This is a genomic window from Ornithinimicrobium sp., assembly GCF_030537745.1.
In the GTDB taxonomy this organism is placed as follows: domain Bacteria; phylum Actinomycetota; class Actinomycetes; order Actinomycetales; family Dermatophilaceae; genus Ornithinicoccus.
The window spans coordinates 1-41,736 of the sequence record NZ_JAUNVI010000021.1 but is presented as its reverse complement, the minus strand read 5'-3'; the positions used below and the strand labels follow the sequence as shown (position 1 = coordinate 41,736).

General features: G+C 66.7%; 36 protein-coding genes. 27 read left to right on the top strand and 9 right to left on the bottom strand.

The features are described 5' to 3' along the window. The first annotated feature begins 155 nt into the window (after nt 1-155). Nucleotides 156-461: a hypothetical protein gene (locus tag Q4P07_RS06565; protein ID WP_303374105.1), complete on the top strand. Its 306-nt coding sequence runs from the start codon at nt 156-158 to the stop codon at nt 459-461. A 169-nt stretch (nt 462-630) separates the two neighbouring features. Here the strand turns inward: Q4P07_RS06565 and Q4P07_RS06560 are convergent, their stop codons facing one another. After that, nucleotides 631-1,659, bottom strand: coding sequence for a proline racemase family protein (locus Q4P07_RS06560; RefSeq protein ID WP_303374104.1), 1,029 nt, complete (start codon nt 1,657-1,659; stop codon nt 631-633). Nucleotides 1,660-1,820: 161 nt separating this feature from the next. On the opposite strand from Q4P07_RS06560, the gene Q4P07_RS06555 reads away from it, so the two are divergent. From Q4P07_RS06555 to narI, 17 genes are all read left to right on the top strand, one after another. Further along, on the top strand, nt 1,821-2,996 hold the full coding sequence (locus Q4P07_RS06555; RefSeq protein WP_303374103.1) for a branched-chain amino acid ABC transporter substrate-binding protein: 1,176 nt from the start codon (nt 1,821-1,823) through the stop codon (nt 2,994-2,996). Between the two features lie 70 nt (nt 2,997-3,066). Continuing rightward, nucleotides 3,067-3,960 carry a branched-chain amino acid ABC transporter permease gene (locus Q4P07_RS06550; RefSeq protein WP_303374102.1) on the top strand — a complete coding sequence of 298 codons (894 nt, stop codon included), beginning with the start codon at nt 3,067-3,069 and terminating at the stop codon, nt 3,958-3,960. Between the two features lie 3 nt (nt 3,961-3,963). Continuing rightward, nucleotides 3,964-5,067 (top strand): branched-chain amino acid ABC transporter permease, encoded by a 1,104-nt coding sequence (locus Q4P07_RS06545; protein ID WP_303374101.1) that lies wholly within the window; start codon nt 3,964-3,966, stop codon nt 5,065-5,067. Continuing rightward, a complete protein-coding gene (locus Q4P07_RS06540; protein ID WP_303374100.1) occupies nt 5,064-5,828 on the top strand; it encodes an ABC transporter ATP-binding protein in 765 nt (254 codons plus the stop codon). The genes Q4P07_RS06545 and Q4P07_RS06540 overlap by 4 nt, the downstream gene beginning before the upstream one ends. Further along, entirely contained in the window at nt 5,825-6,532 is a 708-nt protein-coding gene (locus tag Q4P07_RS06535; protein ID WP_303374099.1) for an ABC transporter ATP-binding protein, read from the top strand. The genes Q4P07_RS06540 and Q4P07_RS06535 overlap by 4 nt, the downstream gene beginning before the upstream one ends. 112 nt (nt 6,533-6,644) lie before the next feature. Next, the gene (locus Q4P07_RS06530; protein WP_303374098.1) at nt 6,645-7,535 is read left to right on the top strand and encodes a dihydrodipicolinate synthase family protein; all 891 of its coding nucleotides are present in this window, start codon (nt 6,645-6,647) and stop codon (nt 7,533-7,535) included. Nucleotides 7,536-7,538: 3 nt separating this feature from the next. Further along, nucleotides 7,539-9,026: an aldehyde dehydrogenase gene (locus Q4P07_RS06525; protein WP_303374097.1), complete on the top strand. Its 1,488-nt coding sequence runs from the start codon at nt 7,539-7,541 to the stop codon at nt 9,024-9,026. A 17-nt stretch (nt 9,027-9,043) separates the two neighbouring features. Next, nucleotides 9,044-10,225: an FAD-binding oxidoreductase gene (locus Q4P07_RS06520; RefSeq protein WP_303374096.1), complete on the top strand. Its 1,182-nt coding sequence runs from the start codon at nt 9,044-9,046 to the stop codon at nt 10,223-10,225. Next, complete coding sequence (locus tag Q4P07_RS06515) at nt 10,222-10,488, top strand: (2Fe-2S)-binding protein (RefSeq protein WP_303374095.1); 267 nt, start codon at nt 10,222-10,224, stop codon at nt 10,486-10,488. Before Q4P07_RS06520 ends, Q4P07_RS06515 begins: the two co-directional genes overlap by 4 nt. Further along, the gene (locus Q4P07_RS06510) at nt 10,478-11,959 is read left to right on the top strand and encodes an NAD(P)/FAD-dependent oxidoreductase (protein WP_303374094.1); all 1,482 of its coding nucleotides are present in this window, start codon (nt 10,478-10,480) and stop codon (nt 11,957-11,959) included. Before Q4P07_RS06515 ends, Q4P07_RS06510 begins: the two co-directional genes overlap by 11 nt. 45 nt (nt 11,960-12,004) lie before the next feature. Further along, nucleotides 12,005-13,006 (top strand): proline racemase family protein, encoded by a 1,002-nt coding sequence (locus Q4P07_RS06505; protein ID WP_303374093.1) that lies wholly within the window; start codon nt 12,005-12,007, stop codon nt 13,004-13,006. A 145-nt stretch (nt 13,007-13,151) separates the two neighbouring features. Beyond that, nucleotides 13,152-13,844 (top strand): GntR family transcriptional regulator, encoded by a 693-nt coding sequence (locus Q4P07_RS06500; protein ID WP_303374092.1) that lies wholly within the window; start codon nt 13,152-13,154, stop codon nt 13,842-13,844. Nucleotides 13,845-13,995: 151 nt separating this feature from the next. Continuing rightward, a complete protein-coding gene (locus Q4P07_RS06495; RefSeq protein WP_303374091.1) occupies nt 13,996-14,850 on the top strand; it encodes an META domain-containing protein in 855 nt (284 codons plus the stop codon). A 274-nt stretch (nt 14,851-15,124) separates the two neighbouring features. Beyond that, entirely contained in the window at nt 15,125-18,817 is a 3,693-nt protein-coding gene (locus tag Q4P07_RS06490; RefSeq protein ID WP_303374090.1) for a nitrate reductase subunit alpha, read from the top strand. Continuing rightward, nucleotides 18,817-20,460, top strand: coding sequence for a nitrate reductase subunit beta (gene narH, locus Q4P07_RS06485; RefSeq protein WP_303374089.1), 1,644 nt, complete (start codon nt 18,817-18,819; stop codon nt 20,458-20,460). Before Q4P07_RS06490 ends, narH begins: the two co-directional genes overlap by 1 nt. Before the next feature lie 2 nt (nt 20,461-20,462). Next, nucleotides 20,463-21,119, top strand: coding sequence for a nitrate reductase molybdenum cofactor assembly chaperone (gene narJ / locus Q4P07_RS06480; RefSeq protein ID WP_303374088.1), 657 nt, complete (start codon nt 20,463-20,465; stop codon nt 21,117-21,119). After that, nucleotides 21,119-21,859 (top strand): respiratory nitrate reductase subunit gamma, encoded by a 741-nt coding sequence (gene narI / locus Q4P07_RS06475; RefSeq protein ID WP_303374087.1) that lies wholly within the window; start codon nt 21,119-21,121, stop codon nt 21,857-21,859. Before narJ ends, narI begins: the two co-directional genes overlap by 1 nt. A gap of 28 nt (nt 21,860-21,887) precedes the next feature. Here narI and Q4P07_RS06470 read toward each other — a convergent pair whose 3' ends face one another. After that, nucleotides 21,888-22,760: a trypsin-like serine protease gene (locus Q4P07_RS06470; RefSeq protein ID WP_303374086.1), complete on the bottom strand. Its 873-nt coding sequence runs from the start codon at nt 22,758-22,760 to the stop codon at nt 21,888-21,890. 276 nt (nt 22,761-23,036) lie between these two features. Between Q4P07_RS06470 and Q4P07_RS06465 the strand changes: the two genes are divergently transcribed. The 3 genes from Q4P07_RS06465 (at nt 23,037) to Q4P07_RS06455 (ending at nt 27,676) form a co-directional block, all read left to right on the top strand. Next, entirely contained in the window at nt 23,037-24,842 is a 1,806-nt protein-coding gene (locus tag Q4P07_RS06465; RefSeq protein ID WP_303374085.1) for a glycosyltransferase family 2 protein, read from the top strand. A 10-nt stretch (nt 24,843-24,852) separates the two neighbouring features. Next, nucleotides 24,853-25,578 (top strand): hypothetical protein, encoded by a 726-nt coding sequence (locus Q4P07_RS06460; RefSeq protein ID WP_303374084.1) that lies wholly within the window; start codon nt 24,853-24,855, stop codon nt 25,576-25,578. Nucleotides 25,579-25,672: 94 nt separating this feature from the next. Beyond that, the gene (locus Q4P07_RS06455; RefSeq protein ID WP_303374083.1) at nt 25,673-27,676 is read left to right on the top strand and encodes a glycosyl hydrolase; all 2,004 of its coding nucleotides are present in this window, start codon (nt 25,673-25,675) and stop codon (nt 27,674-27,676) included. A 71-nt stretch (nt 27,677-27,747) separates the two neighbouring features. Here Q4P07_RS06455 and Q4P07_RS06450 read toward each other — a convergent pair whose 3' ends face one another. Beyond that, complete coding sequence (locus tag Q4P07_RS06450; RefSeq protein WP_303374082.1) at nt 27,748-28,305, bottom strand: hypothetical protein; 558 nt, start codon at nt 28,303-28,305, stop codon at nt 27,748-27,750. Nucleotides 28,306-28,387: 82 nt separating this feature from the next. Further along, the gene (locus tag Q4P07_RS06445) at nt 28,388-29,230 is read right to left on the bottom strand and encodes a formate/nitrite transporter family protein (RefSeq protein WP_303374081.1); all 843 of its coding nucleotides are present in this window, start codon (nt 29,228-29,230) and stop codon (nt 28,388-28,390) included. An 83-nt stretch (nt 29,231-29,313) separates the two neighbouring features. On the opposite strand from Q4P07_RS06445, the gene Q4P07_RS06440 reads away from it, so the two are divergent. Continuing rightward, entirely contained in the window at nt 29,314-31,353 is a 2,040-nt protein-coding gene (locus Q4P07_RS06440; RefSeq protein WP_303374080.1) for a CocE/NonD family hydrolase, read from the top strand. Between the two features lie 38 nt (nt 31,354-31,391). Here Q4P07_RS06440 and Q4P07_RS06435 read toward each other — a convergent pair whose 3' ends face one another. Both Q4P07_RS06435 and Q4P07_RS06430 read right to left on the bottom strand, forming a co-directional pair. Continuing rightward, nucleotides 31,392-31,892, bottom strand: coding sequence for a VOC family protein (locus Q4P07_RS06435; RefSeq protein ID WP_303374079.1), 501 nt, complete (start codon nt 31,890-31,892; stop codon nt 31,392-31,394). Then, on the bottom strand, nt 31,889-32,296 hold the full coding sequence (locus Q4P07_RS06430; RefSeq protein ID WP_303374078.1) for a RidA family protein: 408 nt from the start codon (nt 32,294-32,296) through the stop codon (nt 31,889-31,891). Before Q4P07_RS06430 ends, Q4P07_RS06435 begins: the two co-directional genes overlap by 4 nt. 199 nt (nt 32,297-32,495) lie before the next feature. Here Q4P07_RS06430 and Q4P07_RS06425 point away from each other — a divergent pair, with 199 nt between their 5' ends. The 5 genes from Q4P07_RS06425 to Q4P07_RS06405 all read left to right on the top strand — a co-directional run bounded on the left by Q4P07_RS06425 (nt 32,496) and on the right by Q4P07_RS06405 (nt 37,024). Beyond that, nucleotides 32,496-33,431: a dihydrodipicolinate synthase family protein gene (locus tag Q4P07_RS06425; protein WP_303374077.1), complete on the top strand. Its 936-nt coding sequence runs from the start codon at nt 32,496-32,498 to the stop codon at nt 33,429-33,431. Continuing rightward, nucleotides 33,425-34,603, top strand: coding sequence for an FAD-binding oxidoreductase (locus Q4P07_RS06420; RefSeq protein WP_303374076.1), 1,179 nt, complete (start codon nt 33,425-33,427; stop codon nt 34,601-34,603). Before Q4P07_RS06425 ends, Q4P07_RS06420 begins: the two co-directional genes overlap by 7 nt. Before the next feature lie 4 nt (nt 34,604-34,607). Then, nucleotides 34,608-34,892 (top strand): (2Fe-2S)-binding protein, encoded by a 285-nt coding sequence (locus tag Q4P07_RS06415; protein ID WP_303374075.1) that lies wholly within the window; start codon nt 34,608-34,610, stop codon nt 34,890-34,892. Continuing rightward, nucleotides 34,892-36,424: an FAD-dependent oxidoreductase gene (locus Q4P07_RS06410; protein ID WP_303374074.1), complete on the top strand. Its 1,533-nt coding sequence runs from the start codon at nt 34,892-34,894 to the stop codon at nt 36,422-36,424. Before Q4P07_RS06415 ends, Q4P07_RS06410 begins: the two co-directional genes overlap by 1 nt. Nucleotides 36,425-36,487: 63 nt before the next feature. Continuing rightward, on the top strand, nt 36,488-37,024 hold the full coding sequence (locus Q4P07_RS06405; RefSeq protein WP_303374073.1) for a helix-turn-helix domain-containing protein: 537 nt from the start codon (nt 36,488-36,490) through the stop codon (nt 37,022-37,024). Nucleotides 37,025-37,070: 46 nt separating this feature from the next. Here the strand turns inward: Q4P07_RS06405 and Q4P07_RS06400 are convergent, their stop codons facing one another. The 3 genes from Q4P07_RS06400 to Q4P07_RS06390 are packed head-to-tail and all read right to left on the bottom strand — an operon-like array spanning nt 37,071 to nt 41,519. Next, nucleotides 37,071-38,312 (bottom strand): amidohydrolase family protein, encoded by a 1,242-nt coding sequence (locus Q4P07_RS06400; RefSeq protein WP_303374072.1) that lies wholly within the window; start codon nt 38,310-38,312, stop codon nt 37,071-37,073. After that, nucleotides 38,309-39,925 carry a DUF885 family protein gene (locus Q4P07_RS06395; RefSeq protein ID WP_303374071.1) on the bottom strand — a complete coding sequence of 539 codons (1,617 nt, stop codon included), beginning with the start codon at nt 39,923-39,925 and terminating at the stop codon, nt 38,309-38,311. The genes Q4P07_RS06400 and Q4P07_RS06395 overlap by 4 nt, the downstream gene beginning before the upstream one ends. Continuing rightward, nucleotides 39,918-41,519 (bottom strand): DUF885 domain-containing protein, encoded by a 1,602-nt coding sequence (locus Q4P07_RS06390; protein ID WP_303374070.1) that lies wholly within the window; start codon nt 41,517-41,519, stop codon nt 39,918-39,920. Before Q4P07_RS06390 ends, Q4P07_RS06395 begins: the two co-directional genes overlap by 8 nt. Nucleotides 41,520-41,736: the final 217 nt, after the last annotated feature.

The following is a 41,736-nucleotide window of genomic DNA, read 5'->3' as shown; positions in this document are numbered from 1 at the left end:
CTCGGCATGATGGGGACGATTCTCGTCGAATGACCCAGGGCGCGCGCCCAAGCGTCTCGTGCCTTGGTTACCGGTGCCGCCAGCGGCCGTATCCCCAGAAGTAGCCTCGGGGAGCCAGTGCTGAGCAGGGAGTCGCTGGGCTCGGTCTATCGACATTGCCCACCACGAAGGAGCTCTGGAAGGCCAGCACCGAGGCGTCAGGATGGGCCGATGAGAGCCGCGACCTGGACTCCGTCGAGTTGGCATTTAGCCTGAACCATCTGTGCGCTCAGGTGTTCGACCTGGTGCCGGCGCACTACCTCGACGCGCTCCCGGACCGGCCAGTGGCCTGCCGGACTGACCCGCTAGCTCTGGCCCGGCAGGCCGAAGCGCTGAGCAGGCCGGAGCCCGTCTGCGACTTCCAGCCGGGAATCTCGTCGGTGGTCGTGCGCTTGATCGACACCATCCGGGACAACTCGTGAGGCGGAAATCAGCCACCATCTACCCGCCCAGTGTGGGTGAGTTGATGAACCGAGCCGATGTGCTTGGTCGCGACCGGATGTATGACGCACCCGATCGACCAACTGGGGCGTTCGGCCAGAACGAGGCACTGCGCGGCCGGAGTCCTCGGCCTCGCCCCTCACGAGCCACCTAACGCAGCGTGAAGCCCGGCACCAATGGGTCCCGGGGGTCGACGGTGAACCTGCTCTCACCCGTGCGGTACGCCATACCTGTCACGACCGGCACGACCGCGTCCCGGCCGGCGACCTGCTCCCGGCCCATGACGCGAGCGGTGAAGGTCGACCCGACGATCGAACCGTGGACAAGGGTGTCGTCATCGCCCAGCCGGCCCGCCGCCGACAGGGTGGCCAGCCGGGCGCAGGTGCCCGACCCGCAGGGCGACCGGTCCAGCTCGCCGTCGGCGAAGATCGTCGCGTTGCGCTGCGCCAGCTCCCCGTCGCGACCGGCACCTGGCAGCTCCTCGAAAATGATCGTGCCGTAGATCCCGCTGAGCCGGTCATCGACCGGGTGCTTCGCGACGTCGGCCTCATTGAGCGCCCACTTGATCTCGCGGCCCAGTGCGATGAGCTCGCCGAACTGATCGGGCACGATCGAGAGGCCGACCGTGGAGACGTCGAGCTGGGCGTAGATGGCGCCGCCGTAGGAGACGTCGACGACAAGTGGACCGCGGCTGGTGTTCACCGGCACCGAGGTGGCCAGCAGATAGCTCGGGACGTTCACGAAGTCGACGCTGACCACTCGACCCTGCTCGGTCCGCACGCGGGCGGTGACACGGCCGGAGGGGACGTCGATGACGACGTCGGTCTGTCCCGTGTCCGGCGCGCTGACACGGCCCGAGTCCACGGCCCACACACCGAGGGCAATGGTGCCGTGGCCGCACGCGGTAGAGAAGCCGTCCTTGTGCCAAAACAGCACCCCGAAATGGGCGCCGTCGTCGTTCGGGGGAGTGATGAAGCCGCCGTACATATCAGCGTGTCCACGGGGCTCGAAGCACAGAAGTTGGCGCACCCGCCCCACCGTCTCGCTGCTCATCGCGTGGACCCGCCGCTCGGCGACCGTGGACCCACGCAAGTCCAGGTCGTGATCAGCAACGATGCGGAATGGCTCCCCGCCGGTGTGGTAGTCCTCCACGGTGTAGGACTCCGTATGAGTTGTCATCGAGGTGCGCTCCCTTTCTGTCAGTACCGCCCGCCCGTCTCCCTACGACACGCTACGTCCCCCGGTGCATGCAGCAGACCCGCTGCCCAGTGCTATTGCATTGGCGACTAGCCTCCTGACATGATCAGCCCGATCACTGGTGATTCACTGAGAGGAAACCCATGACCTCATCGACCAACCCGTGGCGCAGGGCCCCGGCCGCGATATCTCTAGCTGCGGTTGCGACGCTGTTGCTCGCCGGCTGCGGCGGCGGCATCGGGGGCTCCGGCACCGAGACCGAGGGTGGCCCGATCAAGCTCGGGATGCTGGCACCCTTCTCCGGCTCCGAGGCAGCCTTCGGCGACTACATGCAAAACGGCGCCGAGCTCGCCATCCAAGAGATCAATGACGACGGTGGTATTGACGGCCGTCAGCTCGAGCTCGTCGTCGAGGACGACGCCTGCGACGCGACCGCGTCCGTCGCCGCGGCGCAGAAGCTGGTCACCGCCGGCATCGACGCCTCCGTCGGCGGCTACTGCTCCGGAGCGACCCTTCCGACCATCCCGGTCTTCAAGGACGCCGGCATCCCCATGGTCATCCCCGCGGCCAACTCCAACGCGATCGTGGGCCAGGGCGCCTTCATGATCAACGGCACCGGGACCCAGCAGGCCGAGGCGGCCATCAAGTTCGCCACCGAGTTGGGGGTCACCAAGGTGGCGGCGGTCAACGACCAGACCGACTACTCCAAGGACCTCGCCGACACCTTCGTCGGCGACGCAGAGGAGGCGGGCAGCTTCAAGGTTGTCCACGACGGAGCCGTGAACCCCGCCGACAAGGATTTCTCGGCCAACGTGAAGGCGGTCATTGACGCCGACCCGGAGTTCGTTTACTGGACCGGTTACTACCAGGCCGGTGGCCTGCTCACTCGTCAGCTGCGTGAGGCTGGCTTTGAGGGCACCATCCTGGTGGGTGACGGCACCGTCGACGCGCAGTTCGCGGAGATCGCCGGTGACGGGTTTACCGACGACGTCTTCGGCACCTTCACCAAGACCCCGGACATGCTCGAGGGCGCCGACGACTGGATCGCCGGTTACAAGAAGATCTCCGGCGGCAAGGAGCCTGGCCCCTACTCCATCCAGAGTTACGACGCCGTCCGCGTCGTCGCCGAGGGCATGAAGGAGGCAGGCAGCACCGAAGGCGACGCCGTCAACACGGCGATCGCCGCCATCGACGGGCTCGAACTGTCCTCCGGCCCGCTGAAGTTCACCGACGACCGCACGCTGTCCGGCGGCGGCTTCGTCATCGTCACGGTCGGTCCGGAGGGCTCCTTCGTCCTCCACGATGACCTGCAGGACTAAGCGCACCTAACCCTGGGGCGCGGCGCCGTCGCCGCGCCCCAGAGAGTGCCCGCTCCGCCTTAGGAGACTCATGAGTCAACTTCTCTGGAACGGCTTGTTTGTCGGGTCGTTCTACGCGCTCATCGCGATCGGCTACAGCATGGTCTACGGCATCATCAAGCTGCTGAACTTCGCCCACGGCGACGTCTACATGCTCGGGGCCTTCTTCTCTTTCGTCATCCTCGGCGGCACGACCAGCCTGCTCGGGATTGGCTCGATCCCGGTGCTGCTCCTGGTCATGCTCATCACGATGCTGCTCACCGGCTTCATGGGTGTCTTCATCGAGCGCGTCGCCTACCGGCCGTTGCGCGGCAGCCCGCGCCTCTCGGTGCTCATCACCGCGGTGGGTGTCTCGTTCACGCTGGAGTACGCCATTCGGCAAATCTTCGGACCCAACCCCGAGGTCTTCCCGATCCGACTCTCCGGCGAACCCCTCATGATCCTCGGCGCCCGCATCACGGTGCCGCAGGTCGTGCTGATGCTCGTCGCCGCACTGCTGATGTTCGTCTTGCAGCGCTACATCATGAAGACCCGTGAAGGCCGGGCCATGCGCGCGATCGCCCTGGACCAGAAGGCGTCTCTCCTCATGGGGGTCAACGTCAACAAGGTCATCTCTCGCACCTTCTTCATCGGCTCGGCGCTCGCGGGGGCGGCGGGGGTCATGGCGGCGGCCTACTACGGCTCGATCGACTTCCTGATGGGCTTCGTCATCGGGTTGAAGGCCTTCACCGCGGCGGTCATCGGGGGGATCGGCAACATTTATGGCGCCATGCTCGGCGGCCTGGTGCTGGGGTTGCTCGAGTCATTCGGCACCCACCTCTTCGGCGGCGAGTGGCGCGACGTCTTCGCCTTCGCCTTCCTCATCCTCTTCCTCACCTTCCGCCCGACGGGCATCCTGGGTGAGCGCGTCATCGAGAGGGTCTAAGTGATGGCCACCGACAGCGCCAGACTCAGCGCACCCGCCCCATTCGTCGAGCGACCGCCGCAGCCCACCGGACTGCTCGCACCGCAGGTCTTCATGCGGGCCCTCGGCGCAGTCTGCTTCGTCACCGCACTGGCCCTGCCCTTCGTCACGGCGACGCCCTATCTCATCTCGATCCTCACCAGCGCCTTCATCTACATCGTGCTCGCGATGGGGCTCAACGTCGTCGTCGGCTATGCGGGTTTGCTGGACCTCGGCTACATCGCCTTCATGGCGGTAGGGGCCTACACCTCCGGCATCCTGACCACGACGTTCGGCTTCTCGATGCTGGAGACGATCCCCTTCGTCATCGTCGCCTGCATCCTCGCCGGCGTCATCATCGGAGGCCCGACGCTGCGGCTGCGCAGCGACTACCTGGCCATCGTCACCCTCGGCTTCGGCGAGATCGTCAGGATTACCGCCAACAACCTGTCGGTGACGGGCGGGCCCACCGGCATTCACGGCATACCGACCTGGTCCTTCTTCGGGTGGTCCTTCGCCGACGGTCTCAACCTCTTCGGGCTGTACTTCAACTCCAAGATCCTGCTCTACTACTTCGTCCTTATCGTCGGCATTGGCGGCGCGGTCATCGCCGCGGCGCGCCTGGGCAAGGGCAAGATGGGGCGGGCGTGGAAGTCGATCCGGGACGACGAGGACGTGTCCGAGGCGATGGGCATCAACGGCTACCGCACCAAGTTGATGGCCTACATCATCGGGGCGATCTGGGGTGGCTTCGCCGGCACGCTGATGGGGGCCCACCTCAGCGCGATCTCGCCCAACAGCTTCCTCTTCCTCTACTCCGCCTTGGTCCTCATGGCGGTCGTGCTCGGGGGTATGGCGTCCACGCCGGGCGTCATCATCGGCGCCCTTTTCGTCTCCCTGGCCCCGGAGTTCCTGCGGGAGTTCTCCGACTGGCGCTTCCTGCTGTTCGGCCTGCTGCTGGTGGTGACGATGATCTTCCGCCCCAAGGGCATCTGGCCGGAGAACGCCGTGCTGCCCTTCCTGAAGAAGCGTTCGGCCGCGCCGGAAGCCACGGACAACGAGAATCTCGAGGCGGTGGAGAGAGGATGACGCTGCTGCAGGTGGAGGACCTGGCGATCAGGTTCGGCGGGATCAAGGCCGTGGACGGTCTGTCGTTCTCGGTGTCCCAGGGCGAAATTGTCTCCGTGATCGGCCCGAACGGCGCCGGCAAGACCTCGGCGTTCAACTGCATCTCTGGGTTCTACCGCCCCAACGAAGGCAAGATCCTCTTCGACGGCGAGTCGATCATCCGCAAGAAGCCGTCCTACATCACCAGGCGAGGCATGGCCCGAACGTTCCAGAACGTCCGGCTCTTCAAGGACATGACGGTCCTGGAGAACGTCAAGACCGGCATGCATTCCCGGCTGGACCAAAACATCTTCGACATCATGCTGCACACCCCGCGCTATCACCGGAGCGAGGCTAACTGCACGCGGGACGCCCGCGGGTGGCTCGACTTTGCCGGCTTCCGCTCCGACGACGAGCTGTTGGTCACCCAACTGCCCTACGGCGAGCAGCGTCGGGTGGAAATCGCCCGGGCGCTCGCGACCCAGCCCAAGCTGCTGCTGCTGGACGAGCCGGGCGCGGGGCTGAACCACTCCGAGAAGAACGAGCTGATGATGCTGGTCCGCAAGGTGCGTGACGCAGGCGTCGGGGTCGTGCTCATCGAGCACGACATGGGTCTGGTCATGCAGGTCTCGGAGAGGATCGTGGTGCTCAACTACGGCAAGGAGATCGCCGACGGCACCCCGGAGCAAGTCAAGAACGACCCGGTCGTCATCGCGGCCTACCTGGGGGAGGAGGAGGTATGAAGCTCACGCTCGACAAGGTCGACCTGTTCTACCACCGCGTCCACGCACTACGGGAGCTGTCCATAGTCGTGGAGGACGGGGAGGTCGTCTCCCTGCTCGGCAACAATGGCGCCGGCAAGACGTCGACGCTCTCGCTCATCTCCGGGCTGGTTCGGGCGCGCTCGGGCGTCGTCACCTGGGGCGAGCACGACCTGACCACGATGCGTCCGTGGGACATGGTGGGAGCGGGTCTCATCCACGTTCCCGAAGGACGGCGGATCTTCTCGACCATGAGCGTCCACGAGAACCTCCTGCTCGGCGGCTACCTGGTCAAGGACCAAAACCTCGTTCGCGAGCGCGCCGACCACGCGTACGAGCTCATGCCGCGGCTAGCCGAGCGCCGCGTCCAGCAGGGCGGCACCCTTTCCGGCGGAGAGCAGCAGATGCTCGCCGTCGGTCGTGCGCTCGTCGGCGGACCCAGGCTGCTGCTTCTCGACGAGCCGTCCATGGGGCTCGCGCCTCTCATCGTCAAGCAGGTCATGGAGGTCATCCAGGCCATCAACGCCGAGGGGACCACGGTCCTGCTCGTGGAGCAGAACGCCCGGGCCGCGCTGAAGATCGCGCACCGGGCCTACGTGCTGGAGTCCGGCAGAGTCACGCTGGAGGGACCGTCCTCTGAGCTGGCGCAGGACCCCAAGGTGATCGAGGCCTACCTCGGAGTGTGACCGGGAGTCAGGCCAGTCATGCGGATGCGCTCGTGGCGGCGTCGCCCTACTCCTACCTGCTGAGTGTCATGTAATATAGCACTGAGCATTGAAGCAACAGAGAGGCTGAACCATGCCACAGAGCATGCAGGGTGTTTTCGCAGTGTCCACCACCCCGTTCGGAGCGGATGGACAGCAGCGGCTGGATATTCTCGCGAAGGGCCTGGAACGTGCGTTGAGTGCCGGGGTCGACGGCATCCTCACCCAGGGAGCGACCGGCGAGGCGCTGGCGATCTCCACGGAGGAGCGCGACGCACAGATCCAGGCCACGATCGAGGTCGTCGCTGGCCGAGTCCCAGTCGTCGTGGGCTGCATGGCCTACCGGCCCGAGGACGCCGCGGCGCTGGTGCGTCAAGCCGCACGGGCAGGAGCCGCTGCGGCCATGATCACCCCGCCGTTCTACGGCGGCGTCGCGCCTGAGGTTGCCGTCGAGGCGCTGGACCTGGTCCTGCAGCGCAGCGAACTGCCGGTCATGATCTACAACAACCCGCACTCCACCGGAGTCGATCTCCTGCCCGAGCACCTGGCGCTACTGGCTGCACGAGACACCTTCTGGAGCGTCAAGGAGACGTCCGGCGCCGCCACTCGCGTCGCCGAGCTCAGGCAGGCGCTAGGCGACGGCGTGGAGGTCTTCGTCGGGGCCGACGGGATCGCCCTCGAGGGAATGCTGCAGGGTGCCAGTGGGTGGGTGGCTGCTTCGGCATACCTCGCCCCCGAGCCGTGCGCCCGCCTCTGGGCGCTGGCCAGGGCCGGCGACTGGAACGGTGCAGCCGCGCTGTGGCGGTCGCTCTCGGTTCCGCTGGGCCTGATCGAGGGCAGCCCCGCCTTCATCTCTCTCATCAAACAGGGCCTCGGATCCCTGGGTCTGGAGCAGGGGCCGGTGCGCCCGCCGTTGCCGACCGCATCCCGGGAGGCCGTGGACGAGGTCGTGGCGGCCATCACCGCGATAGAGCAGGCGGTCTGAGACATGTCCCAGCGTGGTTCTGAGTTCGTCCAGCAGGTCCTCCAGGACCAGCTGAGCGCCTACATCAACAACAAGCCGCAGGCCGGCCAGGCCGAGTCGATCGACCTGATCAACCCGTCGACCGGCGCCCCCATTGGCTCGCTCGCGACCGCCTCCGCGGCCCAGGTCGACGAGGCCGTCGCCGCGGCGCGGGCCGCTTTCGCGGCTCCGGGCTGGGCCGACGACGACGGTGGGCGCGCGGAGACGCTGCGCCGCCTCGCCACCCTCGTGCACGAGCACGGCGACGTGATCGCCTACCTCGATGCGATCGAGGCCGGGAAGGTGCACCGGCTCAGCATCGACGAGGACGTGGCCGACGTCGTCGCCAACCTGCGCTACTTCGCCGACCTCGCCGACCACCACGACGGCCGCCAGGTGCAGACCGCAGGTGGCTGGGGCTGGGTGCGCGGAGTGCCGATCGGTGTCGTCGGCGTCGTGCTTCCCTGGAACTTCCCGATCGCGATGCTCGGCTGGAAGGTCGCCCCGGCACTCGCGGCAGGCAATGCTCTGGTGCTGAAGCCCTCCGAGGACTCGGTGCTCAGCGCCCTGTTCTTCGCCGAGCTGGCGCGGGAGGCGGGAGTGCCCGATGGCATCCTCAACGTCCTCGTCGGCGACGGGGAGCACACCGGCGCTGCCCTCGGCCGGCACGACGACATCGACATGGTCACCTTCACCGGCTCCGGGCAGGTGGGCAGGGAGTTCCTTCGCTACGCCGCGGACTCCAACCTCAAGCGGATCTCACTGGAGCTCGGTGGGCGTGCGGCCTACATCGTTGACGCAGAGCACACCAGGAACCCTGGTGGCATCGCTGAGGACATCGTCGGCGCCGCCTTCGGCAACGCTGGACAGAACTGCACAGCCACGTCGCGCGTGGTGTTCGTGGGCGAGCCGGAGGCCTACGAGAAGTTCGCGGGAGCGCTCGCCGAGCAGGCTCTCCGCTTCCGCGTAGCCGACCCGATGAGCGGCGAAGCCGCGATGGGCCCGGTCATCAATGGCGCGGCCCGGGACCGGATCCTCGCCTGGGTGGACGAGGCGATCGCAGCGGGAGCCAGCGTGCTCGCGCGCCAGGTCGACGTGCCTGAGGGGGACGGCTTCTGGGTCGCGCCCACCCTGCTCCAGAACGTGCCGAACAGCGCCACCTTGGGCACCGGGGAAGTATTCGGCCCGGTGGCTCAGGTGCTGCGAGTCGACACCCGGGAGGAGGCCGTCGAGCTCGTCAACGGAGAGCCCTACGGCTTGGCCTCGACGGTCTGGTGCGAGGACCTAGCCATGGCGAAGTGGTGGTCCGACCAGGTGCGCGTCGGCACCCTTGCTCTTAACGGCTACAGCGAGGGCACCGTGGCCACACCGTTCGGAGGTCTGCGCCAGTCGGGCTTCTGGGGTCGGGACAACGGACCCGAGGCGCTAGACGGCTATCGTGAGTTGATGACCGTCTGGGTCACGACCCCCTGACAACCGGTGGAGCAAGTATGCGCGTCGTCATCGTCGGCGCTGGCATCGTCGGCGCGAGTTGCGCCTTAGCTGCCGCGCGCGCCGGGTGCGAGGTGGTGGTGCTCGACCTCGGTCAGGTCGGCGCCGGCACGACGAGTCGCGGGGAGGGCAACATCCTAGTGTCCGACAAGGCACCAGGACCCGAGTTGGACCTGGCGCTGGCCAGCGGCAGCACGTGGCGCCGATGGGCTGCGGAGCTCGGAGCGGATGCGCTGGAGTACGACGCCAAGGGCGGAGTGGTCGTCGCCACGACCGCGCCGGCGATGGTGCCGCTGCGCGCGTTCGCGGATGCGCAGACACTCGCCGGCGTGGTAGCCGAGGAAGTAGGGATTGCGGACCTGCTGACGCTGGAACCCCACCTGGCGCCGAACGCCCCCGGCGGTTTCCACTACCCGCAAGACGCCCAGGTGCAGCCGGTGCTGGCCGCCGTCGCCATCCTGGCGGAGGCGCGGCGTCTGGGCGCCGCATACCACCCCGGCACCGAGGTGGTCGGAGCCCGCAGGTCCCCCGACGGGGTGCTGCACGCGGTGCTCTGCGCCGATGGACGCTCCATACCGTGCGACGCCGTCGTCAACGCCTCTGGCACTTGGGGCGGGCAGGTGGGAGCGGCGCTGGGCGCCCCGATCCCGGTCCTGCCCAGGAAGGGCTTTGTGCTGGTCACCGAGCCGACACCACCGCTGGTGCACCACAAGGTCTACTCTGCCGACTACGTCGCCAACGTCTCGGCCTCCACCGAGGGACTGGAGACCTCGTGCGTGGTGGAGTACACCCGCGGCGGAACGATCCTCATCGGGGCTAGCCGCGAGCGTGTCGGCTTCGACCGGTCCATGGACGCGGGGACCGTGGCCGCGCTGGCGGCGCAGGCGGTGCGGCTGTTCCCGGTGCTGCGGCAGGTCCAGTTGATGCGCGTCTACCGCGGGTTCCGTCCGTACTGCCCCGACCATCTGCCCGTCATCGGACCAGACCCTCGGGTGCCGGGGGTCCTGCACGCCTGCGGCCACGAGGGCGCCGGGATCGGCCTGGCGCCGGCCACCGGCGAGCTCGTCGCTGCGCACCTGACCGGTGCTGACCCGCTTGCGACGCTGGGTATCAACCCCGCGCCCTTCTTACCCGACCGGCTGCTGACCGCCGCCGGCGCCGACCTGGAGGACCCGCCATGAGCGGCAGCAGCTTCGACCTCGACGGACGCCCCGTCCCCTTCGTGCCCGGCCAGACCGTCGGCGCCGCCCTCGTGGCGCACGGCCGGGCCGCGTGGCGAAGCACCCGTCGCGAGGGCCGGCCAAGGGGGATCTTCTGCGGGATCGGAGTCTGCTACGACTGCCTGGTCACCGTGAACGGCGTGCCGAACCAGCGGGCCTGCCAGGTGTTGGCCATCGAGCGGCTGGGTGTCCGCACCCAGGAGGGCACCGGTCATGACCTCTGACACCACGCCTGGAACGGCCTACGACCTGGCGGTGGTAGGCGCGGGCCCGGCCGGGCTGGCCGCGACCGCGGTCGCGCTGCTGGGCGGTCTGACCGTCGCGCTCGTCGACTCGGGCCAGGAGCTCGGCGGACAATACTGGAGGCACCCCCCACGTGGGTCGGCCGTAGATCGTGGCGAGGACCTCCACCACGACCTGACGACCTACGAGCGACTGACCAAGACAGTCCAGGACGGCGTCCAGCAGGGACGCTGCAGGCTGCTCCCGCTCCACCAGGCTTGGACGGTGAGCCGGCTGGGAGGACCGACCGCCGGACCGGACGTCCCCGAGGAGTTGAGCCTGCACCTCGTGGACCGGGCAGCCGGCCCCGGCCGGGAGCGGACGCTGCGCGTCACCGCTTCCCGGATGCTGCTGGCGACCGGCGCTTACGACCGGCCCCTGCCGTTTCCGGGGTGGGACCTGCCGGGGGTCTACACCGCAGGAGGGATCCAAGCGCTGCTCAAGGGCAGCGGGGTCCTGGCTGGTAACCGCGTGGTGGTCGGGGGCACCGGCCCCTTCCTGCTGCCGGTGGCGACCGGACTGGCCGTCCGCGGCGCCAGCGTGGTGGTGTGCGAGGCCAATGACCCGCGCCGTTGGGCATCCGGGGCCGCGGCGGCGCTGGCCCTGCCGGGCAAGCTCGCCGAGGGTCTTGGCTACGCCGCCGCCCTGGCCCGGCGCCGCGTGCCGGTTTACCTACGCCACGCGGTCACCGCTGCCCACGGCACCGACAGGGTGGAGGCGGTGACGTTGTCTCGGCTGGACGCCCGCGGTGTGGTCGTGCCCGGGACTCAGCGCCTGGTCGAGGCGGACGCCGTCGGCACCGGCTGGGGCTTCGTGCCGCAGCTGGACCTGGCGGTCACGCTGGGCGCCGAGCTGATCAGGTCTTGGGACGGCAACCAGGTGGTGGCTGTCGACGCGTGGCAGCGGACCTCTGTGCCGGGCCTGTCGGCTGCCGGAGAGGTCTGCGGCATCGGTGGAGCCGAGTTGGCGCTGCGCGAGGGGCAGCTGGCGGCCGAGGGCGTCCTGCGTGGCCTTGGTCGTCCTGCGGTCACCGACGGGCGAGCGCTCGACCGGATGCGTCGTCGCATCGCGCGACACCGGCGCTTCGCTGCGGCGATGGCGCACGCCCACCCGGTCCCGGAGGGCTGGACCAGCTGGCTGGACGACTCAGTCCTCGTCTGCCGATGTGAAGAGGTTTCTGCCGGCCAGGTGCGTCAGGCCGTGCGGGACGGCGCAACCGGCGTGCGCCAGGTCAAGCAGCTGACCCGGGCAGGGATGGGGTGGTGCCAGGGGCGGATGTGCGCCCCTGCGGTCGGCGCCCTGGCGGGCGGCGACGACAACGAGGTGCCGGAGCGGCTGGTCGTCGCGCCGCTGCCCCGCGGCGCCCACGCAGCCCCCCACGCCGCCGGGCCGAGCTTGGCACGCCACACCTGAGACCCGAGCAACCACCACCGAAACCCCGCAGCAAAGGACCGAATCATGCGATCCTCCGTCGTCTACCACGCCGTCGACTCCCACACCGAGGGCATGCCCACTCGGGTGATCACCGGAGGCGTCGGGGTGCTTCCTGGCGCCACGATGTTCGAGCGGCGCCAGCGCTTCGTGGCCGAGCGGGACGACCTTCGCACGCTTCTGATGACCGAGCCCCGCGGGCACGCCTCGATGAGCGGCGCAATCCTGCAGCCGCCCACGCGGCCCGACGCCGACTACGGAGTGCTCTACATCGAGGTCTCCGGTTGCCTGCCGATGTGCGGCCACGGCACCATGGGCGTCGCGACCGTACTCGTCGAGACCGGCATGGTGCAGGTCACCGAACCGGAGACGGTCATCCGTCTCGACACCCCCGCCGGACTGGTGACGACCCGGGTCAAGGTCGAGGACGGCCGCGCGGTCTCCGTCACGCTGGACAACGTCGCCTCCTACAGCCACGCACTTGACCAGGTGGTCGACGTGCGGGGTCTAGGGCAAGTCCGTTACGACATCGCCTACGGCGGCAACTTCTATGCGTTCGTGCGGCTGGATGACCTCGGGATCGCATTCGAGCGCTCAGAAAAGGCGCGGATGCTGGATGCGGGGTTGTCGATTATGGCCGCCATCAACGAGCAGAATCCCGTGACGCACCCGGAGAACCCGGACATCAACGTGTGCCACCACGTCTACCTCGAGGCGCCCGGGTCGACGGCCCAGCACTCGCGGCACGCCATGGCGATCTATCCCGGCTGGTTCGACCGCTCTCCTTGTGGCACCGGGACGAGCGCGCGCATGGCGCAGTTGCACGCGCGCGGGCAGCTCGATCTCGGTGCGGAGTTCGTCAACGAATCCTTCATCGGCTCGCGCTTCCTCGGACGGCTGGCCGGCGAGACCATGGTGGGTGACCGGCCCGGCGTGCTCCCGCAGGTGACCGGGCGCGCGTGGATCACCGGTACGGCGCAGTACATGTTGGATCCGACCGACCCGTTCCCGGCCGGCTTCTTGCTGTGACGAGCCCGACGATGGTCCCGGTGGTAGCGAGCACGGCGTATCTTGTGGTCACCAGCGAGTTCACGGTCGACCCACGGACCCTCGCGGCGGGCAGTGGGCACCCGATGTCCCAGGACTTTGTGCTGCGACGAGGATGGAGGATGGTGTGACCAGGGATGAGCTGAGCGCCTTGGAGCTGCCGAGCTACGGAGGCCGGACGAGCCTGCGTGAACAGGTTGCCGCGGCCCTGCGAGCGCTCTTGATCAGCGGCAAGATGCGGCCTGGGACCGTCTACTCCGCGCCGTCCCTGGCCGTGGGGTTTGGGGTCTCAGCGACGCCGGTGCGGGAGGCCATGCTCGACCTGGTGGGGGAGGGTCTCGTCGAGATCGTCCGCAACAAGGGCTTCCGGGTCACTGAACTGGACGAGCACGAGCTAGACGCGATGGCCGAGCTGCGGATGCTCATTGAGCCGCCGGTCATGGGGATGGTGGCCGTGGCCTGCGAGGGGCAGGTGGCCGAGGCCGTCGAAGCGCTGCGACCCCTGGCGCAGGACATTACGGACGCGGCCAGGCGGGGCGATCTCGTGACCTACATCCAGGCCGACACCGAGTTTCATGTGCGCTTCTTGGCGCTGCACGGCAACCGGTACGTGGTGGAGGAAGTGCAGCGCCTGCGCAGCCGTTCGCGGCTCTACGGGCTGCAGGACATGCTCGGCACGGGACTGATGCTCACGCTCTGCGCCGAGCACGAGGAGATGGTCAATGTGGCTCTCGAACAGGATGCGGATCGGATGGCCGCGCTGGTGGGACAGCACATCGGTCACGTCCGCGCTGCTTGGGCTGGAGGGTCCACACTGTAGGTCTGGAGCGGCTGGACCCAGGTCGGCAAAGTCTCCGGGTTCTACCCCAACTCCTCACGGACCCGACGCGACGCACCCGAACTCGAGCATCGCTGCCAAAGGCCCGACTGGCCGCATGCAACCAGTTGCCGTGACGGGACGTCATACGGGTATGGAATTCCTCCGAACCCTGCGCCTCGCCCCCTTCATCATGTGTGCCGCCGCCGTAGTCCTGACCGCGTGCGGTGGTCAAGTCGATCCTGGCGGCTCGACCGAACCCGCCGGGTCAAGCACTGCCTCTGCCGACGACAAAGCCGACTCCTCACCCCACGCTTCGGATGCGGTCGACGGGCGGACCTTCTTGTCGACCTCCGTCACCGGCCACCAACTGGTCGACGGCACGCAGGTGCGGTTGAGTTTCAGGGATGGCTCACTCAACGCCAACGCCGGCTGCAACTCCATGTTCGGCGCCTATACCGTGGAGCAGGACGCCCTACGCGTCTCCGACCTGGCGGGCACCCAGATGGGTTGTGACCCGGAGTTGATGGCCCAGGACGAGTGGCTCGCGATCTTCTTGACCGCTGGTCCAGAGCTCGCGGTGCAGGCAGATGAGCTCCGTTTGACCTCAGGTGACACCGAGTTGGTCCTGACCGACCGCGAGGTGGCTGACCCGGACCGTCCCCTCCAGGGAACGACCTGGCAGCTGGATTCGCACCGCACCAGCGACACGGTCGCGCACTCGACCGGGATGGAGCAGGCAACGCTGCTCTTCGACGGGAACGGCAGGCTCCAGGTGCAGACGGGGTGTAATACCGGTAGCGCCACCTACGAGGTGTCCGGCGACACCCTTGAGATCGGTGCGCTCGCACTCACGAAGATGTCGTGCCCCCAGCCAGCCAGGGAGATCGAACAACTCATCGTGGCCGCGATAGACCAGCAAACCCTCCACTTCACGGTCGAGGCGAATCGGCTAAGCCTCGAAGGCGACCATGAGGGGATCGACCTTCTCGCGGTGGCGACCTCGTAGATCATGGCCTGAGGAGCCTGGCTCCTGCGACGCTGCTGGGATAGTGCTGGGGCGACCACTCGCGCAGGAGGGTGCCGACGACGGTGCCGGTCAGGCCGCTTCCTTGACTGCCCGCAGGAGGGTAGCGGCGCCTGCCCGGCACTGGTAGCGTCCGTTGCATCATCGGGTCCCGTCACCAGTTCGCACACAGGCGATGGGCCGGCGCCAGGACCCGGGCAGAGTTCGCGAGCCAGTCGGCAAGGCTGACGGGAAGCCGGTCTGTATGAGCGTGACGATGAACAGCAAATTGACGGACACGCTGATCGGCATGCGCCGGTTCTTGACCCCGAAGCAGGAGGTTTCCCCGGACGGTCGAACACTGCTTAAAGTCGGCGGCCGGTCTGGCGACGCGTTCTGGCGCGATCGTTGGAGTCACGAGAAGGTCGTGCGGTCCACGCACGGCGTGAACTGCACAGGCTCCTGCTCGTGGAACGTCTATGTCAAGGACGGGATCATCACCTGGGAGACCCAGGCCGTGGACTATCCGACGACGGGCCCGGACAAGCCGGAGTACGAGCCAAGGGGCTGTCCCCGGGGGGCTTCCTTCTCCTGGTACACGTACTCACCGACCCGCACCAGATACCCCTACATCCGCGGTGTGCTGCTGGAGATGTACCGCGAGGCCAAGGCGCGGTTGAGCGATCCCGTCCTCGCGTGGGCCGACGTCACCGAGGACCCGGTGCGGGCGGCTCGTTACAAGAGCGCCCGCGGCAAAGGCGGGCTGGTTCGTGCGTCGTGGGACGAGGCCATCGAGATCGTCGCGGCCGCTCACGTGCACACGATCCGCAAATGGGGCCCTGACCGGGTCGCTGGCTTCTCGCCCATTCCGGCGATGTCGATGGTCTCCCACGCCTCGGGCGCTCGCTTCGTCAACCTCATCGGTGGGTCGATGCTGAGTTTCTACGACTGGTATGCCGACATGCCGGTGGCCTCGCCACAGGTATTCGGTGACCAGACCGATGTCCCAGAGTCCGGCGACTGGTGGGACGCGGGTTACCTGATCCTCTGGGGTAGCAACGTTCCGGTGACCAGGACCCCCGACGCGCACTTCATGACCGAGGCCCGTTACCGGGGGCAGAAGGTCATCGTGGTCTCACCGGACTACGCCGACAGCACGAAGTTCGCGGACGAGTGGCTCCCGGCGGAGCCGGGCACCGATGGCGCGTTGGCGATGGCGATGGGACACGTCATCCTCAAGGAGTTTTACGTCGACCGCCAGACGCCGTACTTCACGCAGTACGTCAAGAAGTTCAGCGACTTGCCGTTCCTCGTCACGCTCGACGTCGCACAGGCTGCCGACGGCCAGACCACCCACACGGCCGGCAAGTTCCTTACCGCCGCGGACCTGTCCGACGAGATCGAGCCCGAAGTCGAGAACGCGGCGTTCAAACCCGTTCTCATCGACGCGACCACCGACGAATTGGTAGCCCCTCCCGGCACCCTCGGACACCGCTTCGGGGAGACGGGGGAGGGGAAGTGGAACTTGGACCTGGGTGACATCGATCCGGTGTTGTCGCTCCTCGACGGCGCCGAGCTCACCGTCCCGGTCGACATGCCCCGGTTCGACGCCGGGCAGGGCAACGTGGGCGCCATCCGGCGTGGGGTGCCAGCCCGCCGCGTGGCAGGACGCCTGGTCACCACCGTCTTCGATCTATTGCTGGCGCAGTATGGCGTGGGGCGCCCTGGCCTGCCGGGCGAGTGGCCCACCGGTTATGACGATGCCACCAGCCCGTACACCCCGGCCTGGCAAGCGACGATCACCGGAGTCAGCGCGGAGCGAGCAGAGCGCATCGGCCGCGAGTTTGCGCAGAACGCCGTGGACTCAACGGGCCGGTCGATGATCATCATGGGTGCCGGGACCAACCACTGGTTCCATTCCGACACCATCTACCGCACCTTCCTTGCGCTGACCACCATCACCGGTTGCCAAGGCGTCAACGGAGGCGGGTGGGCGCACTACGTGGGACAAGAGAAGGTCCGGCCGCTGACCGGCTACACCCAGTTGGCGAACGCACTGGACTGGATGCGCCCACCGCGCAACATGATCCAGACCGCCTACTGGTACTTGCACACCGACCAGTTCCGCTATGACCAGTTCGGGGCCGACACGCTGTCGGCACAGACCGGCAAGGGTCAGCTGGCCGGGAAGACGACCGCTGACGTCATTGCCCAGTCCGCGCGACTGGGCTGGATGCCTTCCTACCCCACGTTCGACCGCAATCCGCTCATCATCAGCACCCAGGCGCGCGAGGCCGGAAAGAGCACGAAAGACTACGTGGTCGACGAGCTGAAAGCGGGCCGGCTCAACTTTGCTGCCGAGGACCCGGACGCACCGGAGAACTTCCCCCGCGTGCTGTCCCTGTGGCGGTCCAACCTGTTCGGTTCGTCGGCCAAGGGCAACGAGTACTTCCTGAACCATCTCCTCGGGGCGTCGCACGCCATCAGCGCGCAGGAGACTCCCGAAAGGCATCGGCCGAAGGAAGTCACCTGGCACGACGAAGCGCCGACCGGCAAGCTGGACCTGCTCACCACCCTCGACTTCCGTATGACCAGCTCCACTCTGTTGTCCGATGTCGTGCTTCCCGCCGCTACCTGGTATGAAAAATATGACCTGTCGACGACCGACATGCACCCGTTCGTCAACTCCTTCAACCCGGCGATCTCCCCGCCATGGCAGTCTCGGACCGACTGGGACGCCTGGCAAGAGATCTCCCGCGTCTTCAGCCGGCTGGCGGTCCGGCACCTGGGCAAGCAGACGGATGTCGTCGCTGCGCCGCTGACCCACGACACACCCGACGCGATGGCTCTGCCACACGGCAAGGTGCTGGACTGGAAATACGGTGAGTGCGAGCCCGTCCCTGGCGTGACCATGCCGAAGATCATCGAGGTCGAACGCGACTACACCGCGGTGGGCGACATGATGCGCGCTGTCGGACCGCTGCTGGACACCCTCGGTGCGACGACCAAGGGGATCACCTACGACCTACGCCAAGAGATCGCAGATCTGCGCGAGAAAAACGGTCACGTGCGAGGAGGCGTCGCCGACGGACGGCCGGACATCCTGCACGACATCCAGGCCTGCGAGATGATCCTGGCCTTCTCCGGCACGACCAACGGACGCCTGGCCACGCAGGGATTTAAGACCCTGGAGAAGCGCACTGGGCGCCTGTTGCACGATCTGTCGGAGGAAAACGAAGGCCACCGGGTCACTTTTGCCGACACGCAGCGCGGGCCGGCGCCGGTGATCACCTCACCCGAGTGGTCCGGATCGGAGACCGGGGGACGACGCTACTCCCCGTTCACAGTCAACGTCGAGCGGCTCAAGCCGTGGCATACCCTCACGGGCCGTATGCACTTCTATCTCGATCACGACTGGATGACCGAGCTCGGCGAGGGTCTCCCGACCTTCCGGCCGCCGCTTGACATGACGGCGCTGTTCGACGAGCCAGCCATCGGCGACACCCCTGCGCAGGGCATCTCGGTGCGCTATCTGACCCCGCACCACAAGTGGTCGATCCATTCTGAGTACCAAGACAACCTGCTCATGCTTTCACTGTTCCGTGGAGGTCCCGGGATCTGGATGAGCCCACAGGACGCAGAGAAAATCGGGGTCCGAGACAACGAGTGGATCGAGGCGGTCAACCGCAACGGGGTGGTGACCGCTCGAGCGATCATCTCCCACCGGATGCCCGAAGGCACCGTTTACATGTACCACTCCCAGGATCGGCTCATCGACATGCCGCTGTCCGAGACGACGGGCCGACGGGGCGGAAACCATAACTCGTTGACCCGACTGATGATCAAGCCCACCCACATGGTCGGGGGTTACGCGCAACAATCGTATGCGTTCAACTACATGGGTCCGACCGGGAACCAACGCGATGAGGTCACTGTGATTCGTCGCCGTAACCAGGAGGTGACCTACTAATGCGGGTCATGGCTCAGATGGCGATGGTGATGAACCTCGACAAGTGCATCGGCTGCCACACGTGTTCGGTCACCTGCAAACAGGTATGGACGAACCGCTCCGGCGCCGAGCATGTCTGGTTCAACAATGTGGAGACCCGGCCCGGACAGGGGTATCCGCGCACCTATGAGGACCAGGAGAGATGGAAGGGCGGATGGGTCCTGAACAAGCGTGGCCGCCTCAAGCTCAAGGCGGGCGGACGCCTGAAGAACCTCGCGACCATCTTCGCGGCCCCCTACCTGCCCGGTATCAAGGACTACTACGAGCCCTGGACCTACGACTACGAGAACCTCACGACGGCTCCTGCTCAGGACCACATGCCAGTAGCGCGGCCGAAGTCGCTGCTTACTGGTGAGGACACCAAGATCACGTGGTCTTCCAACTGGGATGACGACCTGGCTGGCTCCGTCGAGCAGGGGCACAACGACCCGGTGCTGACAAAAATCAGCGAGAAGATCAAGTTCGAGTACGAACAGACCTTTATGTTTTACCTGCCGCGGATCTGTGAGCACTGCCTCAACCCGTCCTGCGTCGCCTCCTGCCCGACAGGTGCGATCTACAAGCGCGAAGAGGATGGCATCGTCCTGGTCGACCAGGACCGGTGCCGTGGCTGGCGGCAGTGCGTCACGGGGTGTCCTTACAAGAAGATGTACTTCAACCACAAGACCGGCAAGGTCGAGAAGTGCACCTTCTGCTTCCCGCGGATCGAGCTTGGGCAGCCAACCATCTGCTCCGAGACGTGCGTGGGGCGTCTGCGCTACCTCGGTCTCATGTTGTACGACGCCGACCGCGTCCTGGAAGCCGCATCGACGCCGGACGAGCACGGTCTTTATGAGGCCCAGCGGGACGTCTTCCTCGACCCTCACGACCCTGAGGTCATCCGAGAGGCTCGAGCGGCCGGCATCCCCGAGGACTGGCTGGACGCCGCTCGCCGATCACCCATCCGGGCGTTGATCAATGACTACAAGGTCGCGCTGCCGCTGCACCCTGAGTACCGAACGATGCCGATGGTCTGGTACATCCCGCCGCTGTCTCCGGTTGTCGACGCCGTGAGCGAGACGGGAGAGGACGGGGAGAGCCGGGACAACCTGTTCGCTGCCATCGATCGTCTCCGGATCCCGATCGAATACCTCGCCGAGTTGTTTACCGCTGGAGACACCGCCCCGGTCGACGGGGTGCTACGCAAACTCGCCGCGATGCGCTCTTACATGCGTGACATCAACATGGGCTGGGAAGCGAACGAGTCGATCGCCGAGTCGGTGGGGATGACCGGCCAGCAGATGAAGGATATGTACCGTCTGCTGGCCATCGCCAAGTATGACGAGCGCTATGTCATTCCGCCAGCGCACTACGAGGATGCCCACAAGCTGGAGAACGTCGCCACCGAGTGCTCCCTCAACGTCGATGGCGGGCCTGGGATGGGCGGGATGGGTGGGATGGATGCCTCGTTCGGTAATAGCCCCGCCAGGGGTGGTGGCCCGTCGGTCCCACCGCGCCCGGAGGGGGTGCGCATCAACCTGTTGAACTGGGACGGTCAAGGCGTCCCCGACGGACTGTTCCCGGACTCGAGCGGCCAGACCACCCCGCGTGCGGGCACGGAGTAGCCGTGGCACCGCGGGTCCCGACCCTGAAGTACTCCGAAGATGTGCTTACCCGGACGTGGCAGTCGGCCTCGATCCTGTTGGAGTATCCGGACGAGCAACTTCTGGGCCAGATGGAGCTGCTCACGCAGGTCCCCGACACCCTGCCGCCCGAACTCGGTTCCGGACTGCGCGCCACCATCGACCACCTGCAAAGACAACCGCTGCGGGTCTCAGAGAGCGACTATGTCGACACCTTCGACAACCGTCGACGGGGTTGCCTGTTTCTCACCTACTTCTCCAACGGGGAGACGCGCAAGCGCGGTCTGGCGCTGCTGCGGATCAAGCAGGTGTATACCCGGGCAGGTCTGGTGCTCACCGAGGACCAACTGCCCGACCATCTGTGCGTCGTGCTCGAGTTCGCGGCCACCTATGACCAGCAGGCTGGGCTGAAAATCCTGTTGGACAACCGTGCTGGTCTGGAGTTGCTGCGCCTGCACTTGATCGATATCGACTCACCGTGGAGCGGTGCGCTGAAAGCGGTCTGCGCCACCCTGCCGCCCCTCAAGGGTAAGGATCGCGAAGCCGTCCAACGGCTGATCGCCGAAGGACCCGCCGAGGAGCAAGTCGGCCTGAGCCCCTATGGAGTACCAGAGATGCCGCCCACCGCCGGAGGTGCGTGATGAGTGTTCTTGACCTGTTCTTGTGGTTGATCTTTCCTTACATCTGCTTGACCATTTTCGTCCTTGGGCATATCGCGCGATATCGGTATGACAAGTTCGGTTGGACGTCGCGATCGAGCCAAATGTATGAGCGGGGCATCCTGCGGTGGGCCAACCCGATGTTCCACTTCGGGATCCTGGCCGTCTTCTTGGGCCACGTTATGGGCCTGGGCGTGCCGAAGTCCTGGACCGATGCAGTAGGGATCTCGGAGGGGATGTACCACTTCATGGCGATCTCCATCGGAGCGATCGCCGGCGTGCTCACGATCGTCGGTTTCATCGGTCTCGTCTACCGACGCCGGTTCACCAAAGCCGTCTTCGGCGCGACGACCCCAATGGACAAACTGATGTATCTCGTCCTCGGCGTGGTGATCCTTGCCGGGTTGGTCAACACGGGCTCCCAGGTGGTGGGGGACTACAACTATCGAGAGGGCGTCTCGATCTGGTTCCGCAGCATCTTCTACTTCAATCCCCAGCCCGAGCTGATGGTTGCCGCACCCCTGAGCTTCCAATTCCACGCGCTCATCGCTTTCGCGCTGTTCGCGTTGTGGCCGTTCACCCGCCTCGTGCATGTCTTCACCGCGCCGCTTGGCTACATGTTCCGCCCGTACATCCTCTACCGGACTCGTGACGCGCACGACGCGTCCAGGGCGCACCGGCGCGGCTGGGACAAGGTCGACACTATTCCCCGCCGCCGCTAACACCCGCGGCAGGAGCGGGACGGGATGATCAGCCGATGTAGCCGCCGAGCCAAGCCAAGTCATCGGCAGTGTCGATGCGGTAGACCCCACTCGTGCCGGCGCACGTCGAGTTGACGCCGAAGGAGGTCACGGCCACGACGGTGGTGGTGTCCTCGATGAAGGTGGGGCCACCGGAGTCACCGGAGCAGGTGCCGCCGGTGTTGGCGTTGTTCGTCAGGACGACGTAGGCGTCGTTTGCCTTGCCCGCGTTGAACTGTCGGTTGCCGATGAGCTCACCGCCAGCCTTGAGCTTGGTCCACTCGGACTGATCCATCCGGCCCTGCCCGTTGCTTGGCGGCATCGCCCACTGCAGGCCGTAGCCGACCGTGGTGTAGGAGTCGCGGTCCTTTTTGCGGGTGTCCAGTTGCACGTCCCAGTAGCTCTCCTCGGGCAGCGCCCCAAACTGCGTGAAGGTGATGCCGTCCGCGAGCGTGATCTTGTCGACGATGCCCACGTCGTTCAGGTAGAAGGATTCGTACTCAAAGTCGGGGTGCGTCAACACCGTCGTGCTCCAGGCATCGGCAGCGAAGGGACTCTCCTGGTCGATGGCTTGGTCGTAGCTCAAGAACTCGCGTGCCGACTGCACGTCTCGCAGGTCGTCGCCGTACCAGATCGCGACGGCGTCGGCGCCGTCGGTGCAGTGGCCGGCCGTGAGGAAGGTGTCCGCGTCCATTTGGGTGCCCGTGCAGCGCCAGCCCGCGACGAGCTCGCCGGCATCGTCCTTGACGTAGGCAAGCATGAGTCCGACAGAGGGGTGCTCTCCGTTGTCCGGCTCTCCATACTTGATAGCGGACGCTGGGCCAGCCGTGGCGGCGACCATCACCAGTCCTGTCATGCCCGCGAGGATCGTGGTCTTACGCATCGTTGCGTTTCCTTCGGTAAAGAGGCAGACGGTCAGCCTGCACCGCGCTCCACGATACCCGTGACGGAGGTCACAGAGGGACGCTGCACGACGGCACCGTGATCGGGGGCCGGTGGGTGGACCTAGGGTGGCTGGTTCGCGAAACCGCTCAGCCCAGCGTAGGGTGGTCGGCTGAAGGGCCAGGGGGGCCACTTACAGCAATAACTTGCGGGCACCGTCGCCGGTTGCCTCCGTGGTCGACGCACCGACCCCGAGGATTGTTGTGCCGAAAGACGGATGCCCGCACCAGGGCATGACCAGGACTGGCTTGCTGAACGGCTGAACCACCCCGAGCCGGAGACCGAGCGAGAGCGCGTCTGGCGCGAGCAGGTCTCCGGGCTGGGCGTGGTCCACCGCGACCTGCAGTCGCCCTCACTCACCATGCTCGTGCTGCTCGCGACCCTCGGCGTCCTGCTCTACGCCTCGTTCCTAGCGCGGCCTGGCAACGTCGGCGACCTCCTACCGTGGTCCATCGTCATCCTCTGCGAGGGGATCATGATGTTCCAGGTCCTGGTCTCGCTGTGGACCCAGCTCTCCAGCGCGCACGACCCCCGCGACTTCGCCTATCACGCTGCCCGGCGGGACCTTTTCATGCCCACGGTGTTCGACCTCGACATGCCCCTGGTCCCGAGCGAGCAGCTGCAGTTGGACGGCCGACCGGTGAACGTGGACATTTTCGTGACCACGTATGGCGAACCGGTGGCGACGATCCGTCGCACGGTCGCCGCGGCCCGGCAGGTGCGGGGCGAGACAAAGGTGTGGGTGCTGGACGATGGCCGTTCGCCCGAGGTCGAAAAGATGGCACGCGAAGAGGGGGCGCACTACCTCACTCGCCCGGACAACACGGGCGCCAAGGCGGGAAACATCAACCACGCCCTGACCCGCACCGAAGGTGAGTTCTTCGTCATCCTCGATGCTGACTTCGTCCCGAGCCCGGACCTGCTCGTGGAGACCGTGCCGTTCTTCGCCCGCGACGCGGTGGCTTTCGTGCAGACCCCGCAGGTCTACGGCAACATCAAGAACTTCATCTCCCGTGGCTCGGGTTTCATGCAGACCGTCTTCTACTCCCTGATCCAACCGGGCAAGAACCGCTTCAACTCAGCCTTCTGCGTGGGCACCAACGTGGTCTTTCGCCGCAGCGCGGTCCTCGACGTCGGCGGCATCTACGCCGAGTCGAAGTCTGAAGACATCTGGACCTCGATCCGCCTGCACCAGAAGGGCTACGAGTCGGTCTACATCCCCACCATCCTGGCCATCGGCGACACCCCGGAGACGATCGAGGCCTACACCAAGCAGCAGGTCCGGTGGGCCACGGGTGCCTTCGAGGTGCTCTTCCGCAACAACCCGTTGCTGGACAAGAGGCTCTCCGTCGACCAGCGGCTGCAGTACTTCGGGACCTCGACCTTCTATCTCAGCGGCCTGGTGACCTTCCTGCTGCTGATCCTGCCCGCCCTGCAGATCTTCCTCGGGCTCACGCCTATCAACCCCTCGATTCCGCTGTGGCAATGGGCGTTGTTCTACTCCGGCTTCTACGTCATGCAGATCGTGGTGGCGATCTACACGATCGGGTCCTTCCGATGGGAGACCTTGCTGTTGTCCACCGTCTCCTTCCCGCTCTACCTACGGGCCCTGTGGAACGGCCTGCTGGGCAGGGACCTGGCCTGGCACGTCACCGGTAGCGAAGGCCGCGCCAACTCGCCCTTCAACTACGTCGTTCCTCAGGCGCTGATGTGGTTCTTCCTCATCCTGACCAGCATCGTGGGGATCTGGGTGGCCGATTGGACCGGCGTCCTGTCGATCGCGCTGGCCTGGAACCTGTTCAACATGGTCGTCCTCACGGTGTTCATGGGGATCGCCGTGGGCGAGGCTCGCCGTCTGCGGCGCAAGCCCCGCGACGGCAGCGAGCCGAGCGCGGCATCGTCCGCCCCCACAGCGACCCGGCCCGTCACCCCCATCGACCCCATACCTGACTCCCCCCGGCTCGGTGAGCGCAGCGCGCACCGCCGTGCGTCCGCCGGCCGTCGCACCCTGAACCTTCAGTAGGAGATCCGCCATGCGTACCCGTTCCGTCCTCACCCTCATCGTCGGCCTGGTCGTCGTCGCGGCCGCTGCCGTCTTCGGCCTGCTGCACGCCTACGACCGAGCCCACACCCTGCGTCCGCAGACCGCCGTCATCGAGACCGACGAGTCTGTGGTCGGCACCTCCTTCTCCGGCTCCATCTCCAAGGTGTCCGTCAAGCCGGGCGACAAGGTGACATCCGGGCAGGAGCTTTTTCGCCTGCAGTCGCCGACCCTGCAGCAGGCCCGCGAGACCTCACGCTTCAACGATGCCGGCGTCGGCTACCGTATGGTCGGCGACGACGTGCTCGTCTTCGAGGCCACTGCCAACGGCGTGGTGGGCGAGATGCCCTACGGTGTCGGCTCGTTCGTACCCGCCAACACAGAGATCACCAGCATCGCGATCGGCGACAGCCTGCGCGTGCGAGCCTCGCTGGTCATGGACACCGAGCAGTTCGGGCGGATGGCGCCTGGGGCCGTCATGCGCCTGACCCTGCCCAGCGGCGAGAAGGTCGACACCCAGGTGTACGAGGTGGCCTTCGAGGAAGGCGAGACCGCCCCTATCGCCGTGGTCCGCGCCCGCGGTGGTGAGCTCACCTCGGCCGGCAACTTCTTCAACGGGTCCCCGGTCGCCGCTGAGCCCGAGCGCCGCGGCGACGACGGGCTGGGGGCATGGACGGCCGCCAAAATTGGAGAGTTCTTCAGCCCGCGCGGCTACTAGCCGCGTCCGAGCCCTCTCCGCACCGGGCAAGCCCCCCGTGGGGCCGTCCGTGAACCCCTCGCAAACCATGATTCACCCGACCCAGGAGGTCGACATGATCCGCCGCGCTACCACCCTGACCGCAGTTTTGCTCACTCTCACCCTCGTCACCGCGTGTGATGGCACCGCCAGCTCGTCCGAGGCTCAGCCGTCGGCGTCCGGGGTCGCCCCGGCCACGACCTCGGAGCCCGCCCCGGAGGTCGATCTCGGGCAGATCCCCTCGTGGACGGGTCCCTTCACCGGCACCATTGCCACCGCGGAGGGGATCAACCCGCCGACCAACACCTGGATCGCCCCGGCCGTCTTTGCCCCGGAGGACCGTCCCGTTTTCACCGGAGTGCTGAGCGCCAGGTTGGCGGCCGACACCGTGACGCTCGGCCTGCCGCGGGTCACCACGACCGAGAAGGTGGTCATGGGCGCGCATCCGGACGACCTGCCACTGGAGCTGGAGGCGGACGGATACACCCTGACGTCCCGCGGCGCCGTGTCTGCCACCTTCGGCTACAGCAGCCAGGGGGAGCCGGTTGGCGACCTGGTCTTAGCGGAAGGCTGGCCCTACGCCTCCTACCGGGCGACGACCGACCAGCAAGTCGGTCTGCCGGCCGGCGTGCGCGCGGAGGGAGGGGACCTGGTGATCGAGGTGGGCGGCACCAACTACCGGCTGGTGGGCGACGGCGAGGTGGAGGGAGATCAACTGAGCCTGGGCGCCGGACAGACGCTGGTCGTCTACGCCGAGCCCGAGGACGCGGGCCCCGAGGCGCTCGAGGTGCTGCGCGCCGGAGCGGTGCCCTTGGTCGGCAGCGAGCTGGTGGCCGACGTCGACGGCGACGGCGACGAGGTCAGCACTACGCTGCGCTACCTCACCGAGGGCGGGGTTCCTACGGTGATGGCGGTGGCGCCGGCCAAAGAATGGTCCGGCGCCGAGGGGCTCGAGGCTTCCTACGCCACCGTTCTTGGTGACGCTCCCCTCGTCACCGGCACTGAAGTCATGATGACGGCACCGGTCCAAGAGCCCGTCACGGAGCTCGACCTGTCCGGCCTCACCGGTAAGGAGCGGGACACGGTCGAGGTACTGCTCGAGGAGGATGTCGAGTCCCTCGCGTTCGCCTCGCCCGACAGCTACCACGGCGGCAAGGAGCTGCAGCGCGCCGCCAACCTCTATTTGCTCGCCCGCCAGCTGGAGCGGACCGACCTGGCAGCCACCGTTCAAGAGGGGATGGTCGAGCAGCTGGACCTCTGGTTCGACCCCATGGGTTGCGCCCAAGGGGCAGAGCGCTGCTTCCGCTACGACGCCCATCTGGGAGGCATGGTCGGCGAGGCCCCTGCCTACGGCTCCGACGAGTTCAACGACCACCACTTCCACTACGGCCATCTTCTCTATGCCGCCGGTGTCCTGGCGGAGGACGACCAGGAACTGGCGGCCCGATGGGCTCCCGTCGCGGACCTCGTGGCCCTCGACTACGGCGCGCCGACCGCCTCCGCGCAGTTCCCCCAGCACCGTGCCTTCGATGCCTGGCGCGGGCACTCCTTCGCCAGCGGCACGGCGCCCTTTGCCGACGGCAACAACCAGGAGTCATCCTCTGAGGCGGTCAACGGCTATGCCGGACTGCTGCTGTGGGCGCGAGCCCGAGGCGATGAGGAGATGGTGAGCCACGCCAGCTGGTTGCTCAGCAACGAGACGGAGAGCACCTTGACGTACTGGCTGGACCCCGAACTGGACCCAGCGTTTGGCCGGCCCATCGTGAGTCTGAACTGGCAGGGCAAGAGGGACTTCGCCACGTTTTTCTCGGCCGAACCGTCGGCCGTCACGGGCATCCAGCTGATCCCGATGAACCCCACCCAGCTCGACTACCTGGCTCGCCGCGCGGAGGCGGTGCAGGAGCTCGTGGCGATGGCCGGCGAGCCATCCCCTGAGGCGCCCCTGTCCGACTACGTCCTGATGGCCTCCGCGGTGACCGATCCCGAGGGTGCGGCCGCACTGGTGGACGTCTTCGACGCGGGGACAGTCGATAACGGGACGTCGATCTCCTACCTCACCGCTCTCGTCCTCAGTCGCTGACAGGCACCGCAGTTCCCCGCGTGGGAAGGAGAGGTGAGGGTCCGCGGTTGGCCCCTGAACGGGACTGGTGGCTAGAGCAGCCAAGCAATGGCGGCGCTCACCAGCAGGACAGCCCCGGTCGTCAGAGCGACCCGCCCAGCGCCTGTGGAGCCGGCCCGCTCGCTGCCCTGGTCCGGCTCACCGGTCGAGCGGGCCGTCGCGATGACGGCGCCGACCGACACAGCGGCTCCCATCACGAGGTAGAGCGGGGTGCCGTAGAGCCATGAGTAGGGCGCGAAGTGGACCACGAGCACGATCACCATGGCCAGGGGGACGGTGGTGTAGCGCTTGCTGGCCACCAGATAGATGACGACCGGCAGCGCCAGCAACTGCCCGCTGGACAGCAGGATGGTCAGGCTCTCCATGCCGTCCAGCACGGGGCGTGGTGGGCCTGGTGTCAGCGCGGTCAGACCCAGGGCCAGCGGCAGGGCCACCATTCCCTGGAACAGAGTCGCATAGGCAGCGACCCGCGGGCTGGAGCGCCACCACAACACCCCACAGAGCGCCCAGGTCAACCCATAGGCAGCGAGAAATCCCCACCCGTGGCCCGTGGCTTCACCAAGCGCATCGACATACTCCGAGATGGTCATCAGCCCTCCTTCGCGTCAGCGTCCACCGCGGGCAGACCCAGCATGAGGGCGCAGGCCTACGGGGTCGGGACCGGGTGGGAACTCACCCGACCCTCTCATGGCTCGGGCCTGGAGCTTCGGAGAGTTCGCTGGCCCGCACCAGCCGAAGGGCGGTGACGAAGACCAGCCCGCCGACCGCGTTGAGCACCGCGACGTACCAGAACCAGGCGAGCCACTGCGCATACGTGACGGAGCCCGGCCCCAGGATGGCACCGAAGATGATGATCGAGTCGAGGATCGAGTGGAACAGGCTGAGCCCAGCGAGCAGGAAGCCGGCCGCGAGCGCCGCAAAGACCTTGACTCCGTCAGAGTCCGTGCCGTGCTGCATCCGCGTCAGCACCGTGATCACGATCCCGCCGAGCAACGCCAGGCACACCGAGCGCAGGTCCAGCGGGGCGTCGACGAAGTGCCGGGCGGTCTGCGTGAGCACCTCGTCATACTCCGGGAAGGCCCGGGTGACCAACCACATGAAGATCCAGCCGCCGATCAGGTTGGTCACCATCGTCACCCCCCACAATCGCAGCAGCTTCGTCACGCTCCCGCGGCCAGCGAAGACCGCCATGATCGGCAGGAGGAAGCCCTCGGTGAACAGGTCACTGTGGGCCAGGTAAAGCGCAACCAGGCCGATGCCGAAGGCGAGGCCGGCCAACAGGTGGTCGCCGGTCTGGTGCAGCACCGCCAGAAAGGCCAGCACCCCGAGACCGACTTCCAGGCCACCGAACATGCCGGTGGTGATCAGCGCACGCCAACTCCGGTGCAGTCGTTCGGCCCCTTCCTCTACCGTGGCGTGGAAGGCGTCCTCGACCTCGTCTTCGACCTGCGCCACCTGCGGGTCGTCGTCAGGGTCACTGGTCGTGCCCGGCTGCGCATGGTCATTCCCGCTCATGGGTGGCTCCTGCCGTTGCAATCCGTCGGAGCGTAACCCCATACTCAGCGCACCGCACGCCATGACCGCCAAGGAGGAACACGATGTCCGCAGCGAAGGAACCCGACCTGCCCGACGCAGGAGTGGAGATCGAGCACGTCGAGATCCCCCTGCGCGACGGCACGGTCTTGGCGGCCCGCGTCTGGTTGCCGAAGGACGCGCTGGAGACGCCGGTCCCGGCGATCCTGGAGTACCTTCCCTATCGCAAACGCGACGGCACCCTGGCACGTGACGAGCTCACCTACCCCTACTTCGCTGCCCACGGGTATGCCGGAGTGCGCGTCGACCTCCGTGGCAACGGCGAGTCCACTGGGCTGATGGCCGATGAGTACCTGCCCCAGGAGCAGGCCGATGCTCTAGAAGTGATCGACTGGATCGCAGCGCAGCCCTGGTGCGACGGTTCGCTCGGGATGATGGGCATTTCCTGGGGCGGCTTCAACTCTCTGCAGGTCGCTGGGCTGCGGCCGGCTCCGCTGAAGGCGATCATCACCCTCTGCTCGACCGACGACCGCTACGCAGACGACGTCCACTACAAGGGTGGCGTGCTGATGAATGAAAACCTGGGCTGGGCCGCGACAATGCTGAGTTTTAGCGCAGCCGTCCCGGACCCAGCGCTGGTGCCCGAGTGGAAGGATCGATGGCTGGAGCGGCTGGATCAGATGCCGCTGCTGGCAAAGAACTGGATGCAGCACCAACTTCGGGACGATTACTGGCGGCACGGTTCGGTCTGCGAGGACTACGGCGCGATCACCATCCCGGTCTTCGCGGTGGGCGGTTGGGGTGATGCCTACAAGAACACCGTGCCCCGCCTGCTGGAACACCTGAGCTCTCCGTGCCAAGTGATGATCGGTCCGTGGATCCACAAGTATCCGCACTTCGCGGTGCCGCAGCCGACCGTCGGCTTCCTGCAGGAGGCGCTGAGGTGGTGGGATCGCTGGCTCCACGATCGGTCTCCCACCGCCGACCCGGCACAGAACCTGCCGGACGCGGTGCCCTCCGGACGCTTCTACGTCCAGGACTCTGTCCCCCCTGCGCCGATGCACGCCTTCCGTCCAGGGCGCTGGGTGCGCACGGCAGGCTGGCCCGATCCGTGTGTCACTTCCCGCGTGCTCTCGCTCACCGACGGAGGCTCTCTGTCCGCTGATCTGGAGGACCTGTCCACGGAGGTGGCGGTGCGGACCCCCTTGACCGCAGGGACGGGGCAGGGAGAGTACTGCGCCATCTGGACCGGCCCCGACCTGCCGACCGACCAACGCGCCGACGATGCGTATGCCGCGACCTGGGACAGTGACCCGTTGACCCAGCCGATGGACCTCTTGGGGCGTCCGCAGGTCAGTCTGCGCTTGGCCAGCAGCACGGACGCAGGACAGGTGACGGTGCGGCTCAACGACGTGCGACCAGATGGCGGGGTGGCCCTGATCACCTACGGCGTGCTCAACCTGCGGCTGCGCGAAACGCCGGACCTAGTGACTCCGGTGCGCGCGGGGGAGGCGATGGAGGTCACGGTGGCACTGGACATGGTCGGTTACCGCATACCTGCCGGCCACCAGCTGCGCGTCTCGGTCTCCTCCGCCAACTTCCCGCTGCTGATGCCGCCGCCCGTGCGCTCGGACCTCACCGTGCTGCCGGGCAGGTCCCTCCTGACCCTGCCCATCTTCAGCGGGGACGACCTGGAGGTGCTGCCACCACCTGCGGTCTCCGCGCCCGGAGCACGACTGCGCATCCACCGAGCAGCGAAGCCGCGGCGGACCGTGTCCACCGACGTCGCCAGCGGCGAGACCACCGTGGTCGTCGAAGACGATCTAGGCGACATCACCTACGTCGACCACGGGCTACGGGTGGACCAACGATGCAGGGAAGAGTACGTCGCGCACCCGGAGTTGGCCGACCGTTACCGGGCTGCGATCAGCTGGGAGTACGAAGCGAGCAGGGAAGGGCACTTCCGGGTGCGGGTGGTAAGCACCTATGTGCTGACGTGCGACGAGAGCACCATCTACCTTCAGGCCCAGCAGGTGGCGCACTGCGACGGCCAACAGGTGCACCAGCGGTCGTGGCGTGAGGAGATCGCCCGGGTGGCGTCCTAACGGCTAGGAGAGCCACTGGTGGAACCCGTGAGAACAGCTCAGTGGGCGTGACCTGGGCGTTGCGTCAGTTCCAACTGGTTGCCCCACGGATCAGCGAAGTAGCGGTTGAGCATCGCTCCGCTGGGGGCCTCCGGGGGGACGTCGATCGGACCACTGAGGACGCGGACGCCCTGGTCGAGCAGATAGGCGGTGGCAGCCGCAATGTCGTCGACTGCGAAGCCGATGTGTCCATGCCCCGGCGCAGCGTCGCCAAGTCCTGCAGCGCTCAACTCTGCGGGACGCTGGTAGGAGAAGAGTTCGAGCACGACACTGCCCAACTGCACTACTCGGAAGGACAAGAGGGCATCTGCCACGTCGAGGTGAGCCTCGGTCCAGTCGAGGCCGTCATCCGACGGGGGCATCTGTCGCGCATCGAAAGGGCCAAGCTCGTAAAGCAGTGTGCCGCCAATGACGTCGCAGTAGAACCGGGTTGCCTCATCGAGATCGGGCACGGTCAACGCGACGTGATCAATGCCTTGAAGCCCTGGGATTCCGCTCACGGAAGAACCACGGTGGCCTCGATCTCGATCATCAGCCCGGGGATCGCCAGCCCGGTGATGCCGATGATGGTCTGAGCGGGGTGCTCCTGCGACCCTTGCACTTCCTCGATCCCGGAGGTGATGGCGGCATACTGTTCTGGCTGCGTCGTGTAGATCGTCCGGCGGACGACGTGCTCCCAGGTGGCGCCGATCGCTTGCAGAGCGATCTCCAGGTTTCTGGTGGCGGCGACGGTCTGTGCGCGCAAGTCATTTTCACCGATGATCGAGAAATCCGGCGCCAACGCAATCTGTCCTGCGATGTAGGCGGTCCGGCTGCCGGTGCCGATCGCGACGTGGCTGAACCCAGGCGCAGGATGAAGTGCTGGTGGGTTGTGAAGCTCTCGGGTGCCAGACGGGTCAGTCACGTCATTCTCCAGTTCTGCCTGCCCAGAATGGACAGGCAATGTCGGTTCCTGTGCTGCACGGACGCCGCCAGTATGACAGAAGATGTATAGTCTGACTACACGCACGTTTGCTGTGAACCCACGTGTGGCTGGTTGGGCGCATCTCACGGATGATGGCACGCAACGTCAGGGCCGACCACGCTGCCGAACGAGGAGTTGCATGGACCGCACTGACGTCACCTGGTACGGCTACATCCCCGCCATCACTACGCCGTTCGGGCAGGACGGCGCCATTGCGTGGGCCGATTTTGCGGCCCAACTGGAGTGGCTGATTGACCAGAGGATGGATGGAATCATCCTGGCGGGCACCACCGGAGAATGGTCGAGCCTGCTGCCAGAAGAGCGCATCAGACTGTTTCATGAAGGCGCACGTCACGTGCGCGGACGCATCCCGGTCCTGGGTGGTTGCAATGCCTTCACCGCGCGTGAAGCAATCATTTATGCCCGCGAAGCAGAAAAGGCGGGGCTCGACGGCATCTTGCTGGCGCCGCCGCCATACATCGTCCCGTCGGCACGCGAAATCGTGCAGTTCTACACTGATGTCTCGGACGGGTCGAATATACCGCTGTGCATCTACAACTGGCCGCGCGGCTGCAGCGTCGATATCGATAGCTCAACACTCGATGAGCTAGCAGACGTAGAGAACATCGTTGCTCTAAAAAATTCGACGCAGAATACGGCTGGTTTTCTTTCCTCCCTCTATGGGGTCAGCGACCGCCTGCGGGTATTTGGACTACCCACTAGTGCGCTGGGCGTAGATCTGGCGCTGGCCGGACGGGGGAGTGGTCTGATGGGGTCCGGCGGGGTTCTGGGAAGTGACCATTCCGACTTTTGGCGGGCCATCACTGCTGGCGACAGGGAGCAAGCCCTGCGGTTGGGGGACCGCGACCGGGTGCTGATGGAGAGTTGGTTCACGCCCGACTACGGGACAAAGTTCGGCAACACAGCCGCGATCATGAAGACCGCCCTGCGTTATCGAGGCGTCCCTGCCGGCGTCGTTCGACGACCCCTGCTGGATCTGACACCCAGCGAAGTCAGCCTGGTTCACGACACCCTCCAACGACTACAGATCAAGGCTGAGCCCGCGCGATGGTAGAGCGCACCGATGTCCTCGTGATCGGTGGTGGGCTTCTCGGCACTGCCATCGCGTGGAGCGTGGTCTCCAGTGGCGCTGACACTGTCGTCTTAGAAAAGGATCAGGTCAACCGACACGCTTCTGGCCAGAACGCCGGAAGCCTGCACTTCCAGCTGGAATATCGAATGATCGCGAATGGCCTGAAAGAGGCGCAGCGCGCAGCCGAAGCAATGCCCTTGCACCTCGATGCCGCGCAACAGTGGGCGACGCTGAGTGGATCGATAGGGGAAGACCTGCACGTCTCTGCGGCCGGGGGGTTGATGCTCGCGGAGAATTCGGAGCAAGCGCTGAGGTTGGAAGAAAAAATCGAGCTCGAGCGGTCATGGGGGCTTGACGTCGAGCTTGTCACCGGGTCCGAACTCCACCGGCGGTTCCCCTATCTGGCACCCCACGTCGTTGCTGCGGCCTTCTGCCCGATCGAAGGCAAGGCAAACAGTCGTCTGGTGGCGCCAGCGCTGGCGCGAGCCGCCGCACGACGCGGCGCCAGCATCCGCACGAGAACGACCGTCACCTCGATCGCGAGGCAGGGCAACCGTTGGCGGGTGGGCTATCACCGCGACACCTCCGAGACTGTGTATATAGAAGCCGACTCGGTGGTCCTCGCCGGCGGCATCTGGACTGACCAACTCCTCGCCATGCTGGGAGTGTCGCTGCCCGTCTATCCCGTCGCGTTGACCATGGTGGCTACTGTTCGCGCCCGCCGCGCCCTCCCGCAGTTGATCCAGCATGTGGGTGCCAGGCTCTCGCTGAAGCAGACAGGGGAGGGGAACTTCTTGATCGGAGGGGGATGGCCAGCGACGTTCCGCAGCACCGTCGCCGGCTCACCGAGGCTCGATGTGGCCCCCTCGTTGGTCGCTTCTTCGGTGCAGCGCAGCGTGCTGGTGGCGCAGCGAGTCCTGCCGGAACTGCGCTCCGCAGCGGTGCTGCGGATGTGGACCGGTGCCACGACGCTGACTCCTGACCAACTCCCACTCCTCGGTGCGGTGCCCGGACGAAGTGGGATCTTCGTCGCCACCGGCGGATCGGCGTTTACGCTCGGCCCCACCTTCGCCCGGTTGCTCGCCCTGCTGATCATGGGTGTCACACCAGACCTCGACATCACGCCCTACGACCCACGACGATTCGAGAGTTGACGCCATGCCCTCTTCATCGCGACTGCCAGCGCAACGGCAGCGCCCCATCGAGTTCACATTCGACGGGCACGTCATCGGTGCGTTCGAGGGGGAGACGCTTGCGACCGCCCTGCTGGCGGCCCAGGTGGGAGCCTTCGTGCTGACTCGGGACGGAGACCCTCGTCTCCCGCTGTGCAATATGGGCAGTTGCTTTGACTGCGTCGTGACCGTGGACGGGACCCCGTGGACGCGCGCCTGCCTGACCCCAGCGCGACAGGGCATGAGCGTCAGTCACACGGAGTTGTTCTGATGATCTACGACGTGCTTGTCGTCGGCGCAGGGCCAGCCGGACTCGCGGCTGCGCTGACGGCCGCGAAGCGTGGTCTGCACGTCCTCGTTGTCGACGAGCAGCGACAAGCAGGTGGGCAGATCTTCAGGCAACTCCCCGTGGAGTGGGGAGGGACTGGACACGACGCACCCAAGGATTATCCCTGGGCGAAGGACCTGCTTGCCGAAAGTGGGCGATCGAAGCAGATCGACTGGCGCTGGGAGACGACGGCGTGGGGCCTGCTCATGGAGGACGAAGCCTCGCACACGGTCAGCGTCGGACTCTCGGGCCCACAAGGTGGTGAGTATGTGCAGGCCAGGCGCGTCCTCATCGCCACCGGCGCCTACGACCTGCCGGTCCCCTTCCCTGGGTGGACCCTGCCAGGGGTGATGATGGCTGGCGCTGCGCAGACGTTGGTCAAGAGTCAGCGCTTGCTGCCGGCCAAAAGGCTCGTCCTCGCTGGTGCACATCCCCTTTTGCTCGTGGCTGCTGGCCAACTGCTCGACGCCGGTGCGGACCTGGCAGCCCTGGTGTTAGCGCGCGGTCTGCCCAGCCCCATGGAGGGCGCGCGCAGTCTTGCGGCGGTCCCTGGCCACCTCGGCCTGCTCGGCGGGACAGCCAAAATACTGCTGCGACTCAAGGCGGCGCGGGTGCCCATCCTCACCCGTGCCCTGGTCACCCAAGCCGAGGGTGAGCAGCACCTCACGTCGGTGCAGATCGCGTCCATCGACTCCGACTGGAATCTGCGCGGACCGACCCGCTCGGTGGAGTGCGACGGCCTCGTGCTGGGCTACGGCTTCGTCCCCTCTACGGAGCTGGCCAGGCAAGCAGGGTGCGCAGTGCGTTGGGATAGTCCGGCCGGAGGCTGGGTCGTCGCGCACGACGAAAAAATGAGATCCAGTCAGGAACTCATCTACGTCGCAGGTGAGCCCGGCGGCGTCGCTGGTGCCGAGCAGGCGTATGCCGAGGGGCGCCTTGCTGGTCTTGCCATCTGGGCAGATCTGAAGAAGGTCGGCACCCCCCCAGATCTTTTGCGAGCCCAGCGGGACCTGCGGACGGCGCGCCGATTCTCCAAGGTGGTCCAGACGCTGTTCGAGCCTCGCCGCGAAAGCTTGGCGAGATTGAGCACCGAAAGCACCGTCGTGTGCCGGTGTGAGCTCGTCACTGCCGGCCAGATCGGCAGCGTTCTGGACGACAATCCCTTCCTGAGCGACGTCAATGCGGTCAAGTTGGAATGCCGAGCCGGCATGGGGCTGTGCCAGGGGCGGCATTGCGCTCTCACGGTTGCCGCGCTGACCGCCGAACAGCGGGGGATCGACCTTGCGGACGTCGGCACGTTCACTGCGCGGGCACCAGTCAAACCCATTCCTGTCTCAGCGCTTTCACCGGCGCACGGGGGGTCCGACCTCGAGCTCCCAGGCGACCTCGACGTGAGTGTCGATGGGACTCAGGACTCCGTCACGTCCCAGGTCCGGTACGACAACGGAGAGCCGGTAAACTGCACGCACGGCTAGCGTAGGTAAACGGCCGTGCGCTGGGGGCTTCCTGCCGGCGTCGCCCGACGGACAGGAGTTTGTGTGCTGCCAGAGAAACTGCGACAACTGCGTCAGGAGCGGGGCTTCTCTCTGCGCCAGCTAGCAGAGGCCGCCGATGTCTCGCCGGGGCTGCTGAGTCAGGTCGAGCGGGGCAAGACCGACCCCAGCCTCGCCACGATCCGCAAACTTGCCGCAGTCTACGGAGCGGATCTCGCGACGCTCTTCGCAGAGCCCGAGGCGCCCCAGGTGCACATCAGCAGGCCTAACGAACGGCCAACGCTCTCCGTCGTTCCCGGCGCCATCACGTATGAGCGGCTGACCCCCGGCAGGACGGATCTGGAGGTCCTCCTCGGCCGTCTGCTGCCAGGGGAACAGACTGCCGCCGAACCGTGGGCCCATGCCTCGACCGAGTGTGCTTATGTGACGCGGGGGACCCTCGTGGTCGTGGTGAACGAAGCGCGGCACCCGCTGAACAGTGGCGAGAGCATTACCTTTGACGCGCGGATGCCCCACCACTACGTGAACGAGGCAACGAAGGAAGCTGAGTTTCTCGTTGCGGTGACGCCGCCTATGCCCTAGGGGCAGATCCGCCGTTGTCCGCAAACCCTTGCACTTGCGGTCGCACTCACATCGTCCAAGCGATGAGTTCGTGGCGGTCGTCGCGGACCGCCCGGCCTCCTTGCACGACGGCACGCAGCGACCGGAGCGCGGAGATGCCGTCACGCGGGTCGTCGGTGAGAAGGAGCAGGTCGCCCCACGATCCTGGACTTAGGGTGCCCAGGTCGGGCGCGCCTAACCATTCGGCGGCCCTGCTGGTGCCAGCGGCGAGCACGTCAGTGGCGCTCATGCCGGCCTCTTCCATGAACTCCATCTCACGCACCGTCGCTGTCGTCCCGTCGAACGGTGCGTAGGGGGGCATGTCGGACCCCATGACGATCCGCACGCCCGCCGCGATGGCCCGTTGCAGGCTGGCCCAGTGCTCCGGCCCGGCGTCCAACGCACGCTGCATCATCCAGTCGGGCACCTGGTGCAGCTCGAAGAACTCTCGGCATCTGCTGACCGTGATCGTCGGGACGTACCAGGTGCCCTGCTGCGCCATCAGGTCCACGGTCTCGGTGTCGAGGCTGTAGCCGTGCTCGACACCGTCCAGGCCAAGTCGCAGAGCGGGCAGGACTGTCGCGGAAGAGGCGGCATGCGCGGTGACCTGCTTGCCCCAGGCGTGGGCGGTCTCGATGACGGCGCGAACCTCGTCCAGGGTCAACTGCGGAGTGTCGATGCTTTCATGCTCGCCCGCGATCCCACCGGAGACGCAGACCTTGATCAGGTCCGCCCCGGCGCGCAACTGCTGGCGGGTAGCGCGGGCGAAACCGTCGGCACCATCGGCCTGAAGGGCGTCGGACTCCCAGCCGTGGCCGCCGGTGCAGGCCAGCGCGTGACAGGCGGTGTAGATGCGCGGCCCGGGCACCGCGCCCCGTCTGATCGCGGCACGCAGGGTGATGTCGAGGTAGCGACTCTCACCGATCAGCCGGGTGGTCGTCACCCCGGCGGAGAGGGTGCGAGCCGCCGCATCGGCCATCAGCAGCACGGTCTGCGCGTCGTTGTCACCGTCGACGGCCTCCGACATCGCCCCCGGCAGTGCCAGGCCCAGGTGCACATGCATGTTGATCAGTCCAGGCACGACATAGCCGCTGGTCCTCACCTCGCGCGCGGTGTTGGCCCCGGCAGCGCGCAGCACCTCTTCGCGCGGACCGGTCGCGTGGACCCGCCCGTCGACACCGATGAGGACAGCGGCGTTCTCGTGGTCTCCTGCTGCCGGGTCGACGACCGTCACCCCGCTCAGCAAGACCGGGTCCGCCAGGGGGGTCATGAGAGTTCCTCGAGCAAGACTGCTTCGAGCAGTGCGACCGGCGGCGAACCGTGCGACAGGAGAAGGTCGTGCAGGCGGCCCTCGCCGCCGGGGACGCGACCTGCAAGAAGAGCATGGAGTCGTTGGAAGATGTCGCGGCCCAGGACGTAGGTTGAGGGGTAGGTGGGGTTGTCGTGCCGCGTATAGCGATCCACCTCGCCACGGGCCATGTGCGGGTCCATGCCGGTCCTGTCCATCAGCAGGTCCACGGCCTGCTCGTAGGTCAACCGCCCCGTGTGCATCCCCGTGTCGATCACCAGGCGCAGCGAGCGCCAAAGGCGATTGCGGCGGGCGAAGAGGGCCTGGTTGCTCGCGCCGAAAACCCTCTCCTCGAGGATGTCCTCGACATACAGTCCCCATCCTTCGACGAAGAGGGGGGTGCGGAAGAAGCGCAGGAAGGATTCCTCGGGGGTGCCGAGCACATGGTGCACCGACTGGAGGTGATGACCTGGGTAGGTTTCATGACCCACGATGGAACGGATGAACGCAGGGCAGTTGTCCCGCTCGTGCCCTGCGACCTGCTCTGGGGGTGCGTCCGGATCGGCCGACGTGATCAGGAACTGGCTCTCCAGCTCGGTCGCATAAGGAGGCACCGTGCGCATCTCACCCAGGGGCAGGCCGGCACGCCGAAACTCCGGCAGCGGCAGCACCACGCAGCTCTGGTCGTCAGGAACAGTCAGCAGATCGTGCCCGAGGGTGAGCTGAAGGCTCGTGTCTACTTCCGCGCGGTAGGCCGCCAGGAACTGGTCGGCGGGGGTGCGCTCGGCCTTGAGCGACTCGATCTGCTCTTGCCAACTGCGGTCGGGGTCGAGGACGGCGGCGAGCTTGACCAAGTCCACCTGCGCCGCGTCCACGCTGGCCCAGCCGTGCTCCCAGACCTGCTCTGCGGTCAGGTCCAGGCAGTGATAGTCGCGCAGCAGCCCCGAGAACGTTTCCTCGCCGACAACCCACTCGCCGACACCGTCCGTGATGAGTCCTTGACAATGCGTGGTGAAGTCGTCGATCGCGATCAGGAGCACCTCACGTCGGCGGTCCGCCTCCGCGACAAGGAATGCCGGAAGACGTTCGGAGAGGAGGCTGAGATCGCCAGCGACCAGGCCGCGAAGCCCTCGCAGCGCCGACTCAGCGATTTCCGCCCACCGGCTGGGGACGTGCGCTGCCACCAGGTTGCGCTGGCCTTGAGCCAGAAAACCCACGGACTGCTCCAGCAGGTCGAGGTAGAGCTGAGCATGGTCTTCCTCGTGCAGCCGGTCCTGGTTGACGGAGGTGAGGGCATCGCCGAGCACCTCGGCGTACCAGTAGGGAGCCCGTTCCCACGGGCGTGCGACGCGCAGCTCATGCAGCCGCACCGCGACCTCGGCCTGAATGCAGCGCTCCTCCAGCCAGGTCAGGGAGCCCGGGCTGCTTTCGACTCGGGCGCACCGGGCCAACAGGGCGGCCTCGAGGGCGGCAAAGTGCTCGGCGTCGGTCGCCGGCAGCTGAAGCGATGGGCTGCCCGTCACCGGGTCCAGCACCCCGACCGCTCGGGCCGCGACCGGGTCGAGGGCCACCAGCTCGGCTGCGAATTCATGCATGAGTGAGTCCGTCCAGGGCGTCTTGCAATGGGCCCATCCCCATCGGGCCGAGGGCGAGCGCTTGCATGTGGAAGGTCCGTTCGTCGAAGCGGCCGGTGGCAAGGGCGGAGGCGCGAGCCTGCTCCCAGAGACGGGCGCCCAGCCCGAAGGCGAGGGCCTGACCTGGCCATCCGAGGTAGCGGACCACTTCGAAGCCGGCCGTCTCAGCGTCGCAACCAGCGGCCTGCGTCAGCACTTCGACACCGACCTCCGGTGACCAGGTGGTGGCTTCGGTGAAGCCGTTGTGGGTGGGTATGGGGTAGCCGACGTGGAGTCCGAGGTCGATGACGATGCGGGCGGCACGCCAGCGCTGCGCCAACAGGACCCCGAGCTGTTCGCCGGGGTGCTGGAGTAGACCCCAGTCCTGGGCGCGGCCCTCGGTGTAGTGCGCCCATCCTTCGGCGTAGCCGTGCACATGGCAGAGGTGGCGTTGCCAGGGGTGGAGGGCGTCGGTGGCCATCGTGACCGCATACTGCAGGTGGTGGCCCGGGAGCCCTTCGTGGTGGACGGTGCTGACCTCGCGCCACACTGGCAGTTGGGACATCCCCGTCGGGGTGGACCACACCACCCGGCCGGGGCGGCTCCCGTCCGGGTCGGGCGGGGAGTAGTAGATCGAGCCGGAGCCGGGGGCGGCAAGCACCGCGGCGACGCGCGAGTTGGCTGGGATATCGAAGACGGTGGCGTCCAGCAGCGCGTGGGCTGCGGTCATCCGGCCGTCTACCCACTGCAGGAGGTCAGGGCCGACCTCGACCTGTCCCGAGACGTCTGCGTCGAGCATGGCTGCCGCCTCGTCCAGGCTCGAGCAACCAAGCTTGCGGGCCAGATCCTCAGCTTGGGCGGTCAGCTCTGCGAGCCGTTCCCAACCGAAGGAGTAGGCGTCGTCGAGGTCGACGCGAGTCCCGAGGAAGGCGGTGGAGGTAGTGCCATACAGCTCTGGACCAACCGCGTCCGTCTCTGACCCACGCGCGGCGTGGACTGAATCGAGCCACCCGGCCAGGTCGAGGCATGCTGTCCGGGCCGCCTGGAGCTGTGACTGTGCGCGCGCGGCCGTGTCAGCGTCGACCACCTTGCCCAGACGGTCGTCAGCGGCGGGATCGGCCCAGCGGCGCAGCTGGGACGCCAGCGTGCGGGACTGCCGTGCGGGCACGACATACCCGTCGGCGGCGGCAGCCTCGAGCCGAGCGGCGTAGTCACGCAGCGCGGAGGGCACCTCGGCGAGTCCCTGGACGAGCGCGTCGGCATCCCCCGCCACGGACTCCAGACCCATCAGCACCTCGTGGGCGGGGGATGCCAAAGGGGCGACGAGCCCTGGGATGAAGCCGCTGTCGTGCAGGGCCCGGTCGCTGCGTAACCGCTCGGACAGGGCGCTTCGCAGCACCGCAGCTTCGGTCGACTCGCCGCTCGCGGGCACTGCAGAGTCGAGGGCAGCCAACGCTGTGCGGGAGAGCCTGTCCTGCTGCTCAATACCCTCGGGCCCGAGGGCCGCCCAGAGCTGGTCGGTCGAATGACCGACTGCCTGGGCGGCTCCCGGGTTGAGGTGGGCCAGCCCGCTCACGTAGGAGTCTGCAACCCGTCCGGGTTGGCCCAGGTCCGGCGTCACTGCGCGCGAACCCACTGCTCGGCGTTCCACGAAACACCGGTCTGAACCGCCGTCTGGCGGACATTGCTGAGGGTCAGGTCGTAGCCGACGATGCCTGGGTGGGCGAACACCGGGAGCCCGTACAGGTTGTCCCAGAGCAGCTTCTCGATGATCTTGACCTGCTCCAGGTGGA

What these genes read in the sequence shown, in the direction of transcription:
- Q4P07_RS06395 (WP_303374071.1), bottom strand. Translation starts at nt 39,925, where the DNA reads ATGCATGAATTCGCAGCCGAGCTGGTGGCCCTCGACCCGGTCGCGGCC.
- Q4P07_RS06445 (WP_303374081.1), bottom strand. Translation starts at nt 29,230, where the DNA reads ATGAGCGGGAATGACCATGCGCAGCCGGGCACGACCAGTGACCCTGAC.
- Q4P07_RS06560 (WP_303374104.1), bottom strand. Translation starts at nt 1,659, where the DNA reads ATGACAACTCATACGGAGTCCTACACCGTGGAGGACTACCACACCGGC.
- Q4P07_RS06400 (WP_303374072.1), bottom strand. Translation starts at nt 38,312, where the DNA reads ATGACCCCCCTGGCGGACCCGGTCTTGCTGAGCGGGGTGACGGTCGTC.
- Q4P07_RS06470 (WP_303374086.1), bottom strand. Translation starts at nt 22,760, where the DNA reads ATGCGTAAGACCACGATCCTCGCGGGCATGACAGGACTGGTGATGGTC.
- Q4P07_RS06420 (WP_303374076.1), top strand. Translation starts at nt 33,425, where the DNA reads ATGGTAGAGCGCACCGATGTCCTCGTGATCGGTGGTGGGCTTCTCGGC.
- Q4P07_RS06540 (WP_303374100.1), top strand. Translation starts at nt 5,064, where the DNA reads ATGACGCTGCTGCAGGTGGAGGACCTGGCGATCAGGTTCGGCGGGATC.
- Q4P07_RS06505 (WP_303374093.1), top strand. Translation starts at nt 12,005, where the DNA reads ATGCGATCCTCCGTCGTCTACCACGCCGTCGACTCCCACACCGAGGGC.
- Q4P07_RS06455 (WP_303374083.1), top strand. Translation starts at nt 25,673, where the DNA reads ATGATCCGCCGCGCTACCACCCTGACCGCAGTTTTGCTCACTCTCACC.
- narH (WP_303374089.1), top strand. Translation starts at nt 18,817, where the DNA reads ATGCGGGTCATGGCTCAGATGGCGATGGTGATGAACCTCGACAAGTGC.
- Q4P07_RS06520 (WP_303374096.1), top strand. Translation starts at nt 9,044, where the DNA reads ATGCGCGTCGTCATCGTCGGCGCTGGCATCGTCGGCGCGAGTTGCGCC.
- Q4P07_RS06440 (WP_303374080.1), top strand. Translation starts at nt 29,314, where the DNA reads ATGTCCGCAGCGAAGGAACCCGACCTGCCCGACGCAGGAGTGGAGATC.
- Q4P07_RS06465 (WP_303374085.1), top strand. Translation starts at nt 23,037, where the DNA reads ATGCCCGCACCAGGGCATGACCAGGACTGGCTTGCTGAACGGCTGAAC.
- Q4P07_RS06495 (WP_303374091.1), top strand. Translation starts at nt 13,996, where the DNA reads ATGGAATTCCTCCGAACCCTGCGCCTCGCCCCCTTCATCATGTGTGCC.
- Q4P07_RS06535 (WP_303374099.1), top strand. Translation starts at nt 5,825, where the DNA reads ATGAAGCTCACGCTCGACAAGGTCGACCTGTTCTACCACCGCGTCCAC.
- Q4P07_RS06545 (WP_303374101.1), top strand. Translation starts at nt 3,964, where the DNA reads ATGGCCACCGACAGCGCCAGACTCAGCGCACCCGCCCCATTCGTCGAG.
- Q4P07_RS06555 (WP_303374103.1), top strand. Translation starts at nt 1,821, where the DNA reads ATGACCTCATCGACCAACCCGTGGCGCAGGGCCCCGGCCGCGATATCT.
- Q4P07_RS06515 (WP_303374095.1), top strand. Translation starts at nt 10,222, where the DNA reads ATGAGCGGCAGCAGCTTCGACCTCGACGGACGCCCCGTCCCCTTCGTG.
- Q4P07_RS06490 (WP_303374090.1), top strand. Translation starts at nt 15,125, where the DNA reads ATGAACAGCAAATTGACGGACACGCTGATCGGCATGCGCCGGTTCTTG.
- narI (WP_303374087.1), top strand. Translation starts at nt 21,119, where the DNA reads ATGAGTGTTCTTGACCTGTTCTTGTGGTTGATCTTTCCTTACATCTGC.
- Q4P07_RS06510 (WP_303374094.1), top strand. Translation starts at nt 10,478, where the DNA reads ATGACCTCTGACACCACGCCTGGAACGGCCTACGACCTGGCGGTGGTA.
- Q4P07_RS06550 (WP_303374102.1), top strand. Translation starts at nt 3,067, where the DNA reads ATGAGTCAACTTCTCTGGAACGGCTTGTTTGTCGGGTCGTTCTACGCG.
- Q4P07_RS06450 (WP_303374082.1), bottom strand. Translation starts at nt 28,305, where the DNA reads ATGACCATCTCGGAGTATGTCGATGCGCTTGGTGAAGCCACGGGCCAC.
- Q4P07_RS06410 (WP_303374074.1), top strand. Translation starts at nt 34,892, where the DNA reads ATGATCTACGACGTGCTTGTCGTCGGCGCAGGGCCAGCCGGACTCGCG.
- Q4P07_RS06425 (WP_303374077.1), top strand. Translation starts at nt 32,496, where the DNA reads ATGGACCGCACTGACGTCACCTGGTACGGCTACATCCCCGCCATCACT.
- Q4P07_RS06460 (WP_303374084.1), top strand. Translation starts at nt 24,853, where the DNA reads ATGCGTACCCGTTCCGTCCTCACCCTCATCGTCGGCCTGGTCGTCGTC.
- Q4P07_RS06415 (WP_303374075.1), top strand. Translation starts at nt 34,608, where the DNA reads ATGCCCTCTTCATCGCGACTGCCAGCGCAACGGCAGCGCCCCATCGAG.
- Q4P07_RS06530 (WP_303374098.1), top strand. Translation starts at nt 6,645, where the DNA reads ATGCCACAGAGCATGCAGGGTGTTTTCGCAGTGTCCACCACCCCGTTC.
- Q4P07_RS06525 (WP_303374097.1), top strand. Translation starts at nt 7,539, where the DNA reads ATGTCCCAGCGTGGTTCTGAGTTCGTCCAGCAGGTCCTCCAGGACCAG.